Annotated in this window: 52 protein-coding genes and 1 pseudogene (1 of these 53 running past the window's edge); 14 read left to right on the top strand and 39 right to left on the bottom strand. The window is 48.9% G+C overall.

The window, feature by feature from the left end; all coding sequences use genetic code 11:
• Both thrC and ACTHTU_RS08325 read right to left on the bottom strand, forming a co-directional pair.
• Window positions 1-623, bottom strand: the 5' end (the start) of a protein-coding gene (thrC, locus tag ACTHTU_RS08320) for a threonine synthase (protein ID WP_070646009.1). Its footprint begins 787 nt before the window's first position; only the first 623 of its 1,410 coding nucleotides appear in the window; it begins with the start codon at window positions 621-623; its stop codon lies beyond the left edge, outside the window.
• 143 nt (window positions 624-766) lie between these two features.
• Window positions 767-1,138 carry a hypothetical protein gene (locus ACTHTU_RS08325; protein WP_440362305.1) on the bottom strand — a complete coding sequence of 124 codons (372 nt, stop codon included), beginning with the start codon at window positions 1,136-1,138 and terminating at the stop codon, window positions 767-769.
• Between the two features lie 146 nt (window positions 1,139-1,284).
• Between ACTHTU_RS08325 and ACTHTU_RS08330 the strand changes: the two genes are divergently transcribed.
• The 3 genes from ACTHTU_RS08330 (at window position 1,285) to ACTHTU_RS08340 (ending at window position 5,694) form a co-directional block, all read left to right on the top strand.
• Window positions 1,285-2,760 (top strand): Yip1 family protein, encoded by a 1,476-nt coding sequence (locus tag ACTHTU_RS08330; protein ID WP_314067464.1) that lies wholly within the window; start codon window positions 1,285-1,287, stop codon window positions 2,758-2,760.
• Window positions 2,761-2,985: 225 nt separating this feature from the next.
• The gene (locus ACTHTU_RS08335) at window positions 2,986-4,293 is read left to right on the top strand and encodes a replication-associated recombination protein A (protein ID WP_440362275.1); all 1,308 of its coding nucleotides are present in this window, start codon (window positions 2,986-2,988) and stop codon (window positions 4,291-4,293) included.
• A gap of 99 nt (window positions 4,294-4,392) precedes the next feature.
• On the top strand, window positions 4,393-5,694 hold the full coding sequence (locus tag ACTHTU_RS08340; protein ID WP_296184433.1) for a hemolysin family protein: 1,302 nt from the start codon (window positions 4,393-4,395) through the stop codon (window positions 5,692-5,694).
• A gap of 172 nt (window positions 5,695-5,866) precedes the next feature.
• On the opposite strand, the gene ACTHTU_RS08345 is transcribed toward ACTHTU_RS08340, so the two are convergent.
• From ACTHTU_RS08345 to ACTHTU_RS08405, 13 genes are all read right to left on the bottom strand, one after another.
• Window positions 5,867-8,311: a TonB-dependent receptor gene (locus tag ACTHTU_RS08345; RefSeq protein WP_440362276.1), complete on the bottom strand. Its 2,445-nt coding sequence runs from the start codon at window positions 8,309-8,311 to the stop codon at window positions 5,867-5,869.
• 285 nt (window positions 8,312-8,596) lie between these two features.
• Complete coding sequence (locus tag ACTHTU_RS08350) at window positions 8,597-8,902, bottom strand: hypothetical protein (protein WP_070585645.1); 306 nt, start codon at window positions 8,900-8,902, stop codon at window positions 8,597-8,599.
• Window positions 8,903-8,926: 24 nt separating this feature from the next.
• Window positions 8,927-9,817 (bottom strand): NAD(+) kinase, encoded by an 891-nt coding sequence (locus tag ACTHTU_RS08355; protein WP_036491160.1) that lies wholly within the window; start codon window positions 9,815-9,817, stop codon window positions 8,927-8,929.
• A 26-nt stretch (window positions 9,818-9,843) separates the two neighbouring features.
• Complete coding sequence (locus ACTHTU_RS08360) at window positions 9,844-10,416, bottom strand: ubiquinone biosynthesis accessory factor UbiJ (protein WP_003746353.1); 573 nt, start codon at window positions 10,414-10,416, stop codon at window positions 9,844-9,846.
• A 50-nt stretch (window positions 10,417-10,466) separates the two neighbouring features.
• Window positions 10,467-11,240: an NAD-dependent epimerase/dehydratase family protein gene (locus ACTHTU_RS08365; RefSeq protein ID WP_440362277.1), complete on the bottom strand. Its 774-nt coding sequence runs from the start codon at window positions 11,238-11,240 to the stop codon at window positions 10,467-10,469.
• Between the two features lie 89 nt (window positions 11,241-11,329).
• Complete coding sequence (locus ACTHTU_RS08370; protein WP_004519965.1) at window positions 11,330-11,971, bottom strand: TetR/AcrR family transcriptional regulator; 642 nt, start codon at window positions 11,969-11,971, stop codon at window positions 11,330-11,332.
• Window positions 11,972-11,989: 18 nt separating this feature from the next.
• Window positions 11,990-13,030 carry a UDP-N-acetylmuramate dehydrogenase gene (gene murB / locus ACTHTU_RS08375; RefSeq protein WP_440362278.1) on the bottom strand — a complete coding sequence of 347 codons (1,041 nt, stop codon included), beginning with the start codon at window positions 13,028-13,030 and terminating at the stop codon, window positions 11,990-11,992.
• 70 nt (window positions 13,031-13,100) lie between these two features.
• A complete protein-coding gene (locus tag ACTHTU_RS08380) occupies window positions 13,101-14,480 on the bottom strand; it encodes an MATE family efflux transporter (protein ID WP_440362279.1) in 1,380 nt (459 codons plus the stop codon).
• A gap of 103 nt (window positions 14,481-14,583) precedes the next feature.
• Window positions 14,584-15,021 (bottom strand): acyl-CoA thioesterase, encoded by a 438-nt coding sequence (locus tag ACTHTU_RS08385; protein ID WP_004519960.1) that lies wholly within the window; start codon window positions 15,019-15,021, stop codon window positions 14,584-14,586.
• 26 nt (window positions 15,022-15,047) lie between these two features.
• On the bottom strand, window positions 15,048-15,977 hold the full coding sequence (locus tag ACTHTU_RS08390; RefSeq protein ID WP_440362280.1) for an LpxL/LpxP family acyltransferase: 930 nt from the start codon (window positions 15,975-15,977) through the stop codon (window positions 15,048-15,050).
• A 14-nt stretch (window positions 15,978-15,991) separates the two neighbouring features.
• A complete protein-coding gene (locus ACTHTU_RS08395) occupies window positions 15,992-16,939 on the bottom strand; it encodes a restriction endonuclease (RefSeq protein ID WP_283119024.1) in 948 nt (315 codons plus the stop codon).
• 8 nt (window positions 16,940-16,947) lie between these two features.
• The gene (locus ACTHTU_RS08400) at window positions 16,948-17,667 is read right to left on the bottom strand and encodes a glycosyltransferase family 2 protein (protein WP_440362281.1); all 720 of its coding nucleotides are present in this window, start codon (window positions 17,665-17,667) and stop codon (window positions 16,948-16,950) included.
• Between the two features lie 146 nt (window positions 17,668-17,813).
• A complete protein-coding gene (locus ACTHTU_RS08405; RefSeq protein ID WP_440362282.1) occupies window positions 17,814-19,580 on the bottom strand; it encodes an ABC transporter ATP-binding protein/permease in 1,767 nt (588 codons plus the stop codon).
• Window positions 19,581-19,818: 238 nt separating this feature from the next.
• Here ACTHTU_RS08405 and ACTHTU_RS08410 point away from each other — a divergent pair, with 238 nt between their 5' ends.
• The 4 genes from ACTHTU_RS08410 (at window position 19,819) to ACTHTU_RS08425 (ending at window position 24,090) form a co-directional block, all read left to right on the top strand.
• Entirely contained in the window at window positions 19,819-22,140 is a 2,322-nt protein-coding gene (locus ACTHTU_RS08410; protein ID WP_049332501.1) for a TonB-dependent receptor domain-containing protein, read from the top strand.
• A gap of 200 nt (window positions 22,141-22,340) precedes the next feature.
• The gene (locus tag ACTHTU_RS08415; RefSeq protein ID WP_049332503.1) at window positions 22,341-22,904 is read left to right on the top strand and encodes a peptidylprolyl isomerase; all 564 of its coding nucleotides are present in this window, start codon (window positions 22,341-22,343) and stop codon (window positions 22,902-22,904) included.
• Between the two features lie 122 nt (window positions 22,905-23,026).
• Complete coding sequence (gene ygfZ, locus ACTHTU_RS08420; RefSeq protein ID WP_440362283.1) at window positions 23,027-23,884, top strand: CAF17-like 4Fe-4S cluster assembly/insertion protein YgfZ; 858 nt, start codon at window positions 23,027-23,029, stop codon at window positions 23,882-23,884.
• 41 nt (window positions 23,885-23,925) lie between these two features.
• On the top strand, window positions 23,926-24,090 hold the full coding sequence (locus ACTHTU_RS08425; protein ID WP_440362284.1) for a hypothetical protein: 165 nt from the start codon (window positions 23,926-23,928) through the stop codon (window positions 24,088-24,090).
• Window positions 24,091-24,190: 100 nt separating this feature from the next.
• Here the strand turns inward: ACTHTU_RS08425 and ACTHTU_RS08430 are convergent, their stop codons facing one another.
• Together ACTHTU_RS08430 and alaS are read right to left on the bottom strand one after the other, a co-directional pair.
• Complete coding sequence (locus ACTHTU_RS08430) at window positions 24,191-25,573, bottom strand: SIR2 family protein (protein WP_440362285.1); 1,383 nt, start codon at window positions 25,571-25,573, stop codon at window positions 24,191-24,193.
• Window positions 25,574-25,672: 99 nt separating this feature from the next.
• Complete coding sequence (gene alaS / locus ACTHTU_RS08435) at window positions 25,673-28,297, bottom strand: alanine--tRNA ligase (protein ID WP_440362286.1); 2,625 nt, start codon at window positions 28,295-28,297, stop codon at window positions 25,673-25,675.
• A 250-nt stretch (window positions 28,298-28,547) separates the two neighbouring features.
• Here alaS and ACTHTU_RS08440 point away from each other — a divergent pair, with 250 nt between their 5' ends.
• Window positions 28,548-29,678, top strand: coding sequence for a polyamine ABC transporter substrate-binding protein (locus ACTHTU_RS08440; RefSeq protein ID WP_440362287.1), 1,131 nt, complete (start codon window positions 28,548-28,550; stop codon window positions 29,676-29,678).
• Window positions 29,679-29,845: 167 nt separating this feature from the next.
• Here ACTHTU_RS08440 and ubiE read toward each other — a convergent pair whose 3' ends face one another.
• The 7 genes from ubiE to ilvD all read right to left on the bottom strand — a co-directional run bounded on the left by ubiE (window position 29,846) and on the right by ilvD (window position 35,160).
• Window positions 29,846-30,583: a bifunctional demethylmenaquinone methyltransferase/2-methoxy-6-polyprenyl-1,4-benzoquinol methylase UbiE gene (ubiE, locus tag ACTHTU_RS08445; RefSeq protein ID WP_004519946.1), complete on the bottom strand. Its 738-nt coding sequence runs from the start codon at window positions 30,581-30,583 to the stop codon at window positions 29,846-29,848.
• A 29-nt stretch (window positions 30,584-30,612) separates the two neighbouring features.
• Window positions 30,613-30,978 carry an MBL fold metallo-hydrolase gene (locus ACTHTU_RS08450; RefSeq protein ID WP_440362288.1) on the bottom strand — a complete coding sequence of 122 codons (366 nt, stop codon included), beginning with the start codon at window positions 30,976-30,978 and terminating at the stop codon, window positions 30,613-30,615.
• A 20-nt stretch (window positions 30,979-30,998) separates the two neighbouring features.
• Window positions 30,999-31,430 carry a gamma-butyrobetaine hydroxylase-like domain-containing protein gene (locus ACTHTU_RS08455; RefSeq protein WP_049344227.1) on the bottom strand — a complete coding sequence of 144 codons (432 nt, stop codon included), beginning with the start codon at window positions 31,428-31,430 and terminating at the stop codon, window positions 30,999-31,001.
• A 1-nt stretch (window position 31,431) separates the two neighbouring features.
• Window positions 31,432-31,665: a cytochrome b6 gene (locus ACTHTU_RS08460; protein WP_440362289.1), complete on the bottom strand. Its 234-nt coding sequence runs from the start codon at window positions 31,663-31,665 to the stop codon at window positions 31,432-31,434.
• A 76-nt stretch (window positions 31,666-31,741) separates the two neighbouring features.
• The gene (locus ACTHTU_RS08465) at window positions 31,742-33,031 is read right to left on the bottom strand and encodes a CAP domain-containing protein (RefSeq protein ID WP_440362290.1); all 1,290 of its coding nucleotides are present in this window, start codon (window positions 33,029-33,031) and stop codon (window positions 31,742-31,744) included.
• 68 nt (window positions 33,032-33,099) lie between these two features.
• Window positions 33,100-33,231, bottom strand: a complete 132-nt coding sequence (locus ACTHTU_RS08470) for a hypothetical protein (protein ID WP_256388404.1) — start codon at window positions 33,229-33,231, stop codon at window positions 33,100-33,102.
• Window positions 33,232-33,300: 69 nt separating this feature from the next.
• Window positions 33,301-35,160: a dihydroxy-acid dehydratase gene (gene ilvD / locus ACTHTU_RS08475; protein ID WP_440362291.1), complete on the bottom strand. Its 1,860-nt coding sequence runs from the start codon at window positions 35,158-35,160 to the stop codon at window positions 33,301-33,303.
• A 278-nt stretch (window positions 35,161-35,438) separates the two neighbouring features.
• On the opposite strand from ilvD, the gene ACTHTU_RS08480 reads away from it, so the two are divergent.
• Entirely contained in the window at window positions 35,439-36,002 is a 564-nt protein-coding gene (locus tag ACTHTU_RS08480) for a YceI family protein (RefSeq protein ID WP_296117108.1), read from the top strand.
• A 97-nt stretch (window positions 36,003-36,099) separates the two neighbouring features.
• Here ACTHTU_RS08480 and ACTHTU_RS08485 read toward each other — a convergent pair whose 3' ends face one another.
• Both ACTHTU_RS08485 and ACTHTU_RS08490 read right to left on the bottom strand, forming a co-directional pair.
• Window positions 36,100-37,047 carry a bile acid:sodium symporter family protein gene (locus ACTHTU_RS08485; protein ID WP_440362292.1) on the bottom strand — a complete coding sequence of 316 codons (948 nt, stop codon included), beginning with the start codon at window positions 37,045-37,047 and terminating at the stop codon, window positions 36,100-36,102.
• 153 nt (window positions 37,048-37,200) lie between these two features.
• Window positions 37,201-38,079: an NAD(P)H-hydrate dehydratase gene (locus ACTHTU_RS08490; RefSeq protein WP_315040221.1), complete on the bottom strand. Its 879-nt coding sequence runs from the start codon at window positions 38,077-38,079 to the stop codon at window positions 37,201-37,203.
• A gap of 53 nt (window positions 38,080-38,132) precedes the next feature.
• Between ACTHTU_RS08490 and ACTHTU_RS08495 the strand changes: the two genes are divergently transcribed.
• Window positions 38,133-38,789: a cytochrome b/b6 domain-containing protein gene (locus ACTHTU_RS08495; protein ID WP_440362293.1), complete on the top strand. Its 657-nt coding sequence runs from the start codon at window positions 38,133-38,135 to the stop codon at window positions 38,787-38,789.
• A gap of 91 nt (window positions 38,790-38,880) precedes the next feature.
• On the opposite strand, the gene ACTHTU_RS08500 is transcribed toward ACTHTU_RS08495, so the two are convergent.
• From ACTHTU_RS08500 to ACTHTU_RS08535, 8 genes are all read right to left on the bottom strand, one after another.
• Window positions 38,881-39,969 (bottom strand): methyltransferase, encoded by a 1,089-nt coding sequence (locus tag ACTHTU_RS08500; protein ID WP_070645948.1) that lies wholly within the window; start codon window positions 39,967-39,969, stop codon window positions 38,881-38,883.
• 36 nt (window positions 39,970-40,005) lie between these two features.
• Complete coding sequence (locus tag ACTHTU_RS08505; protein WP_440362294.1) at window positions 40,006-41,709, bottom strand: AMP-binding protein; 1,704 nt, start codon at window positions 41,707-41,709, stop codon at window positions 40,006-40,008.
• A 233-nt stretch (window positions 41,710-41,942) separates the two neighbouring features.
• Complete coding sequence (locus ACTHTU_RS08510; protein ID WP_440362295.1) at window positions 41,943-42,482, bottom strand: hypothetical protein; 540 nt, start codon at window positions 42,480-42,482, stop codon at window positions 41,943-41,945.
• A gap of 78 nt (window positions 42,483-42,560) precedes the next feature.
• On the bottom strand, window positions 42,561-43,346 hold the full coding sequence (locus ACTHTU_RS08515) for a lysine exporter LysO family protein (protein WP_440362296.1): 786 nt from the start codon (window positions 43,344-43,346) through the stop codon (window positions 42,561-42,563).
• A gap of 695 nt (window positions 43,347-44,041) precedes the next feature.
• Window positions 44,042-44,290 carry an acyl carrier protein gene (locus ACTHTU_RS08520; protein ID WP_003680823.1) on the bottom strand — a complete coding sequence of 83 codons (249 nt, stop codon included), beginning with the start codon at window positions 44,288-44,290 and terminating at the stop codon, window positions 44,042-44,044.
• A gap of 12 nt (window positions 44,291-44,302) precedes the next feature.
• Complete coding sequence (locus ACTHTU_RS08525) at window positions 44,303-44,563, bottom strand: phosphopantetheine-binding protein (protein WP_003680822.1); 261 nt, start codon at window positions 44,561-44,563, stop codon at window positions 44,303-44,305.
• Window positions 44,560-45,318 carry a lysophospholipid acyltransferase family protein gene (locus tag ACTHTU_RS08530; protein ID WP_049322183.1) on the bottom strand — a complete coding sequence of 253 codons (759 nt, stop codon included), beginning with the start codon at window positions 45,316-45,318 and terminating at the stop codon, window positions 44,560-44,562. The genes ACTHTU_RS08525 and ACTHTU_RS08530 overlap by 4 nt, the downstream gene beginning before the upstream one ends.
• Window positions 45,315-46,076 (bottom strand): beta-ketoacyl synthase chain length factor, encoded by a 762-nt coding sequence (locus tag ACTHTU_RS08535; protein WP_440362297.1) that lies wholly within the window; start codon window positions 46,074-46,076, stop codon window positions 45,315-45,317. The genes ACTHTU_RS08530 and ACTHTU_RS08535 overlap by 4 nt, the downstream gene beginning before the upstream one ends.
• 117 nt (window positions 46,077-46,193) lie before the next feature.
• Between ACTHTU_RS08535 and ACTHTU_RS08540 the strand changes: the two genes are divergently transcribed.
• From ACTHTU_RS08540 to ACTHTU_RS08550, 3 genes are all read left to right on the top strand, one after another.
• Window positions 46,194-46,682: an ApeP family dehydratase gene (locus ACTHTU_RS08540; RefSeq protein WP_049348188.1), complete on the top strand. Its 489-nt coding sequence runs from the start codon at window positions 46,194-46,196 to the stop codon at window positions 46,680-46,682.
• 65 nt (window positions 46,683-46,747) lie between these two features.
• A complete protein-coding gene (gene fabG, locus ACTHTU_RS08545) occupies window positions 46,748-47,476 on the top strand; it encodes a 3-oxoacyl-ACP reductase FabG (RefSeq protein WP_440362298.1) in 729 nt (242 codons plus the stop codon).
• Window positions 47,470-48,705, top strand: coding sequence for a beta-ketoacyl-ACP synthase (locus tag ACTHTU_RS08550; RefSeq protein WP_283121304.1), 1,236 nt, complete (start codon window positions 47,470-47,472; stop codon window positions 48,703-48,705). Before fabG ends, ACTHTU_RS08550 begins: the two co-directional genes overlap by 7 nt.
• A gap of 94 nt (window positions 48,706-48,799) precedes the next feature.
• On the opposite strand, the gene ACTHTU_RS08555 is transcribed toward ACTHTU_RS08550, so the two are convergent.
• The 5 genes from ACTHTU_RS08555 to pgeF all read right to left on the bottom strand — a co-directional run bounded on the left by ACTHTU_RS08555 (window position 48,800) and on the right by pgeF (window position 52,354).
• Window positions 48,800-49,324, bottom strand: coding sequence for an RDD family protein (locus ACTHTU_RS08555; protein WP_440362299.1), 525 nt, complete (start codon window positions 49,322-49,324; stop codon window positions 48,800-48,802).
• Window positions 49,325-49,415: 91 nt separating this feature from the next.
• Window positions 49,416-49,835, bottom strand: coding sequence for a hypothetical protein (locus ACTHTU_RS08560; protein ID WP_003746427.1), 420 nt, complete (start codon window positions 49,833-49,835; stop codon window positions 49,416-49,418).
• A 147-nt stretch (window positions 49,836-49,982) separates the two neighbouring features.
• Window positions 49,983-50,984 carry a DNA polymerase III subunit delta gene (gene holA, locus ACTHTU_RS08565; protein ID WP_440362300.1) on the bottom strand — a complete coding sequence of 334 codons (1,002 nt, stop codon included), beginning with the start codon at window positions 50,982-50,984 and terminating at the stop codon, window positions 49,983-49,985.
• A complete protein-coding gene (locus ACTHTU_RS08570; protein ID WP_440362301.1) occupies window positions 50,984-51,463 on the bottom strand; it encodes an LPS-assembly lipoprotein LptE in 480 nt (159 codons plus the stop codon). The genes holA and ACTHTU_RS08570 overlap by 1 nt, the downstream gene beginning before the upstream one ends.
• A 120-nt stretch (window positions 51,464-51,583) precedes the next feature.
• Entirely contained in the window at window positions 51,584-52,354 is a 771-nt protein-coding gene (gene pgeF / locus ACTHTU_RS08575) for a peptidoglycan editing factor PgeF (protein ID WP_440362302.1), read from the bottom strand.
• A 99-nt stretch (window positions 52,355-52,453) separates the two neighbouring features.
• Between pgeF and ACTHTU_RS08580 the strand changes: the two are divergent.
• A pseudogene (locus ACTHTU_RS08580) lies at window positions 52,454-52,540 on the top strand (IS1595 family transposase); the annotation flags it as partial.

Raw genomic sequence — 52,540 nt, forward strand, 5'->3', positions numbered from 1 at the left:
TCGTTTTGTACGGCTTTGACGATGTCTTGGCAGTCGTCAAACATACCTTCAACAGCGATGTTGTGGATATTAGCATCTTGCAGGCTAAACATTTGCGCGCGTTGGAATGCACTCATTTTGCCTTCCGGCGACAGCATGAAGACATTAACACCTTTTTTACCGCGCAGGGCATATTCGGCTGCAGAGCCGGTGTCGCCGCTGGTAGCGCCTAAAATATTGAGTTCTTTGCCTTCTTTGTTCAATACATATTCAAAAGCATTGCCCAAGAATTGCATGGCCATGTCTTTGAATGCCAAAGTCGGGCCGTTGGATAGGGCTTGGATTTTGATGCCGTCTGAAAGTGTGCGCACCGGAGTAATGGCTTTGGTACCGAATACTTCTTCGGTGTAGGTACGGTTGATGATGTCGCGTAAATCATCAGCAGGGATGTCGGTGGCAAACAGGCTCATGACCTCAAACGCCAGCTCAGGATAGCTGAGTGTACGCCATTGGTCTAAGGTGGCACGGTCGATTTGAGGGTATTGCTCAGGCAGCATCAAACCGCCGTCAGGAGCCAAACCCATCAATAAAACTTCGCTGAATTGCTTGCGTGCGGTTGCACCGCGCGTACTGATATATTTCATGATTTCTTCTCTATAAAAACAAAAGTATTGCCGATCAAAACAGGAAACCCGCCTGAGAACCATCCCGCAAGTCGCCCTATCCCGACCTTAATCCACTATAAACTTTCAGACAACCCCGATACACAGAGGTCGTCTGAAAAACATTATCTATACAGACGCTTGAAACAAGCATTGACGGTTTTCACCGTTATCGACGCAATCGCCCGATCACGCGAAGAAGGATTCAAAACATCCATCAACTCTTGTGCAGACACCTGATTCGGCGCTTCCTCGCTCGCGCAGCCGCAGATTTTGTCTTCCCACTCGCGCTGTTTTTCCGCGCTCATCGTCAGCGCGATCAAACGCCACTCATTGCGCTTGTTCAATTCCGAACGGCACTGATGATCGACCGCCATTTTCACCACGCTGCCGCCGATACCCGTACCGCCGCCCAAACCGCCGAACGACGAATCCGAATCATAAGCGCAACCGCCCAACAACGCCGCCACAGAAGCAACGGCAACAATCTTTTTCATATTCATAGCCATCCCTTGCCGCAAGGTCGTCTGAAACGCCCCGCAAAGTCTTTAAACAAACGCGTATTATACCGTAAGCAGTGAGGGATAGGGATTGTGAAAGTCGGGTATAATCCGTCTTTTTTGGGAAAATAGAGGATTGATCAATGGCTAACTCAAACGAAAACACGCAAAACCCTAAAGAGAATCAAGAGAAAACGGCTGACAAAGGTATTCAAGAGCACTCAGAGCATACCGCTGAAAATAAACAGCCTGAATCAAAAGACAATGAGAATAAAGATGAATCGACATGCTTATGTAAATTATTTACAAAGATTACAGAATGGATATGCGCAAGAAAAAATAAAAACTCAAACAAGGCAGATGAAAATGCCGCAAAAAACGATGATGCTGCAAAACAGGAAGAAATGAAACAAGCTGATACGGTGGAGCAACCAAAAGAGCAAAGAAAACTGTCTGATTATTTGGAAATTATCAGTAAAATATTGAGTATTTCTGCAATATTTGGAACATTTATTGGTGGATTTTTTATATATAACTATCTTAGCTACTTAGGGCAATTAAGCCTTTTTCCTGAAGCAATAACTAATCTATCTGCTTTGATAGCTAGTGCTATTGTTTTTGGGCTTATATTATTATGTTTTATAATGCAATTTTTCCTTATATTTTTATGTGGATATATTAAAGCAGATAAAACAATATCTTTTAAATTTAAATGCCTTTGCATTACCGTTTTTATCTTAGTATTTTTAGTATTATCCTGTTTCGTATTGGTCATTATATTCCGTTACATAGAAGATATATCTTCAAAAATATTCTTGATACTTTTCATCGGAGTATTTGACTTTATTTTTTACATTTTAGGTGCACTAATATTGAAACAAAGAATGGAAAAAAATATTTCAACTATGATTTTCTTTACTCCAATATTTGTTATTTCAATTATGCTTATTTTTAGCAGCAATCCCGCTTTATTTTTTAGATCTAATCGTTTTGTTCGTTTCGCTGAAAACTATGAGAATTCTTCATGGTACTTATTACACAACAACTTTCAACAAAACAACGGCTCTCAAGAAACCAACGGCATTGATAAAAATGACTTGCTTAAATTAAAACAAAAATTCAAATGTTCCGCCTTTTCAGAAACATATAGAAGAAAAAAAGGAATAACCTGTTCTCCGGAAACACGCAATAACGCACTATTTGGCTACATGGCTTGGAATTTGGGCGATACTAAAGTTTTCTGTCCACTAACTGTTTACAACATCATAACAAACGAAGAAGAAAAGGAAAAATTAGCTGAAGAATGTATCGCTATCAGCGGAAAAGCCCTGCAAATCATGCCTGAAAGTTATATCAGTACCAATACTGATGGCATTGACGACGGTAATCCTGAGAATACCGGTCATGACAATCCTGAAATTGATATTAATACTGACGTTAGATTCAAAAATGACCTTAACGCCCAATCCAATGCCGGCTTGACTAATTACAATATCCAGCCTGTCCTGCCGATACAATCCAACGCAAAAAATATGTCAATCCAGATTAATTACGGCAACTGTAATCATGATTCGCGTCATCCTGATATAGGAAACACGGACAAAAAAATCTGCCAGTAAGTTATGGCAGACCGATGCCGTCATTCCCGCGCAGGCGGGAATCCATCTTTAACGAAAAGCAAAGCCATAAAAATCAATCAACTGAAATTCACAAGCGGATTCCCGCCTGCGCGGGAATGACGGCTGTGATGTATCCTGTCTTTATTATTTCCTTTACCATCCGTCTGTTTTCAGACGACCTGCTATAATCCACGTCGTCTGAAAACCCTTTTCATGGAAACCGCCATGTCCGACCTTTTCGCCCGCCAACCAGAAGCCCCTTTAGCCGAACGTCTGCGCCCGCATTCTTTAGACGATGTCATCGGGCAACAGCACTTAATCGGCGAAGGCAAACCTTTGCGTGTGGCGGTGGAGGGAGGAAAGCCGCATTCTATGTTGCTGTGGGGGCCACCAGGTGTAGGCAAAACCACGCTGGCACGGATTTTGGCGCAGAGTTTCAATGCCCAGTTTCTGCCTGTTTCCGCTGTATTTTCTGGTGTGAAAGACATACGCGAGGCAATCGATAAAGCCGAAATCGCTTTGCAACAGGGACGCGCGACGATTTTGTTTGTCGATGAAGTCCACCGTTTCAACAAAGCGCAGCAGGACGCGTTTTTGCCGCATGTCGAAAGCGGTTTGCTGACCTTTATCGGCGCAACTACGGAAAACCCGTCGTTTGAAGTCAATCCCGCGCTGTTGAGCCGCGCGCAGGTGTATGTTTTGCAATCTTTGTCTTCAGACGACCTCAAAAAGCTGATTGCCAAAGTATTGGCTTTGCCCGAATACCGAGATTTCACGATTGAAGCCGATGCGCAGGAGCTGCTCGTCAATACCGCCGACGGCGATGCGCGCAGATTGTTGAATCTGCTGGAACAACTGTTACGCGCCGCCGACACACGTCGTCTGAAGACCCTGACCGCCGAATTTCTCGCCGACAGCTTGGGCGCGCAAATCCGCCGTTTCGACAAAGGCGGCGAGAGTTTCTACAACCAAATCTCCGCCCTGCACAAATCCGTGCGCGGTTCACATCCTAACGCGGCATTGTATTGGTTCTGCCGTATGCTCGACGGTGGTACCGACCCGCGCTATCTCGCCCGCCGCATTGTCCGCATGGCATGGGAAGACATCGGCTTGGCCGATCCGCGTGCCTTAACGATTGCCAATGATGCCGCCGCTACTTACGAGCGATTGGGTTCTCCAGAAGGGGAACTCGCTTTAGCGCAAGCCGTGCTGTATCTTGCCGCAGCCGCCAAATCCAACGCAGGTTATAAGGCATACAACCAAATGCGCCGTTTCGTCAAAGAAAATGCCAGCGACGAAGTGCCTGTCCACCTGCGCAATGCGCCGACCAAACTGATGAAAGAATTGGGTTATGGACGCGAATACCGCTATGCCCATGACGAACCAAATGCCTACGCCGCCGGTGAAAGCTATATGCCCGATGGCTTGGATGAACCCGATTTCTATCAACCCGTCCCGCGCGGGCTGGAAATCAAAATTGGCGAAAAGCTGAAATGGTTGAAATCCTTGGATGAAGATGTTTTAGATGGTTGAAGCGATAAATACACATAACATTAATCACAGAATAAATTAAATTTTTCAGACGGTCTTTGATGTCTGAATGTTTCTAACCTATACCACACATAATTTTTCATGAATATTTTTGAAGCCTTACTATTATTGTGCCTGCTGATTGTCATTAGCGCGTTTGTGTCCTGTTCCGAACTCGCGCTTGCCTCGGCACGCAAAATCAAATTGCAGGTCATGGCGAAAGACGGCGGCGATACGCGCGCGCTTGACGTAATCAATATGCAGCAGCAGCCGGGCAGCTTTATTACCGTTGTCCAAATCGGTTTGAATGCCGTCGCCATTCTTGCCGGTATTGTTGGCGAGGCGGCAATACGTCCGTATTTTGGCAGGCTGTTGGAGAACGCAGGCAGTTGGGGCAGCACAGTTGCCTCTTTGCTGACTTTCTCGCTGGTTACAGGCAGCTTTATTTTAATTGCCGACCTGATGCCCAAGCGTATGGCAATGACCCATCCCGAAGCGGTGGCGGTACGCATTGTCCGTCCGATGATGTTTCTGATTTTTATCTTAAAGCCCCTTGTCTGGGTTTTTGACGGATTGGCAAACGCAATATTCAAACTCTTCAAAATTTCAACCGTCCGCCAGGAGCAGCTGACCTCGGAAGATATTTATGCCGTCGTTGATGCCGGCGCTCAGGCTGGTGTGTTGAAAGAGCAGGAACACTATCTGATTGAAAACATTTTTGATATGCAGGAGCGCACGGTCACTTCCACCATGAGCACGCGCGAATACATCGCCTATTTCGATAAACACGATGACAGCGATACCGTATTGGAAATAATGTCGGACAAACCGCACAATAAATTCCTCGTGTGCGACGGCGATTTGGAACGCGTTATCGGCTATATCGAATCGCACACGCTGCTGACTTTGTTTTTAAAAGAAAAAGACGTCCGCCTGACCGACAAGCGCGTGTTGCGTAAAGCTTTGTTTATCCCCGACACGCTGTCGCTTTACGATGTCTTGGAAACCTTCAAGACTTCCGGCGAAGACTTTGCCGTAGTGGTCAACGAATATGCGCTCGTGGTTGGGGTGGTAACGCTGAAAGATGTGATGAGTATTGTGATGGGCGAGCTGGTCAATACCGAAGAAGAGCCGCAAATTATCCGCCGTACCGAAGACACATGGTTGGTGGACGGTGCCACGCCGCTTACCGATGTCATGCGCGCGCTGGATATCGAAGAGTTTCCCAATTCGGAAAACTACGAAACCATCGCCGGCTTTATGATGTATTCCCTGCGCAAAATCCCGAAGCGTACAGATTTTTTGGTTTATGCCGGTTATAAGTTTGAAATCATCGATACTGAAAATTTGAAAATCGACCAACTTTTGGTTTCTAAACAAGGAAATATGGTGGGGAAAATGTAATAGGCTTTAAAGGAATATTTGTAGTATCAGATGAAAACGGGCAATCTTGAAATAAGTTGCTTATGATTTATGTCTTTTCTTAAGTTGTATAAAAGGCCGTCTGAAAATCAAATAATCAAAAAAGAAAACCGGATTTCCATAAACAGGGAATCCGGTTTGTTTTGTTTTCAACTTAGAACGTCAGTCTTACACCGGCGCGGACGGAGCGGCCCGGCAATGGCGCAATATATTTGAGCATGGAGTTTTGCTGTCTTGCGGTACGGTTGGCAAGGTTGCGTGCATCGAGGAACCATTCGGCTGTCGATTTTCCATGTTTGGTGGTATGGCTCATGTACATATCCCACATGGTATAGCCGCCCAAAACAGGCTCTTTGTAGTTGGCAGCCATGTGGCCTGTATGTTTGGCAGGGCGGTAGCGTGTCAGGCTGGTGCCCAGTTGCCAGTTGCCTTTATTCCATGTCAGGCCTGCGCCGTAGCGGGATACGGGCATATTGGGCATGTAATAGCCGTTGTTGCGGACGCGGTTGCCATTGCCTAATGTGCTGTTGCGTTCGTCGTCCAAATCGGCGCGGTTGTGTACGAAGTCGCCAAACAGGCGGGCTTCCAATGTGCCGTATTTATTCAAGTCAAACCATTGGTTTACCTCCAATTCCACGCCGTGAAGTTGGGTATCGCCGGAGCGCCAGTATTTGGTTGGCAGGCGTTGGCCGCCGTCATGTGCGGCATCTACGAGGAAGGTGTAGTCTTTAAATTGGGTTTTATACCAGCTTGCACGGAAGCGGCCGTCTTTCCAACCGATTTCACCGTTTACTTCCCAAGTGCCTGCTGTTTCAGGACGCAGTACGTCTACTCCCCAGTGTGATTCTGAAGCCATCAGTGCATAGTGATCGCCACCTGCATACAACTCGTTGACTTCAGGGGCGCGTTGTGAACGGCTGTATCGTGCGCCCAGTTTTAAGAAGTCAAACAGATCTACGCCTAAGCCTGCATGATAGTGGTTTAAGCTGTATTTCAGACGGCCTCTCTCTTCCAATCCTTTTACGGTCGAGCTGTTGCGTCCAGGTTTGTAATCGCCGATGTCGACCGAGTGGCGGACTTCGCCATGTCGCCAACCCAAAGATGCATTCCAGTTTTTCCACTTGAAGTTTTCCAAAGCGAAAATGCCGTATTCTTTGCTGTTGGTATCGGGCAGGTAGGCATAGTTTCCGGTGCGTTTGCCGTTGATGCCTGAAGATTCGGTGCTGCGCTGTTTCCAATCTGCGCCCAATGTACCTTTCAACCAAGAACCTGCTTTGTGGTTGAACTCCAAACGGCTTTGGAAAGTTTTGCTGTCCAAAGTTTGCATTTTGGTGTCGCCCAAGTATTCGGATGTCGGGTTTTGCGTATAGGCGGCTTGGAATTTGATGTTTTCAATCCATGGCGTCAATGGACGGTACATGGCTTCTGCCTGCCAACGGGTTTGTTGGGCGCGTACGGAAGCGTATTCGCGTGCCGGTGCTTTGCGGGTACCGCCGTGGTGGTGGCCTGATTCGGCAAAATTATAATAGCCAAAGCCTGCGATACCGGATTTGCTCAAGAAGCGGCTGACGGATACGCCTGCATAGCTGCGTTCACCGATATGGCTCAAGCCGAAAGCAAAGTTTTGATTGCTCAGATGGCTGTTTTTCAGACGGCCTTTTTCAACAGGCATATCGTCTTTCATGGCATTGATAACTTTATTTCTAAAGTTTGGACTGCCGTCATAAAGCGGATTTTCTACCCAATCGCCCCAGGATGGTTTGTTTAATTTGTACAATTCAGATTCATCAGGTTCCGAGCCGTCGTTATAACGTTTCCATAGTTCAATGAAAGCCGGAATGTCTTTCGCGACATAACGGTAATAGCCTTTATTTAAGGTTTCGGTAATGTCGGGCGTAACCTGACATGCCCACATCAGGCGAGAGCTATAAATATTGGCATGATCGTAACAGGCGGCCGGTTTGGAATCGCCGGGGATACGGTAATCATTGGCATGAGTGTCTGCTCCCGACAAATGCCAAGCCACATTGCCGACCTTACCGTTTAATTTGAACGCTTCGACACGCGGCGTATTGTAGCCGCCGCTGACTTCGACTTTGCCGTTTAAATCTTTTTCAGGCAGTTCTGTGGCAATCACGCCGGTATCGACGTCAACTGCGCCGCCAATCGCGTTGCCGCCATACAAGACTGCTGCCGATGATTTTAAAACGGTAATCTTTTCCGCCATGAACGGATTGACCATCAGTGGCAAATCGGGGCTGACAGAAGCGGCATCCGAAATACCCAAACCATTTTCACTGACATATACGCGCGAGCCGCTCAAGCTGCGGATTTGCGGTACGCCGGTATTAGGGCCGTAAGCATTGTTCTGAACGCCGGAGACTTGTTCCACAGTCTGTCCGAGCGATACGGCACGTTTTGTTTTTAAATCGTTTGTAGTTAAAACTTCTCCATCTCTTAGATAGTCTTTTGCGCCAGGCTGCAAACGCCAGTTACTTGAAGGCGCATTACCGACAACTTTGACTTCAGGTATATCTACTTGAGGAAGTTCTTCCGCAAATGACTGGCCTGAGAAAACAGCCAAAATGGCGCATAACATTTTATTTTTGTTACATAAAAATTGCTGTTTCACCGCTTATCCTTTATTGATATCACATTACGAAAGGCGTCATGATATATCTTTTCTACGGTAATTATCATAAATAAACATGTCTATTTTAATCAGTTTTGATTATTATCAATAATTATAAATATTTGTAAAATTTAGTATAGACTAGCTATTAATAATTAGTTATAAAATATTAAAAATGCCGTCTGAAACAATCCAATGTTTCAGACGGCATTTGTATGGAATAAGAAATTGCTAGAGCTAAGACAAAGGTCTTTATTCGCAGCTCAAGTTTTTTGTTTTTTCGGCGAATGTATCCATGGCAATTTGGCACATGCGTTCACGTTGTCCTACGTCGGCGGCAGGCAGGATTTGACGCAGGTATTTTGTGTTGTCGCGTTGGAACGATGCTTTATCGCCTGCTTTTTGGTAACACGCATCTGCGCGGGTAAAGTATTGCTGGCAGATTTTCGGCAATTCTTCAAAGGACAAGGGTTTGCTTTTGTGCATGCCGTGCGCGGAGACGGATAGGGAGGAAAGGGCGCACAGTGCGATGATTAAGGTTTTTGAAATGGTTTTCATGGTAAGCCTGTTTATTGAAGTTGTTTAAATCAATTGTTCGCCCCAGTGCAGCTTTTGGCGCAGGGTTTTGAAGTATTGGTAATCGGTGGGATGGAGGACGCGCAAGGGATTGTGATAGCGGCGGATGATGATGCGGTCGAAGTTTTGCACGTCGATATGGGATTGTCCGTCAAAATGTGCGCGTGCGTCGCCGCTTTTGGTAATGAGGATTTCGATTACACTGGTGTCGGAGATGGCAATCGGGCGGTTGGTCATGGATTGCGGGCAGATAGGTACAAGTGTGAATGCGTGCAGGCCGGCCTGCATGATGGGGCCGCCGGCGGCAAGCGCGTAGGCGGTCGAACCTGTCGGTGTAGAAATAATCAGGCCGTCCGAACGTTGGGTATAGACAAATTCTTGATTGATAAAGACTTCAAATTCGATCATTTGGCCTGCGCCGCCACGAGACAGTACGGTATCGTTGAGGGCGAGGGCGCGTTCGATGGTTTCGCCGTCACGAATGATGCTGGCTTCGATGAGGATGCGCTCTTCGGGCAGATATTTGCCTTCCAGTACGGGGCGGATGCCCTCAACCATGGTGTCGCGTGAGATTTGGGTGAGGAAGCCCAAGTGGCCTTGATTGATGCCGATGATGGGGACGGCGCGCGGGGCGACTTCGCGGGCGGCGGAGAGGAAGGTGCCGTCGCCACCGAGTACAATGACGAGGTCGCAGTATTTGCCCAGCTGGGCTTTGTTTACGGTTTCGCAGTAGGCGGAATCTTGGATATAGACGCAGTGTTCTTCTACGCTCAATTCATCCAGATAGATGGTGAAGCCGTTTTCGCGCAGAAAAGAAACCAATGTGTGGACGGTATCTTGAATTTCGGGCGTATTGGGACGCGTAACGATACCGATATTTTTAAATGGGCTTTTCATGTAATAGGCCGTCTGAAATTAAGTATTTAATCTATCCAGATATCGCGCTCGAGGCGGTCGAGGCGTTCGTTTAGGCGGGCAACGTCGTCACGCAGTTTGTCCACTTCTTCCAACCATGCGGCAAGCGTGGCTTGGTCGATAACAGGGGATTCGGGTTCGCGTGAAAAGTCGCTGATTTGCTCGGCAATGCTTTTGCCGATTTTTTTCATGGTGCGGCCGATGTCGCCGGCGCGCGAACTGATGCTTTCTGCGGCCACATGACCAAATACACGCGCCAAATCTTCGCTCGGATAATAGCGCAGTCCGCCTAAAATAGGAAGGACGGACATGCCCAATACCAAGTCGCCTTCGAGGCTGATATCGCCCACGCCGGGCTGGCCGCCTTGGAGGATTTTTTGGATGGCGCTGTTGTGGAATGTGATGTTGGTATCGGCGGTGTCGTTTGCGGTTTCAAGAAAACCTTGTTCGCTGATGCGTCCGGTCAGTCTGAAACCGGTCAGGCTGATGCAGATGATGCTGCCTGCAAATTCAGACAGCTCGCGCTGTTGCTCCGGATTTTGCTGTATCAGGTGGTTGATAATGGGAAATAGGGCGGACATGGTTTACTCTAAATGCCGTCTGAAACGGATGAATGGGTTGAGTCGCAATTTTACAGGCTTAGCCCGTCTGCGCAAACGGTATTTACAATTTTGCCGTTGCTTTCATCATCAACGATGAAATCAGGAGCAGGCAGGCCGAGTTTGGCCGCTTCGGCAGCATAAAATTCGGCCCGGCTTGGGTGGCGGGGTTCAACAATATTGCGGATACGCTTGCCATCAGCTTGGCAGGCTGTCTGAAAAAGGACTTGGACGGCCAAGTCTTTATGAAGAATATTGACGGGTTGATTGCCGCCTTGAATGTGTATTTTTTGAACCAGCTTGGTAACGGGATGACGGTCAGCAGAATAAAGTCCACCCAGTCGCAGTATGTCGATATGGGGTACGGCACTTTCAAGCAAGGCTTGCTCGATTGTGAGAATTTGACGGGCGGATTCGGTTTGCGGATCGGGAGGTGTAGTTTCATCGCATATGCGTGCTTGGTCGCCATACACGCTGGTGCTGCTGGTAAAGATGATGTGTTGTACCTTAGATTGCTCGGCAAGTTGAATCCATTTTTTCAGGGTATCGGCGTAATGGTTTAATGACGAAGGCGGAAGCAGGCAAAACCATGTCGGTTTGTTGATATGGTTTTGCCATAAGGTCGAACTGTGAAAAATATCGTTTTGGTTTAAATCGATAATGTCGAGTTCAATCGGCAGATTGATGTCGTCAGAGGTCAGGTTGCGTTTGACGGCGGCTACCTGACTGCCTTGCTCATAAAATTTTTGTGCCAGCGGAAGGCCGAGATAGCCTAAGCCGAGAATGGAAATATCGGGAAGGTGCATAAATAAAGCATCCGAAAATTAACAGGCCGTCTGAAAATAGCTTTAACTTGGTTAAAGCCACGTTTTCAGACGGCCTTTGTATGGAAAAATCAATGGTTGCTGCCGATTTTTTGGTCGAATTCAGCGCGGTGTTCCGGCAGGAGGTAAGGGCGCAACAGGCTGAGTGTGCGGCTGATGCCCCGTACTTTGGAGTCTTCGGTCAACTTGGCGCGGCCGCGCAGGGAGCTGTCAAAGTCGAACCAGTATTTCGTTACCATCCACATATTGACGGCAAGGTCGTTCATGGCGGTTTGGTCTGCGCTGATGATGTTCAGACCGTTGAGCTGGGTCAGCAGGTTGACCAACAGCGGTGAAACTTTGGCTTGGGTAAAGGTATTGTGTTCGCCCAATAATTCGGCACTGCGGGCAAGCAGGGTATTCACATCGCTGAAAAGGAAACGATATTCCCACATCACATCATAAATACCGGCCATGTAGTTGATGGAGTCTTCCACATTAGACGGCAATACGGCTTCGTTAAGGTAGACAAGCAGGGCTTCGCTGTAACGCTTGAACAATTGGACAATGATTTCGTCTTTATTGCGGAAATGGTAGTAGAGGTTGCCCGGGCTGATGCCCAAGTGGGCGGCAATGTGGTTGGTGCTGATATTGCGCTCGCCTTCTTCGTTGAACAAGGCGAGGCTGGCATTGATGATTCGTGTGTAAGTGTTGACTTTAGCAATGCGCGGCATGGGATACACTCCTTTGTTTTATAGGCTGTATGAAGTAGGCAGCCAGTTGGGTTCTGCGTGTAATTCTACCTGAAATTGAGTAAATACTGTATTACAAACATATTGTGCCAGCTGGTGGACATCTTGCGCGGATGCATTGTTTTTATTCACCAAAACCAAAGCCTGTCTGTCATGCACTGCCGCACCGCCGATCTGATGACCTTTCAGACGGCATTGGTCAATCAGCCAGCCGGCCGCGAGTTTGACCGAACCTTCAGGCTGCGGATAGCGTGGCATATTGGGGTATTGCTGCAACAAATCGGCAGCTTTTTCAGCGCTGACAACAGGGTTTTTAAAGAAACTTCCGACATTACCAAGCACGTTAGGATTAGGCAGTTTACTGTTGCGGATTGCACACACTGCGTCGGAAACATCTTTGGCCGTTGCTTCTCGGCCTTGGCTCAGTTCGGCAACTGCGGCCGCCAAATCGCCATAGCCCAAGTTCGGCACAAAATGCTCTTTCAACGCAAATACAACCGAAACAATCACATAGCGGCCTTTGCCTTCCTGTTTGAACAGGCTTTCACGATAGGCAAAGTCACAGTCGGCATTGGAAAGCTCGACAAAGGTGTCCGTATCCAAATCAAAGCAGCGTACGCTATGGATAACATCTTTCGCTTCAACACCATATGCACCGATATTTTGTACCGGAGACGCGCCGACCGTGCCCGGAATCAGACTGAGGTTTTCCAGCCCGCTTAAACCCAGCCCAACCGTGTGCAAAACAAAATCATGCCAAATTTCCCCAGCCTGAGCCTCAATATAAACCAGGCCGTCTGAACGCTCAATTTCGCGTATTCCCTTGTTTTCCATATGCACAACCAGACCGGCATAGTCTTCCATCAAAAGGATATTGCTGCCGCCGCCGAGCCATAAAACAGTATCTCGGTTGAACTCGGGCAGTCTGACAATGTCGCGCAACTCGTCGGCATGTTTTAATGCAACAAATGCTTGGGCTTGGGCTTTCAGGCCGAAAGTGTTGTAAGGGGTAAGGTCGGTTTGATATTGGATGGGTTGCATGGGTTTAACTTTAAAATAGGAATTCGTTGATTAAATGGCGTAATCATTGGAGAAAGACTGCTTGTATTTTTCAGACGGCCTTATGCGATTTGACCATTTCTTTACTACAAAGCTCCAAGCACCATACCAATGCTATGGCGGCAATCGTCAGCGAAACGGTCAGCGCGGTCCAGAAGCCGTAAATGCCCATATCGACATGATAGGCAAGTAAGTAGCCGGGCAACAGGCCGCAACCCCAGAAAGCCACGGCATGAATGAACATCGGCATTTTGGTCACTTTATAGCCGCGCAGCGCATATGAAGCGATACATTGGGTGGCGTCTGCCAGTTGGAATAGGGAGGCGAAAAATAAAACGGTCGCGGCAATGCCTAATACTGCCGCATCGTTGGTGTACATACTGGCCAACTGAAAGCCAAAGATGACCAAGAGCAGCGCGGTGCAGGTGGCAAGCACCCAGCCCAACACCAGCGAAACGCCTGAAATATAACGCGCCCGCAAAAAATCGCGCCGTCCGAGCGAAAAGCCAACGCGTACCGTGCTTGCCGAGCCGACGCTTTGCGGAACCATATACAAGATGCCCGACAGGCTGATGACGACTTGTTGCGCGGCGACATAATCCTCGCCGAATGGCGCCACCAAAAAGACGATAAACGAAAACGCGCTGGCTTCTAGAAAATAAGACAAGCCGATAGGTGCGCCGATTTTCCAAATCTGTTTGAAAGCCGCCAAATCGGGTTTGCCGATTTTTGCCGTCAAGCCAAACGGGCGGAAGAATTTTTCTTTGGCAATATAAAGCCACAAAGCCAATGCGCTGAACCAAAATACTGCCGCCGTTGCCACGCCGCAACCTGCGCCACCCAAAGCAGGCATGCCAAATTTTCCGTAAACAAACACATAGTTTAGCGGCACATTCAATACAAATGCCGCAAAGCTGACCAACATAATCACGCGCGGACGGTTCAAGCTGGAGGCATAGGCGTGCAGGGCGCGGTGTATCATGGCGGCCGGCATTGCCAAGCTGGTAAAGAACATATATTGCGCCATCGTGTCCTCGACATAATCGTTTAATGTCAGCCAATGACGGAAAGGCGTAATCATCGTCCACATCAACAGCATGCCGAATAGACCCAAACACAAGCCAAACCAAATGCCCTGCATTCCTGTTTTGCCGACTTCTTCGGTTTTACCTGCGCCGTACAGCTGGGCAATCATCGGATTCAACGCCGCCATTACGCCCATAAAGGTAATGTAAATCGTAGAAAACGCGCTGCTGCCCAGCGCCACCGCAGCCAAATCTTCCTTGCCTGCGCCACCGGCCATCACCGTATCGACAAAACCAATGCCCACTTGCGCCACTTGCGCCAACAGCATAGGCAGGGCGAGGGCGGTAAGCAGGCGGGTTTCTTTTAAGAAAACAGGAAAGGCAAAGCGGTTGAGGTTCAGTAGCATAATGTGTGCGATTTGAGGATAAAGGCCGTCTGAAAACGGAAATTTAAAATTATAAAGGGTAATACTGATAAGCAGGCAATATGTTGTTTAATCGCTAAATTTTTCAGACGGCCTTAAAAGTCGGATGTCTTTTTACTGCTTCCAACCAGCTGTCCGGCGTTTGAAACTGCATCAGGCCGTCTGAAAGCGATACTGCGGCTTGGGTAGTCGAAGCGCGGGTCAGTTTTTCGTTGGTTTCGGCATCGTAAATGGTGTAATCGATACGCAGGCAGCTTTCGATTTCAACGATGTCCATATCAACGCGGATTTTTTGGCCGAAACGGGCAGGGCGGATGTATTTGAGGTTCATCTGCACAATCGGCCAGCTGTACCCTTGCCGTCCCATTTCGTTGTAGTCGTAACCGATGGAAGACAGAAAAGCACAACGCGCGGTTTCAAGGTATTTGACATAGTTGCCGTGCCACACGATGTGCATGGCATCTACGTCAAAAAAAGGAACTTCGGTTTCAAAGCTGTGTTGGCAGTAGATGTGTTTTTTCATGGTTTAAAAGAGTGAGTGTGATGGTTTCAGACGGCGTCTTCGCCCCAAAAATCATAAAAATTGAACCATTGTAGCGGATTTTGCGCACATTCTTGCGCCAAAATGTCGGCAAAACCCTGCATCGCGTCTTTAACGGCAGCCTCGCGGTTGCCGCGTTTCCAGCTGGAAGTGTCGGTAAAGCGGCACAGTTTCAAATGATAGCGGCCGTTTTGTTTGACGCAAAACAGCGTGTTTACCTGTGTTTTTAAAAGCGAAGCCAACAGCCATGCACCTTGCGGCATAGGGGCGGTGTGGCCTAAGAAATTAATGTCGGCGGTTTTCTCGCCGCGTACAGGCACACGGTCGGCCGCGATGGCAATCCATTCGCCGTTTTCGATACGGTGGTTTAATTCCATCATCAGGGTGGTATCCAAATCTGTTACCTGAATCAGACGGATATGATCTGCGCCGGCTTTTTGCAATGCCTCGTTAAATGCCTGCGCGTGTTTGCTGTGCACCAATACGTTGAGTCTGAAATCTTTATGGTGCGACACCAGCGCACGGCAAACTTCAGTATTGCCCAAGTGCGAACAGGCAAAAATCTGGCCGCGTTCGTTGCGCTTGACTTGTGAATAGATGTCGTCCGGATCTTCAATCACCAAATCTTCATAACGGATTTTGCGTTGCCACACGGCAAAACGGTCGCAAACCGCTTCGCCAAATGCGACGAATTGTTTGAATACGCCGTGTTTCGGCAGGACGATATGGGGAAAGGCCGTCTGAAGGCGGGTTTGATAGCGTAAGACATGACGGCGCGGTTTGGGCGCGGTTGCATAAAAATACAGCACCACAAACCAAATGCACGGCCTCATGAAAAAAGCCGGCAGATAGCGCACCATCAATGTGGTCAGAGCGAGAAACAGGCGGCTGCCGCGTTCGGGTTGCGCCGCCCAATGGGTTTGTTTATTATTGGTCATGGTTTGGGTGTGAATTAAGTTATAGAGGATTGCACATCATCGTTTAGTAGAGAATCCCAAAAATCTGTATCTAGCTTTTTAATGCTAAAAGTTTGTTCTGTTTGCATACCTAAATCATATTGGTATACATATTCTGCTAATTTCATTCCATCTATTAAAACAACTTTGGCATTGGGTAAAGTATTTGCATATTCAATTGCATCATTTGAATATTGGGCAGTGGTAATAAAAACTCCCTTGTCTGCATTTCTCCCCATTAATGAACCTACGAAACGTTGAATTTCTGGTCTACCAATAGTGGAGTCTTTTTTATATCGTTTAGCTTGTATATAAATTCTCCCAAATCCCAATATATCTTCCTTAATTTCCCCATCAATACCACCATCTTTGCTATATTGAGTTACTGTCCCTGAATTTTCTACTGCACCACCGTATCCCATTTTTTGTAATAAATCGACTACTAATTTTTCGAAAACCTTGGGTGTTTTACTGATAATAGTGTCTATAATTTCAGTATATATTTCATGACGTATGGTTTTGTATGATGCATATAATAGTTCTTGAGGGGTTTCCTCAATAGAGTTTTTTGATGACAAAGTGATCTGTAAAACAGGCTCAGATTTTATTTTTTTATTTCGTAAAGCCATTGTTTTATCGATATATTCATTAATCTCTTGATTGCTTTTGGAGAGAAATTGTCTTCCTAGTGAATTAATGACATAGTACCCTCGTTTGGGACGATCTAGTAATTCACATAGAGTTAAATAACTTAATGTCCAGGAAATACGATCATTAAAAATAATGCCATTTCCAGATTCATATTCTTTCGTTATTTCTTCATCGCTTAGTGAGAAATATTTAGCTAATGGTGCGGTGAGTTCAGATTTTTTCCAAACTTTTCCATCAGATAGTTTTTCTAATATAGGTTTACGTAATTCTGAAAAATGTGGGATAGTCATCATAATTCTTTCTATAGATTAAATATTTTACCCAATCGGTGTTTCAACATACCGAAAAACAGCCGTGTGTGCATTTTGCTGATGCGGACATTGTCGGCAAAGGCATCGAAGTGGGACACGCCGTCTGCGGCGTATTGGACGGGCGTTTTAATCCAAACTGGCTTGACGTCGCGCCAGTACAGGCGGATAAGGATTTCCGTGTCGAAGTCCATGCGGTCGCCTACGGTTTCTTCGCGGACGACGGACAGCGCGGGTGTAAGGGGATAGAGGCGGAAGCCGCACATGCCGTCTTTGATGTCGCATGACCAAGTGTGCAGCATATTCCAGAAGTCGGTAATTTTGCGTCCGTAAAGCCGTGCTTTGGGCGCGTCATCGCCGTATTGCGGCCAGCCGCAAATAACGGCTTCGGGGTTTTGTTCTGCTGCGGCGAGGAGTTTGGGCGTGTCGTTCAAGCAGTGTTGGCCGTCTGCATCGACCTGCAAGACGTGGGTATAGCCATGTTCTTGGGCGTATTCCAAGCCGGTTTTAACCGCTGCGCCTTTACCACCGTTGATGGGACGGTAAAGGACATCAATGCCGTCTGAAACCAAAGCCTGCAATACAGGTTTGCATTCTTCGCGTGAACCGTCGTCCACAATTAAAATGTTTAAACCGAAGCCGCGCATGGTTTGGGCAACGTGGCTGATGGTGGTCGGGTGGTTGTAATGTGGAATGAGGGCCAGGGTTTTCATAAATATTTTTTAGACGACGTTAACATAATGCAGAGTATAGCAAATAAACATGCCATGGCGTTTGAAAAGGCCGTCTGAAACGGCGAGGACAAAATCGTTTGATTTCGTTTTTCACTGTTTCAGACGGCCTTTTATATGCCATTAATTCAGCATTGTACATGACCGACATCGAGGCATAAATCATGGAACTCGTTGAGCGTGCTACGGTGTCCGATGCTGATGATGATGCTGTCGGGCAGTTTTTGCTTTAAGGCACGGTAGAGCATGGCTTCGGTCGGTTCGTCCAAGGCGGCGGTGGCTTCGTCGAGCAGGATGACTTTGGGCTGCGAGAGCAGGGCGCGGACGAAGGCGACGCGTTGCAGTTCGCCTGGGGAGAGTTTGTGTTGCCAGTCATCGGTTTTATCTAATTTATCGACCAGATAACCTAAGCGGCAGGTGTTCATGGCGTCGGCTAACTCGGGATGTTGTTTGTCGATGTCGGGGTAACAAATCGCATCGCGCAGGCTGCCTTGTGCCGTGTACGGACGTTGCGGCAGGAAGAGGATGTCTTGATGCGGCGGATGGCTGACTTTACCACTGCTGCCGAAAGGCCAAAGCCCTGCCAGCGCGCGCAGCAACGAAGTTTTGCCGCAACCGCTCGGGCCGCGTATCAGCAGGGAATTGCCGCTTTTGAGGTTAATATTGATACCGTCTAATAAAACTTCGCCGTTGTGGCGGTATAGGGCAACGTTTTCTAAGATCAGGCCGTCTGAAACTTCGGTAAGGTCGGGTTGTCGTGCGGTGTGTTTTTCTTCCGTACTCAGCAAAAAGCCGTACAGACGCTCCAGTCGGGCGCGGTAGGCGGTGAATTTGTTGTAGAACATCCGAAAGAAAGACAGCGCGTTTTGCAGTCGTGCAAAGGCTTGGACGGTCTGCTGGATGTCGCCGATTTTGATTTGTCCGGCAAACAGGCGCGGAGCTTGCAAAATAATCGGGAAGAGTTTGATGCCGTTGGTGAACATATCGTTAAAGCCGCTCAGGCAGACGCTTTGCCGAGCAATGCGCCAACGGTTGCGGATAATGGCTTTAAAACGGTCGGAAAGCTGGTCGTGTTCGTATTGTTCGCCGCTGTAAAACGCCACGCTTTCGGCGTGGTCGCGCACACGGATGAGGGAGTAACGGTAGTCGCCGTTGAGTTTTTCGTTTTCATAGTTGTAACGAATCAACGGGTTACCTATCCACATGGCGATAAAGGTCGCCAAAATCACAAACATATAGACAAACCAAACGATGCCGTGCGGAATGTCGAAGCCGAACACAGTCAGGATGCCTGCCAAGCCCCACAAAACAACGGCAAATTCCAGCGAGGTAACGACCGAATTGACCATGCCGCGCACAAATTCGATGGTCGAGGCGATGAAATCCTGTGCGTCCTGTTGGATACGCTGGTCGATGTTGTCCGGCGCGTGGCGGCGCATTTGCAGGCGGTAGTAGTTTTTGTCGCCAAGCCAGCGTGAAGTCAAAACTTCATTGAGCCGCTCCGACCATTTAATCGCCAAACCTTGATCGAGAAAGTCGTTGACGACGTTGTTAAACGCCCGTATCAACACCACGCCCGCATTCATCGCTGCAAACATCCAAAACGCGGAGGCATTCAAATCTTGCATCGAGTCGTAAAGCCCTTTGGACATAAAGGTACTCAACACATTCAGCCGCACTTCGGTTAACAGCAGCGTAATCATCGCCGTAATCAGCAGCAATACTTTAACTGCACTTTTCGGCGTCAGGCAAAGGCGCAGGATATAGCTAAACTCGCGCCCGAAGCGTGTGTTGCGTGCAAAAAACAGAATGACCGCCGAGGCTGCAGCGACCATCAATAAGGTCTGCAATAGCCAAGACGGCGTGGAATAAAGCTCGATTTGCCATTTTTGCATGGGGTGTTCTCTGAAAGGAAGTACAGGCCGTCTGAAAGGACGGCAAATTTATTTGACTATGGTAACTGTAATAATAGTTTTCTGAACTGTTGTATTTTTGTATTTACAAACGGTTCTTATTTGTTTTTGTGGAAAGCAGAAATCTTATCAAATATAATCGCAAAACCAAATTACTTTGTAATTTTTTACTCGATATAAGAAATAAGAATTATTAATATTTCAAACCAGAAGGTATTTTATGAACAGCAAATTAGCCCTGATGCCGCTTGTGGTTGCAAGCGCATTCGCCTACGCCGCCGATGAAGCCACTTCTGCTCCCGAAGCATATGCAGAAGTGCAGGAAGTCAAAGTCCACGCCGACGCCAAACGCGTCAAAGCCGCACGCTCGTATTCTATTGCCAGTGACGGCGATATGCGCGACCGTGTGAATTTGGGTGTGTTGGGTAAAGCCAATGCCTTTACCGCTCCGATTACTGTGGTCAATTACGACGAAAAAGCCCTCAACAATACCGAAGCGCGTACTTTGGTGGATGCCGTAGCGAAAAAAGATGCTTCGACTTGGCAGTTCGGCGGTGAAAGCAACACCTTGACCGGCCTGTATTTCCGCGGTTACCAACTTGATGCGCGCCAATTCAGCGTCAACGGCTTGGCCGGTATGTATGGCACACAAGGTACGGCCAGCGTGCAAGTCGGCTCCGCGCAACTGATTAAAGGCGCATCCACTGCCGTAAACGGCATGGACCCTGAAGGCGCGGTATCCGGTTCCGTCAATATCGAAACTAAAAAAGCCGCTGACGAAGGTAACCGCAAAATCGGTTTGGGCTGGTTCAGCAACAACCGCGCCCAAGGTACGTTCGACTTGGGCCAACGCTTCGGCGAAAACAAAGAATTCGGCGTGCGTGCCAACGGCAAACTGCGCCACGGCGACACCCCGCGCCACGGTTACAGCGAAGACAACAAAGAATTTGCATTGAATGCTGATTATCGCGGCGAAAAACTGCGCGTGGCGTTCGATTCCATCTACGCGAAACGCAAAACCAACGGCGGCCGTGCGCGTATGCAGGACATTCAAAACCTGCAAGGCCGTCTGTTTGATGCACCTGACGGTAAAACCAATCTGCTGCCTTCTTGGAACTGGCAAAACACCGTCGGCCAAACCAATATGCTGACCTTTGAATGGGATGCGTTTGACAATGCACAGATTACAGGCGGTATCGGCTACAACAAAGCGCGTTATTACGGTACGCTGATTTCTCCTACTGTATGTTTGAATGCCACCAGTACTTGTACCGATGCGCAAAACACAAACGCCAGCGGCAAAGTAACGGCCCGCAACTATGACTACAATACAGGTACTGCCCGTCTGACCGACCAATACTTCCGCACTTTAAGCATGAACCTGTCTGCGCGAGGCGAATTTGAAACCGGTCCGGTTACACACAACTGGAGTACGGCTTTTGACCGCGTTATCCGTCAACGCGCCACTACGCGTGGTTTGTCAGCAGGCAGCAGCAGCGCGAAAATTTCTGCAAGCGGCGATATTGCTGCGCAACTTGATTCTTTCCAACCGGACTATGCAACCGATTGGGAAAGCTCTGCCAATCTTGATGCCAATATCAAAGTCAACAGTTTGGCCTTGTCCGACACACTAGGCTTTGCCGACAACAAATACCGTCTGACTTTGGGCGGTCGTTTCCAAGCGGTTGAATATACCGATAAAAAAGCAGGCCAAAGCGGCGATGCCAAACGCTTCAGCCCTATGTTTATGGCCGCGTGGGTGCCGCAACCTGATTTGGTTGTTTACGGCAACTATATGGAAGACTTAGAGCCAGCCGATATCAAAACCGATGATGACGGCCATACCACCATGTCCAAACCGCGTGTCAGCCGTCAGTTTGAAGTGGGCGTGCGTAAAAACTGGGGCAATTTCGTAACCACGTTAAACGCGTTCCAAATCAAACGTCCGGGCTACTGGAGAGGTCAGACAACCACTGATCCAAAAACTAAGAAGACAACGCTGACTTACGGCAATAATTCTGATTTTGCCCGTTATAAAGCATTAGGCGGTGCAGCCGGCGACGAGCAAGGTATGGAACGCAGTCGCGGTATTGAGTTCAACACCTACGCGAACTTGCTCAACAATACTTTGCGTCCGACTTTGGGCCTGATGTATCTGCAATCGACCGTGAAAGACTACCCAAATTCACGCGATATGCTGGTTAACGGTGTACAAGTCGCCAATCCGCGCGTAATTGCCAAAGCAGGCGTTGAATGGGACACCCCGTTTGCCAAAGGCTTGACCCTGAACGGCAACGTTTCGTATTTCGGCAAGTCTTACCAAGACACGCAAAAACAATACGCCTTCCCGTCCTATACCTTGGTTGACGTAGGCGCGCGCTACAAAACCAAGCTGGGTAAAAACACTCTGACCGTCAGCAGCTCGCTAGAAAACCTGTTCAACAAAAACTACTGGCAGGTACAGCGCGGCCAATATGACCGCAGCTTCGCCGTCGTCGGCATGCCGCGTACTTATTGGCTGAAAGCGGAATTGGATTTCTAATCTGATTTCGGTTTGACCGTAATAATCAGGCCGTCTGAAAGGGAATGATAAAAAGCAAGAATTTGGTTTTTATCCCTTTTCAGACGGCCTGATTTGATTGCCTTATGTTTTTTGCTTGAAAAATCTTACATGTTTTTTATGGATTTCACGCGAAACAAGGTTAATATTCCATTTTCACAATACATTATTCGAGAAGACATATGAAAAAATCCATCAAACTGACCCTGTGCGCCCTCGCACTGTCACTTTCCGTGCAAGCGCAAGCGGTTACCCATGCAGTAATTGAAACCAATATGGGCAACATCCAACTGGAGCTGGATGAAGTCAAAGCGCCGAAAACCGTGGCAAACTTTGTCAATTACGCCAAAAAAGGTTTTTACGACAACACGATTTTCCACCGCGTTATCGACAATTTTATGATTCAAGGCGGCGGATTTACCGAGAAAATGGTACAAAAATCCACCGATAAAGCCATCACCAACGAAGCATACAACGGCTTGAAAAATAACGTCGGCACCATCGCCATGGCGCGCACCGGCGATCCGAATTCAGCAACCAGCCAGTTCTTTATCAATACAGCCGACAACGACTTTTTGAATTTCAAAAGCAAAACCCCTCAAGGCTACGGCTATGCCGTTTTCGGTAAAGTTACTTCCGGTATGGACGTTGTCCGTAAAATCAGCAAAGTGAAAACTGCGACACGCGGCTATCATCAAGACGTTCCAACCGAAGCCGTGATTATCCGTAAAGTCAGCATCAAATAATTTTGATTGCTTGAGTCCAAACAACAGGCCGTCTGAAACATTCAGACGGCCTGAATTTATTTATTTGATAATAAGCGGCAATTTGGGCGATAATTCAGCATCTACCATTTAAGGAGTCGATTATGCAAACCCGCCTGCCTTTTTTCAGCGTTGTCCGTGTCAGCGGTGAAGACAGAGCTTCATTTCTTCATGGTCAATTATCGAACGATATTAATAATTTAGCTTTAGGTCAGGCATGTTATGCCACATACAATACGCCTAAAGGCCGTGTGTTGGCGAATATGTTGGTCGTCAATCGCGGAGAAGATTTACTGTTGGTCATGGCGCAAGATTTGACCGAGGCCATCGTCAAACGCCTGAGAATGTTTGTCTTGCGTGCAAAAGTCGTCTTCGAGCTGATGCCTGATTTAGTAGTCAGCGGCGAGTTGGCAGACGATGCAGAACCTCATCCTGCTACCGAACCGCAACTGTCTTTCCCGGCCCAAATTCAAGAAAACACCGTAGAAATTACCTTGCCGCACACAGGCCGTCTGAAAATTTCAGCAGCCAAAAATGCAGCCGAATATCAAGCAGGAGCCGAAAACGCATGGAACCTGCACGAAATCCGCAGCGGCTATCCGTGGATTTGCGCCTCAACCAAAGAAGCGGCTGTTGCTCAAATGCTCAACCAACACATCATCGGCGCAGTTCATTTCCGTAAAGGCTGCTACCCCGGCCAAGAAATCATCGCCCGCGCCCAATACCGAGGCCAAGTCAAACGTGGTCTGGCCGTATTAAGCGGCGATTCTTTAGAAGCCGCGGGTATTGCCATCAAAGTCGGCGAGGAAGAAGCAGGCGTTATTCTTAATACTGCACTCACAGAGCAAGGCAGCCTCAGCCTCGCCGTTATCAAGTTTTCCGCAGCAGAAGCAGCATTGACCGATGCAGACGGTAATGCTTTGAAACAGGAAGAACTGTTTTTTACGGTCGAAAAAGATTGATTGTCAGATGATTGAATAAAAAGCTTAAATATTAGCTTGAAATGAAAACAGAAAGGCCGTCTGAAATTCAGACGGCCTTTGATATTGAGTTTTGTTGGTACATGACCCAAGCTGCGTTTGCTGCTGACGGATTACGGCATGGTTTGGAATCATTCGGTAGCAACAAAAACCGCGTGCGTGCGTACCGCACACACCCTACACCTTAATCTTAAAGTTTGCGTTGCCCGCAGGTAGGGTGTGTGGTGTAGCCACGCACGCGGTTGGTGGGAATGCAGGCTACGGCTTGCTAAGCTTGATATGACTTGTTTAATCTAATTCTAATTCATACGAGAGCCCATCTCTTACCTTACTAAGTAATTGATAAGCTGCTTCTGAATAGAAATGAAATTTTGTTGAATCTCCCGAAGATACACAAATATGATAGATGTTATCTGAGGATTTAATAGAAATACCTTTATCACTCACAATTTTCTCAATAAGCTCATTTGCTTTATGCCATGTTCTGTAACCTAAGCGTTCTGCTAATTTAGTAAGGCTTAATGGAAAATTCGCACTCATTGCTGCAACTGTAGCTGCATCAGCAATACCATATAGCTTAACAAGGGTCTCCCCATCTGCATCAGCATATTGGCTTAAATGTTCGTAATTGACTTGAATCGTACTTTTAGGAATATCTTCTCTTACTAATTTGTACTGTCTTGATATTAATGAGCGTAAGATTTTTGGATTAAAATTTTCTATAACATGTGAATTTTTAAAAGAATTAAATACCCATTTGTAATCTTTAACCGAAATGTTATTCATCCTAAAATTTTTTCCATTTGATAAAAGAATAGAATATTCCCTAGGATATGATTTGCTATCACAAAAATCTCTTTCCCATTTTACAAAAAACATATTTGGCATCAGTTCATTATTGCCACCTAAAACTAAATCTATATCTGCTAATATATTTTTAATATTTTCATCATTAACGCCATACCCAATAAAAATAATAGGATGTTCTAGGAAAAATGTTAAAAGTTTTGCAATCAAATATTTTGATTTACTATTAAAATTTTCATAATCTTCTTTAGTCAGAACAATACTTGAGAAATCTCGTGCACATCCGTGAATTTTATAAATTTCTCCTATATCTGAAATAATATTTGTAATAATCTTTTGTCCAACTATAGGTGTGTGATCAATAAATACTTTATCTTCTAAAAAAGTATCGTAGTTGGTAGTAATAATTGCTTGAGGACATATAGCTTTTAAATCTTCTAACTCTTCGGAATAGTTAGGTGGTAGGGAATCGAAGACATCTTGGTTCTTAACTAAGTCTTGAAATAATTTACAGACTTGGTGTTTTAGGTATGAATCTTCACTCGTATCAGAAGAAAATAAATTATCAGGAAACTCTTCTCGTCCTTTTTTGGTCCAAGCCCAAGTTCTGTAGTATCCTGCAAATTGAGAAGCGACTGCAGCTAAATCATTATTTTTCCCTTGTATATAATACGCTAAATCTTTTTTTATGTTTGGGCATTTTTCTGCTAGCTGCTGTAGGAGCTCTGTCCAATTAGGTCCTCCTAAATATCTTTTGGAAAAGCCAGAACCAATAAAGAGAATGGGCTGATACGCGAAATTGGTTTTACACTGTTCAATCTTTTCTAACATCTCACTCTGATATTGTTCATATGGTGTTCTCATTTTCCAATCTCCAAATTTATAATTATAGCCAAAGGCCGTCTGAAATTTTCTGGTGACCTTTTTTCAGACGGCCTTTTGATTACAGTATTAAATCAACAATTAATCGAGTTTCTCACTTACCCAGTTTTCGATGCTTGCCAATGTTTCTGGCAATTTGTCGGCATCTGTACCGCCGGCTTGTGCCAAGTCAGGACGGCCGCCGCCTTTGCCGCCGACTTGTTCGGCTGCAAATTTAACCAGATCGCCTGCTTTGACTTTGCCAGTCAACGGTTTGGATACGCCGGCGCATAGGGAGACTTTGCCGTCGTTGACTGCGGCGAGCAATACGATGGCTTGTTCTGATTTGCCGGTCAAGTCGGTAACGATTTCGCGCAGGGCTGCGGCATCGGCTTCGATTTGGGCAGCAACGAGTTTGGCTGAACCCAAGTCTTTTGCATCGTCCAAGAGTTTGGCGCCTGCGTGGACGGCAAGTTCGGCTTTGGCGCGTGCCAATTCTTTTTCCAATGCTTTGGCGTGTGCTGCGCTTGCTTGGATTTTCGCCAGTACGTCTTTTTCAGTTTGGGCTTTGGTTTCGGCAATAATGTCTTTAACCAAGCGTTCTTGTTCTTGCGCCCATTTGAGTGCGTTCAGGCCGGTGATGGCTTCGATACGGCGCACGCCTGCGGCAATACCGCCTTCGCTGATGATTTTGAAGAGGCCGATGTCGCCGGTGTGTGAAACGTGTGTACCGCCGCACAATTCAGTAGAGAAACCGCCCATTTGCAGCACGCGCACTTCGTCGCCGTATTTTTCGCCGAAGAGCATCATGGCGCCGGTTTTTTGGGCATCTTCCATGCTCATAATGGCTGCATTGACGGCAACGTTGGCCAAAATGGCTTTGTTGACGCGGCGTTCTACTTCGGCGATTTCTTCGGCAGTTACTGCTTGAGGATGGGAAATGTCGAAACGGGTGGATTCGGCGGTAACCAAAGAGCCTTTTTGTTCAACGTGTTCGCCCAATACATCGCGCAGAGCTTTGTGCATCAAGTGGGTTGCGCTGTGGTTGCGCATATTGGCATTGCGGATTTCGTCATCCACTTTGGCGGTAACGCTGTCGCCGACTTTCAGACGGCCTGACGTTTGTACGCCGAATTGGCCGAATACGGCCGCTTTGATTTTTTGGGTATCGTGTACTTCAAAGCGGTTTTCGCCTGCGAAGATATAGCCGACATCGCCGACTTGACCGCCGGATTCTGCATAGAACGGGGTAAAGTCGATAACGATGGCACCTTCGTCGCCTTCGTTCAATTCATTAACTTGCTCGCCGTCTTTGTAGAGGGCGAGGACTTTAGATTCGGTTTGGCGTTCGCTATAACCTTTAAACTCGGTATCTTGGCCTTCGTAAGGCAGTTGGGCGTTGGCTTTGAAGCTTTGTGCGGCGCGTGCGCGTGCGCGTTGGGCTTCCATTTCACGCTCGAAGCCTGCTTCGTCCAGTTCGATATTACGTTCGCGGCAGATGTCGGCAGTCAAGTCGTATGGGAAGCCGTAAGTATCGTAGAGTTTGAAGATGATTTCGCCGTCGAGTTTTTTGCTGCCTTTAGCCAACGCGTTTTCCAACAAAGCCATACCGGTTTCCAGAGTTTGGGCAAAACGGCTTTCTTCGTTTTTCAATGCTTCTTCGATTTGAGCTTGTTTTTCTTTCAACTCAGGATAAGCATCACCCATCTCTTTGACCAAATCAGCCACCAGTTTGTGGAAGAATGGTTTGCTTTGACCCAGTTTGTAACCGTGGCGCACGGCGCGGCGGATAATGCGGCGCAATACGTAGCCGCGGCCTTCATTGGAAGGCAATACGCCGTCTGCGATCAGGAATGAGCAGGAGCGGATGTGGTCGGCGATGACTTTCAGGCTTGGTTCTTCCATGCTGAAAGCTGCGCCGGTTTCGCGGGCAACGGCTTTGAGCAGATCTTGGAACAAGTCAATTTCGTAGTTGCTGTGAACATGCTGCATGACGGCGGCCATGCGCTCCAAGCCCATACCGGTATCAACGGATGGTTTAGGCAGCGGATTCATATTGCCTTGTTCGTCACGGTTGAACTGCATGAATACGCAGTTCCAAATTTCAATCCAGCGGTCGCCGTCTTCTTCAGGGCTGCCCGGAATGCCGCCCCAGATTTCTTCGCCGTGGTCGTAGAAAATTTCGGAGCAGGGGCCGCAAGGGCCGGTATCGCCCATTTGCCAGAAGTTGTCGGATGCGTATTTCGCGCCTTTGTTGTCGCCGATGCGGACGATGCGCTCGGCAGGCATGCCGATTTCGTTCAGCCAAATGTTGTAGGCTTCGTCGTCTTCTGCGTAAACGGTTGCCAACAGTTTGTCTTTAGGGATGTTCAACCATTCAGGGGAAGTCAAGAATTCCCAAGCGAAGTGGATCGCGTCGCGCTTGAAGTAGTCGCCGAAAGAGAAGTTGCCCATCATTTCAAAGAAGGTGTGGTGACGGGCAGTGTAGCCGACGTTTTCCAAGTCGTTGTGTTTGCCGCCTGCGCGTACGCATTTTTGCGCGGTAGTAGCGCGGTTGTACGGGCGTTTGTCAAAGCCGAGGAATACGTCTTTAAATTGGTTCATGCCTGCGTTGGTAAACAGCAGGGTCGGGTCGTCGTGTGGCACGAGCGAGGAGGAGCGGACGATGGTGTGGCCTTTAGATTCAAAAAATTTCAGGAATTTTTGGCGTAGTTCGGTGGTTTTCATAATGTCTCGATAAATTTTTTACAAGGATTTCAGACGGCCCGGACGGCGCGTTACGATTAAAAACGAATGGGCGTTATCTTACCGCAAAACCATATTTCAAGCTATCGGCAGAAAGGTTTTAAGTTGGCTGAAACCCGTCTTTCAGACGGCCTTAAGCGGGGCGATATCTTTTAACAATGAAGCCTATCCGCTCGGGCTTGCCTGCTTTATAATGCCTCTCTATTTTCAACCGGATACGCAAGGAATGATAATGACCAAACATCTGCCCCTCATCGTACTGACTGCGCTGGCGCTGGCCGGCTGCGGCGACTCGGACAAAACTTCTGCCGACAAGGCGGCTCAAACCGATAATCAAAAGGTATTGAGCATTTACAACTGGTCGGAATATGTCGATCCCGAGACGGTTGCCGCGTTTGAGAAAAAACACGGTATCGCAGTAACTTACGATGTATATGACAGCGATGAAACACTGGAAAGCAAGGTATTGACCGGCAAGTCGGGTTACGACATTGTGGGTCCTTCCAATGCGTTTGTCGGTAGGCAGATTAAGGCAGGTGCGTATCAGAAAATCGACAAATCCCTGATTCCCAACTATAAAAACTTGAATCCTCAGTTAATGAAACTGATGGAAGGCGTTGATCCGAACCACGAATATGCCGTTCCGTTTTATTGGGGTACTAACACCTTCGCTATCAATACCGAGCGTGTGAAAAAGGCTTTGGGCACGGATCAGCTGCCGGACAATCAATGGGATTTGGTGTTTAACACCGAATACACGTCCAAACTCAAGCAATGCGGCATCAGCTATTTGGACAGCGCAGCGGAGATTTATCCTATGGTATTGAACTATATGGGTAAAAATCCAAACAGTAGCGAAACGACGGATATTAAGGCGGCTACGGAAGTTTTGAAGAAAAACCGTCCGTACATCAAGCGCTTTACCTCGTCCGGTTTTATCGATGATTTGGCGCGCGGCGATACTTGCGTAACGATTGGCTTTGGCGGAGATTTGAACATTGCCAAACGTCGTGCCGAAGAAGCAGGCGGCAAGGAAAAAATCCGTGTGATGATGCCGAAAGAAGGCGTGGGGATTTGGGTGGATTCGTTTGTGATTCCGAAAGATGCGAAACATGTGGCCAATGCCCATGCGTATATCAATGATTTCTTAGATCCTGAAGTTGCGGCGAAAAACGGCAATTTTGTTACTTATGCGCCATCCAGCAAACCGGCTCAAGAGCTGATGGATGAAGAGTTTAGAAACGACAATACGATTTTCCCGACCGATGAGGATTTGAAAAACAGCTTTATTATGGTGCCTATCCAACCGGCGGCATTGAAATTTATGGTCCGTCAATGGCAAAGCGTGAAAGCAGGAAAATAAGCTGCTTTAAACGTATTAAGGCCGTCTGAATGGTGTAACCGAAATCCTTGATTTCGTTTTACGGCTGTTCAGACGGCCTTTAGTTTGTGCCAGATTGGCTTGGATAAGGTGTAAAAGACAAAGGGCGTGTCTATCAATCACGCCCTTTGTGTTTGTTTCAGACGGCCTTAGAATTTCACGCCTTTATGCAGGGCAACGATGCCTGCGCTCATGTTGTGGTAATCCACGCTGTCGAAGCCTGCATCCAGCATCATTTGTTTCAAGGTTTCTTGGTCGGGGTGCATACGGATGGACTCGGCGAGGTATTGGTAGCTGTCGGCATCTTTGGCAATCAGTTTGCCCATAATCGGCAACAGTTTGAAAGAGTAGAGGTCGTACACGCCTTCCAAAGGTTTGTACACTTTGGAGAATTCCAACACCAGCAGGGTGCCGCCCGGTTTCAATACGCGGTACATTTCTTTCAGCGCGGCATCTTTGTGTGTCATATTGCGCAGGCCGAATGCGACGGAAACCAGATTGAAATAGTTGTCGGGGAACGGCAATTTTTCAGCGTCTGCCAACGATACGGGCAGAATCATGCCTTCGTTGAGCAAGCGGTCGCGGCCGACCGTCAGCATGGAGGAGTTGATGTCTGTCAGCCAAACTTCGCCTTCTTTGCCCACGCGTTTCGCCCAGCCTCGGGACAAATCGCCTGTACCGCCGGCGATGTCCAATACTTTGTCGCCTTTTTTCAGGCGGGCGGTATTGATGGTGAAATGTTTCCAAACACGGTGCAGACCGCCGGACATTACGTCATTCATAATGTCGTAGTTTTTTGCCACGGAGTGGAAGACTTCGGCAACTTTGCCTGCTTTTTCGTCTTCGTCAACGGTAGAGAAGCCGAAATGGGTTTTGTGGTCGCTCATAGTGTCTGCCTTCTTAAAATAATACGGATTCAGATATCGAATACGTCGAAATCGCCAACCACTTTCGACGCGGGAAATATAGTTTGTGCCTGCTGCTCCAGTATCAGGCGTTGCTCTTCTTCGGTATAACGTGCGCTGATGTGGGTCAGGTAAAGTTGTTTCACATTGGCTTGCAAAGCCAGCTTGGCGGCATCGGATATGGTCGAATGGAACACTCGTTCCGCTGTCTCTTCATCGCCTGCCGCAAAGGTTGCTTCATGCACCAAAACGTTTGCGTTTTGTGCGGCGCGTACTGCCTGCGGACAGGCTTTGGTATCGCCGAAGATAGCCGCTACCCGTCCTTTTTTGGGCGGAGAGAGGAACGCTTTGCCGTCAATGATCCTGCCGTCGTCCAATGTTACGGATTCTCCTTTTTTCAGACGGCCTTTCCGCCGCAACCGCCGCTACCGCAGGAATGCGTGCGTTTGGGTTTTAAGTCTTCGGCACTTGGTGTTCTGGACGCGCCGGCTTTCTCGAGGCGGTCGAGATAGTCTTGCCAAAGTGCGTCTTGATTGTGCGCCAGTCGGTAGAGATAGTCCCAATCGTAAAGGCCGCTGTCGTGGCCGTCTGAAAAAGTAATTTTCAATGCGTATTGGCCGACAGGGTCTAAATCGGTAATGCTGACTTCGGCTTTGCCTGTTTGCAAAACATCTTGACCGGCACCGTGTCCGCGCACTTCCGCGCTGGGCGAGTACACGCGCAGGTATTCGGCAGGAAGGCTCTTGGCACCGTCAACATAGACCAAAGTCAGTACGCGCCGCTCTTGCTGGAGGCGGATTTCTTGTGGAATTTTATCGGCTTGGGTCATGTCATGCTCCGTTCTTTTTACGCAAATAGGCAACGCGTACAGAAAAAATACCGCCAAGTACGGCAAACAACACGATTGCGTAGAGTGAAAGCCGTATCAGGCTCACTTGGGTGTCTGCCGTTAGCCCCAAAGGCAGCAACATCACGGCAACGAACAGTAAAAATGCGGCCAACATGGCGGCAATGCTGGCAAAGGCATAGCGGGTATTAGCTGCTGTTTGCGGATGTTTGGTCATGTTGGATAGCTTGCCGTAGGGGGGTGAGGCGGTATTTTATCAGCTTTTTGGTGCTTCATGCCGTCTGAAAACGGCTTTATTTCCATAAATAAAGTGTAATGGCGCGCCTGTCTTCGCCTTCGGGCATTAAGCGGATGCTGCTGCCTTTGCTTCCGTTGACACGGATAATAATACCGCTGGCCTGCCGCTCGATAATGTCGAGTTGGCTGTCGCGGTTCATGCGGTAGTTGTAGCGTTCGCATTGCTTCAAGCACCAAAAATCCTGCCAATGGATAAAATATTTTTGTCCGGATTCGATGGCAAGCGTTTCACCGCCTTTGACGATGAAGTAAGGATAATCGGGTTTTTGCGTGCTGAATGTCCATTCGGCCGTTTTGTCTTTTCCGTTTTGACGGTATTCGAACATGGCACGGTAGTCAGTGTCGTATTCCAATGGCTGTAAAGGAAACAGCGCAAATTGGCGGTCGGTCAGGAGGTGGTTTGGGTCATTATCTTTATCTAAGATTTTGACGTCTCTGATTTCTTTTGTGTCCTGATACAGTTTGAACGAACGCATTTTGACCGGAGGCGATTGTTCTGAGAACGCGATGCTGACCGGATTGCCGGTCATTTCATAATGCGGCATAGGGTCGGGACGCTCGCCGTGGAAAACCGGCGAAGCGAAGTTGCCTTGCGGATAGGTGATGTAAGGCCGGAATTTGCGGTTGGAGATTTCATCAGCATAAACAATGGCATGGCTATGACAGGCATCTTGATAAAACGAACGGCTGAGGTCGGATAGGGGGCGGTTTTTTTGGCAGAGGCTGTTAAATCTGCTGTCGCCCTGATTGATGCTCAGCGCGATTTGTTTGCCTTGCGATTCAAATGCGGCTCCGGCCTCGTCGATATTTTGATCGAGCAAGGAGAGACGGTGGTAAATCGCCGTCATCAGATTGTCCAGCTGATGTTGGGCAGGCAGGTGGTCGTTGATTTTTTCGTTTGGCGGATGCTGGCTGGTACTGACGTTTTCATGCACGCCTTTATAGGCATAACCGGCTTTGTGCGTGCGGTCTGATGGGCGTGGGCCTGTATAAAAGGGATTGCGTATATTTTTTTCGTCATGTCCGTCGTCAGGGTTTTGCAGCAGATAGCGGGCATGATTGCGCGCGGCGCGTTCGAGTGTGTCTGAGTGCGCCAGTGCGGGCAAATTGGCTGAGGCGCGGAGGAAGTTTAAATACGCCAAGGCATCAAAATTGGCAACGGCAGTACGATTTTGCGGCGGTCGGGCGTAGATGAGCTGGTCTTCGGAATAGCGATGGGTTTCGTAGTATTGGAATATGCCGAGGGCGACGGCAAAACCACCCAGCCAGTAAAGAATGTGTTTCATTATATGTACTGCGTTCAGACGGCCTTGAGCTACGGCTCTTTCCCCTTGAAACTCATGCCGTTAAATGATTATTTTGATAGTGGCTTGACTTGGAATGCTTCAGGATGGGATTTGAAATATTCGACAGCGATAAATCCGCCGCCAATAATAATCAACAGGGCTATGGCCATGCCGATCATCGCTAAAATGAATTTGTCCATATTTGTCCGTTTGAATGAAGGCCGTCTGAAACACTTGAAAGCGTTCAGACGGCCTTAAAGTCAGGTTAATTAATGTTCGATTTGCGATACGTCGCGTACTGCGCCTTTGTCGGCGGAAGTCGCCATTGCACCATAGGCACGCAGGGCTGCGGAGACGTAGCGGTCGCGGTTTTCCGGTTTCCACGCTTTGCTGCCGCGTGCTTCCATTTCGGCGCGGCGTGCGGCAAGCTCTTCATCGGAAATGACAAGGTGGATGCTGCGGTTTGGAATGTCGATTTCGATGGTGTCGCCTTCGTGTACCAAACCGATTGCGCCGCCTTCTGCCGCTTCAGGCGAAGCGTGGCCGATGGACAGGCCGGAAGTACCGCCGGAGAAGCGTCCGTCGGTCAGCAGGGCGCAAGCTTTGCCCAAACCTTTGGATTTCAGGTAAGAAGTCGGGTACAGCATTTCTTGCATGCCCGGGCCGCCTTTAGGGCCTTCGTAGCGGATGATGACGATATCGCCAGCCACGATTTGGTTGCCCAAAATGCCTTCTACTGCATCTTCTTGGCTTTCAAATACGCGGGCGCGGCCGGTAAATTTGAGGATGCTCTCATCCACGCCTGCGGTTTTCACTACGCAACCGCGTTCTGCGATATTGCCGAACAATACTGCCAAGCCACCGTCTTGTGAGTAGGCATGTTCGACATCGCGGATACAGCCTTTTTCGCGGTCGAGGTCGAGGGTTTTCCACATACGGTTTTGCGAGAACGCCTGAGTAGTGCGCACGCCGCCGGGCGCGGCTTTGAAGCGTTCGATGGCGTGGGTGTTTTCGGGATTGGTCACGTCCCATTTTTCAATCGCGTCTTTCAGCGTCGGCGCGTGGATGGTGTACACGTCGGTGTGCAGTTTGCCCGCTTTGTCCAGTTCTTTCAGGATGGCGAAGATACCGCCGGCGCGGTGTACGTCTTCCATGTAGTAGTCGTGGTTGTTGGGTGCGGTTTTGCAGATGCAGGGGACGACGCGGCTTAAGCGGTCGATGTCGGCCATTTTGAAATCGACGCCGGCTTCGTTGGCAACGGCCAACAGGTGCAAAATGGTATTGGTAGAGCCGCCCATGGCGATGTCCATGGTCATGGCGTTTTCAAACGCTTTTTTGGTGGCGATGCTACGGGGCAGCACGGTTTCGTCGTCTTGCTCGTAATAGCGTTTGGTGATTTCGACAATCATGCGGCCGGCTTCGAGGAACAATTCTTTGCGGCCGGCGTGGGTGGCGAGGTAGGAGCCGTTGCCGGGCAGGGACAGGCCGAGTGCTTCGGTAAGGCAGTTCATGGAGTTGGCGGTGAACATGCCGGAGCAGGAGCCGCAGGTCGGGCAGGCGTTTTGCTCGACTTCTTCAACCTGTTGGTTGCTGACATTGTCGTCCGCCGATTCAATCATGGCGTCAATCAAGTCCAAGCGGCGTTCGGGTTGGATGTTGGCCACACCGATGACCTTGCCCGCTTCCATCGGGCCGCCGGAAACGAAGATGGTCGGGATGTTCAGGCGCATGGCGGCAATCAGCATCCCTGGGGTGATTTTGTCACAGTTGGAAATGCACACCAGCGCGTCGGCGCAGTGGGCATTGACCATGTATTCGATGGAGTCGGCAATCAAATCGCGGCTAGGCAGAGAGTACAGCATGCCGCTGTGTCCCATGGCGATGCCGTCGTCGATGGCGATGGTGTTGAATTCTTTAGCGATTGCACCGGCTTTTTCAATTTCGCGGGCAACCAGTTGGCCCATGTTGTGCAGGTGGACATGTCCGGGGACGAATTGGGTGAACGAGTTGGCAACGGCGATGATGGGCTTGCCGAAGTCGGTTTCCATCACGCCGGTGGCGCGCCACAATGCGCGGGCGCCCGCCATATTGCGGCCGTGGGTAGAGGTTTTGGAGCGGTATTCAGGCATTTTTGTTCCTTTGTTTTATGCTGAGGCCGTCTGAAATAGGCTGGTTAATTGGCGGCCCGTTGTAGAAATAACTGGGTATTTTATACCAATTACGAGCGATGAAGCACGCTATTTTGTAATAAAACTAAACTGAATTTGCTTCACCTGAATTTGCTGTCCTCTCGTTCAGACGGCCTGAAGTTTTCTTAGGATGAAACGTTGTCTTTCTCATTTGCAAAAGATGTTGGCATCAAAAAGTGATATGATAGGGAACTTCTCACATTTCTAAGGATAAGACGATGAAAAAAATCATGTTTGCATTGTGTTCGGCCATGTTGGCTTCTGCTGCGTCTGCCGCTGTTTATAAAGTGGACGAATTTCATGCCAATGCCCGCTTTGCCATCGACCATTTCAACACCAGCACCAACGTCGGCGGTATTTATGGTTTGACCGGTAATTTGGAATTTGATCGTGCCAAACGCCAAGGCTCTATCGATATCGTATTGCCTTTGTCCAAACTGCAAACCGGTTCTGATCACTTTACCCAACATTTGAAATCTGCCGATATTTTCAATGCAGACAAATACCCTGAAATCCGTTTTGTATCCACCAAATTCAATTTCAACGGCAAAAAACTGCTTTCCGTTGACGGCAATCTGACCATGAACGGCAAAACTGCGCCGGTAAAACTCAAAGCCGACAAATTCAACTGCTACCAAAGCCCGATGTTAAAAGCAGAAGTATGCGGCGGCGACTTCAGCACCACCATCGACCGTACCAAATGGGGCTTGGATTATTTAGTGAGTGCCGGTATGAGCAAAAAAGTTAACATCAATATTCAAATCGAAGCAGTGAAACAATAATACTGCTTGATTTCAAAATAAAGGCCGTCTGAACAGCTTAGGCAGAAATCGTTGATTTCGTTTATCCCTGTTCAGACGGCCTTATGATTAAAGACGTTTAGGATTCTTTATTTTTATCGGCTTTGGCTGCCCAATAAGTTGCCAGAAGCGAGCCGGAGATATTGTGCCACACGCTGAACAATGCGCTGGGAACGGCAACAACCGGCGCGGCGGCAAAGTGTGCGGCGGCAAGGGCGGCGCCTAAGCCTGAGTTTTGCATACCGACTTCGATGGCCAGCGTTTTTTGTGCATCATAAGGCAGGCCGGTCCATTTGGCGGCAAAGAAGCCGAGCAGATAGCCGATGCCGTTGTGAAGTACGACAACCGCGAAAATCAGCAGGCCGCTTTCAATAATCTTGCCTTTGCTGGCGCCGACTACCGCGCCGATAATCAGCACGATGGCGGCAACGGAAACCAGTGGCAGTGTATCGGTCAGTTTTTCAGTTTTGTTGCCCAATACCTTATGGACAATCAAACCCAAAATGATGGGGAGCAAAACCATTTTGACGATGGACATCAACATACCGCCCGCTTGGATTTCCAGCATTTCACCGGCAAGCATCAGGAAGATGGCAGGGGTCAGCAATGGAGAAATCAGGGTGGAAACAGACGTAACGGCAACCGACAAAGCCACATTGCCGCGCGCCAAATAGGTTATTACATTGGAAGCCGTACCGCCCGGGCAGCAGCCGACCAAAATCACACCGACCGCGATTTCGGCAGGCAGGTTCAACAGTTTCGCCAGCAGATAGGCGGTTGCCGGCATGATGGCGAATTGTGCAATCACGCCGATGATGATGGCTTTGGGGCGTTTGAACAAAATATCGAAGTCGGAAGGTTTGAGCGTTAAGCCCATACCGAACATGATGATGCCCAGAAGCCAAGGAATGTAAGGGCCGACCCATTTGAAGGTTTCAGGTGCGGAAAAAGCGATGCCGGCAAAGAGCGCCGCCCAAAGGGAAAATGTTTTTCCAATAAAGTTGCTGATTTTATTGAGGATACTCATGATAATATGTTGTGAAGTTGTTTTTAAGGGAAATCAAGGATACACGCCTTAACCTTAATTTGCAAAATGACTTAAAAATAAACCAGGCCGTCTGAAAATAAGGATTGATTTTCAGACGGCCTGCAATTTGTATTTATGATATAGACAGTATTACTATTTTGATAAAATATTGCGCAGCCATCGGGCGGCAGGTGCGATTTCTCCGGCAAGCATTCCGGTTTCGATTTTGCCGCTGTGTTTGATGACATCGGCCGCCGCTCCGTGCAGCCATACGCCGGCGCAGGCGGCTTGGAATGCCGGAATGCCTTGTGCCAGCAGGCTGCCGATAATGCCGCTCAAGACATCGCCGCTGCCTGCAGTGGCCAATCCGGCATTGCCGCTGGTGTTGGTATAGACTATGCCGTCTGCCGTGGCCACTAATGTATGATGGCCTTTCAACACGACGGTCGCGCCATATTTACGGCTGATTTCGGTTACGGCTTTTCGTCTGTCTGCCTGAACTGATTGGGTATTGGTGCCGAGTAAGCGGGCGGCTTCTGCCGGATGAGGTGTCAGGACGATATGTTTGTACGATTTGAGGCGTTCGGCTAATTCGGGAGAACGGGCAAGCAGTGTCAAAGCATCTGCATCGAGCAATAAAGGCCGGTCATGGTGTGTAGACAGGATTTTGGGCAGCAGTTGCTCTGATAATCCGTCCAAACCGAATCCGCAGCCGATTACCCGTGCGCCGACATCGTTGCGTTCCATCAGTTGGGCTGCAGTGGCGAGCATGATTTCAGGGCGTTCGGGAATGATGGCAAAAGGCAGCGTGGCTTGGTTGAAACCCGCCCAAACCTTGCCGCATCCTTGATACATCGCGGCTGTGGCTGCCAAAACCACTGCGCCGCTCATTCCCGTTGCGCCGCCGATAATGGCAAGTGTGCCGTATGTGCCTTTGTGCGATTCTTGGGCGCGGGGGCGGAATACGTCGGGAAATGCTAAGGCCGTCTGAAAAGCTTGAAGCGATTCAGGAAGCGTGTAGATGGGCTGCATGGCGTAACCTTCCAAGATAAGAAATTTAATTTTAAATCAGAAAGTAAAAGGTAATGAAGCAAAAAATAAAAGTTTGGGACGCACCTACGCGCCTGTTCCATTGGCTCTTGGTGTTGTTGATGGGATTCATGTGGTACAGCGCAACCCAAGGCGGCGATATGCTGGTATGGCATTTGCGCGGCGGTTTGTTGATGCTGGCGTTGGTGGTTTTCCGCTTGTGCTGGGGGATATGGGGCAGCGATACGGCAAAATTCAGCCGATTTGTGCGTCCGTTTTCCGAAATCCGCCGCTACACGCAAGGCCAAATGTCTGAAAACGAATTGGTCGGCCACAATCCTTTGGGCGCGCTGATGGTCATCGCCTTATTGTTCGCCTTGGTTTTTCAGACGGCCACAGGCTTATTTGCCGCCGATGAAAATACGTTTACCAATTCCGGCTTTTTGAATCATTTTGTTAGCGAACACGCCGGTACGCTGGCGCGAAAAATCCATGTCAATTTCTTTAATATTTTGGCCGTGTTGGCGGGCGTACATATCGCAGCTGTTTTGCTGTATCGTTTTGTGAAAAAACAGGATTTGATTACGCCTATGATTAATGGCTTTAAAACCATCGATGCCAAGCAGCCTAAATTGGCCGGGATGGGACAACTGTTTGCCGCTTTGTTGGTAGCGATTGCGTTAGTGTGCGCAGTATGGATGTTGCGCGGTTGATGCATTAAGGCTGATATTCAAAAAAAAACCGACCCCGATAGCTGCAATGGCTGTTGGGGTCGGTTGCTTTTTAGGGTTTAAAAGATGATGTTCAGACGGCCTTAACGCAGCGCAAGATGCTGTGGCCGCGGCCGATGCCGTCTGAAACTTCCGCTACTTTCAATCCGGCTTTTTCAACGCAACGGATCAAGTCTTCAGAGTGGAAGATTTTGCTGTTGCCGTTGGCCATGGCAGTGAAATATAGGCTGGTCATGGTCAGGCAGTAGGCGGCGGTTTCGTAGCGTTGTCTGTCCCAAAAAGGCTCCATAATGTAGAGGCTGGTGTTTTCGCTCATAGATGCAGCGGCGCGTTGAAGAATGCTGGTGGCTTGTTCTTCGGTGAAACAGTCTAGGAATTGGCTCATCCAAATTGCGTCAAAACCGGTTGGGAACGGAATTTCAGGATCAAGCAGGTTGGCCGGATGGGCGTGGATACGGTCCGCGCCGTTTTTGCCTTTGGTCGCCTCACGCATCAAGCCGATTTGTTGCGGCAGATCCATGATGGTTACTTCGACTTCGGCATTGTGGTTGACACATTGCTCCGCCCAGCGGCCGGTGTTGCCGCCGACATCGAGCAGTTTTTTAACCGGTTTGGCGAACACGGTGTTGAGTGCTTCGGCGAAGGAATTGTCGGAATAATAATGGTCGAATGCAAACCATTTTTCCTGCGCGATGCTTGGCAATGAAGACAAGCCTTCGTAAATAGTCGGCCAGTCGCCGAATACTTTCAGGCCTTCAGGCTTGCCGGTTTGCAGGGTTTTTTCCAAATCAAACATACCTTGGTAGCAGATTTCCTGCGTGAAATCCATGTTGACGCGGGCCATTTTGTCTTTGAGGACAAACCAACCGACCTTGCTGATGAAATAGCGGTTGTCGCGAGTTAAGACAGTGCCGATAGACAGCGAGGCTTCCAGCAGGACTTGTGCCGCGTAGTTGCTGATTTTCGCTTTTTCAGCAATTTCGGCTTGAGTGAGGCCGTCTGGATGGTCGTTCAACAGGTCCAGAATGCCAAATTTCACCATCAGGCGGGAAACTTGGAACACAATCGGTGCAAAAGCGATTTCTTGAGCCAGACGTTGAGCCTCGCCAGCGGACTGGTGTTCGTGGGAATAGCGTTGTTCTAGGGCAGGGAAGAGTTGCATATTGTTGGTTTTCCACTAAAAAGTTAATAGGTATATTCAGACGGCCTCAAACACAATCCGTCCTGATGCACACGGATGCTCTCCGTTGTTGATTTTAAAGCTCAGTTTGTTTTTGCCTTCATCAAATTTCAGCTCTACCGACACTTCATCGTGAGGACGGATAAACTGCTGATATTTTAGATTTTCGATGCGGATGACGCGTTGTTTGCCCCATGGCTTGGGCGCGATCAGGTTGCGCACCCATTGCAGCTCGACCACGCCGGGAACCAGCGGGAAGGTGGCAAAATGGCCGCCGAAATAAACCAAATCCAAAGGCACGCGGCCGATGAAGGTTTCGGTATTGGTTTCATTGTCAGATGATGTTTTCGACCAAACGGGAGAAGTTTGGGCAACGGTAAAGGCCGTCTGAAAATCTGCCGCGGCGATTTTGGCTTGGGCATTGCGTGGCAGGCTGTTAGTAAAACGCCAGTAGCGTGGCAGGGCGATGGTGTCCTGTGTGGCGGCCAGATGGCGTTTGAGCGTATCGGCAACCGCAGCACGGCCTTTCTCGCGCAAGGCGGCGATACCGTCTGCATTTAATGCCGCCCATATGGCAATGCGTTGGTGTTGCGGATGGCGGCCGCAGTGGGCGTCGGCAATCCAAGGGTGTTGTAAAAGTTCGTGTTCGATTTGGGTCAGCGACACGCGTTTGTCCTCAAATTTAATAATGCGGTCTTGGCGACCGAGTAACAGAAAACCGTCATCTTGCGGCTCGATCAAATCGGCTGTTTGACGGCGTTCGGGAGACCAAGGCGAAGAAGCCCAAAGTGCGCCTTCTTCATTTTGCCCGATTTCCACACCCTTGAAAGTCTGCCATTCTTGGCGTTCGCAACGTGAGGCAATCACGCCGGTTTCGGTACTGCCATAGACTTCAAACGGGCGGACGGCAGCCTGTTGCAGCAAATCCGCCGTGGCTGCGGGCAATGCGCCGCCGGCCGAGACAATGCCTGCAATTTTATGGCCGATACTCTGCCAGTTGCGGTTTTCACCCAAGCGGTTGAGTACGGCCGGACTGGCAATCCAAACCACTTTATCATGTGCGGCCGTGCTGGAAAGCAGGTTTTCCGGATAAACTGCCTGCTGTCGTTCCATAGTCCAACCCATTGTCAGCGCGAGTGCGAAGCGGAAAGTGAAGCCGTAAAGGTGTTGCGGAATTACGCTGCCGATCACGGTTTCACCGTGTTGTCCAAATGGCAGCGTATTTGCCAAAGTCAGGGCCTCTGCCTGCATTTGCGCGGCGGTTTTCACAATAATTTGCGCTTCACCGCTGGAGCCCGACGTTTTCAGCCATGCTTCGGCATGGTCGGGAATCAGATGGTTTTCAGGATAAGTGTGCAGCCCTTCCGATTTTGTTTTAGCTAATATATCAGGCAAGTGCCAGATGTTCAGGCCGTCTGAAGACAGCTTTTTATCTGTTGAATCCGTTAAAAACGCTTCTGCCGTTTTCCCCCATTCCAAATTGTCTTGCGCCAAATTGGGCAACAATAAAACCTTTCCGCCCGAATGCCACACTGCCAACACGGCACAGGCAAACAGCGCGGCATCGTCAAACCATAACGCCACAGTTCGCACGCCTGCCTGTTTCAGACGGCCTGACAGATGAAAAACCGCACGGTTGAAATCAGCACGCGTCCAATTCGGATGGGCGGCGATAAGGTCGTGTTGGGGTAAGTCGGGGGATAGGATTCGGGTTAGGTGCATGATGGTTCTAAGGTTTTATAATTTTGATGTATTTGCCTTGGTATCTTCTTTGAATTGGTTCAAGCATTCATCGTATTGTTTGTTTGTCGTTTGGCGTACCAATTCGTAATCATTTGCCTGCCACTCTTCCAATGAATGGCTTTCACTTCTTTTGAAGCAATGGAGTAACCGATCGGTTTTGCCGTTTTGTCTGTCTACAAAAGGCTGATAATTAATGAAATATTTTTAATGGATTAAACCTTCAAAACCAATTTCCGATAAATCCACTCTCCGGCAAATAAGATTCCCATTAACACATAAGACACGATGCCTGTATAAGCCGCCCACCAGTCGTAATATTGTAAGCCTGCCAAAATGGCGGCGGTTGCGCCGTTGAAGATAAAGAACGCGCACCAGATTTTCGTAACACGACGGGTGTGCAGCACACCTTCGGGCGGCAGGTCGGGGTGTTGCAGTCGGGCGAGGCGTTCGATAATGGTTTGTTTGGCAAACAGGCTGCCGCCGAAAACGGCAAGCATCAGCGCATTGACGGCGACTGGATACCAATACATCGAGTCAGGCCGTCTGAAAGCCAGTACCGCCGCAAAAAAAGCAGCAAGGATAATCGCCGTAATGCGTTGGGCTGTGGTTTGCGGCATGGCGGCGCGTATCAGCCATAACACACACATGGCCGCAGCAAGCCAGAAAAACGCACCGTTTTCCCTTCCGTAATACCATAGAAGCGGATAGGCGAGGCTGGCAAGGGTCAGTAGGAATTTTCCCAGTGTTTTCATAATGGTGTTCGGTTTCAGACGACTTTTGGGTTTTAGGGGGGAAAGGTCGTCTGAAAGTTGTTTGGAAAAATAGTAGGGTCAGTGCAGCATGGCAATGGCGGCGGACAGAAAAAACGGTGCGACAAGGGTCAGGATAAAGCCGCTGACGACGGCGTATTTGATGTATTCGGCGCGGCAGTTTTCTTTTACAAAGGGCAGGGCGGAGTCCATTGCCGCTGCGCCGGAAATGCCGATTGCCGCCATAGGCTGATTTCGTCCGTAGAAATACAGGAAGACGATGCTGATCATTTCGCGGAAAAAATCGGTCATAAACGCTGCCGCACCCATTTCGGGCGATACCGCTTTTCCAACCATAGGACCCGAAAGGGAGAACCAGCCGAAACCGCCCGACAATACCAGGCTTTGGGCAAACGAATAGGGCGAACATAGCGAAAAAACGAAACACGCGGCGGCGGTTGCAGCAACGGTCAGAAGCGGCAGCAGGAAAATCCTACGTCCGAATCCGCCAAGCTGGAAATGAACCAAGTCCATGCCAACCATGAAAATCAGCAGATAGAGGATATGGGTGCTGTCGATGGGCAGATTGCCGACCTGTCGCCCGAAAAAGGCAAATGCCGCGACACCCAAACCAAAAAAAGCAAAGGCTTTGAAACAGCCGTAAAAGGGTTTGATAAAGCTGCCCGACGGCGTGGAAGCAGTCGAGGCTTCGGGTTTGCGATAAAGTGCAATCAAGGTAAACGCGCTGATAATCAGTGCGAACAGCAGGGCATATTTGACGATGTCCGCGCCCAGATTCGGGTCGGTAAAGACGCCGCCAAACTCATAGCCCATGAAAAAGAGCAGCAGCAGGACAATAAAGGACAAGGGTTTGAGTAGGATTTGTCGAAGGGGGAGTGCAAGAAATTTACCAGATAGGAAACCAGTAGATAACAATGCAAGAACAATAAAGATCGATGATAAAGATGATTCCATATAAATAACTCTCCAGTTAAAAAATTATTAAATTCGTATTAAATATTTTGTTTTGTGAGAGAAAAGTCAATTAATATCATCGTTCTTTGAGCAGGTCCGCTAGTAGGATCGCTTTTGGTTAAATGGTCAGCATAATGACTTACTGCGTTGTCGTAAACGGCAAAACTTTTTAAAAATTTTTTAAAACGAATGTATCTATAAAATCTTTTTCTGAAATTTCTGTTAGCTTTTTATTACTGCATTTTATTTTCCCAATGTAGTTGTTTCTTCCGCTTGCATTACTGTTACGTTGAACTAAATGTGCAAAAGTAAAAGGTTCTCCATCCTGATGGAAACAATTAAGAAATTAATCTCGTTAATTAATGTTTAATAATCTTCATTAGAGTATTCAATATCAGATTGATAATGAATGAATCCGTTTTTTTGGAGCAATGCTTTCACATTTTTTCCTTTTGATGTTAAGTTGGAAATTAATTGTAAAAATATAATATTTGTACAGTTTGATGGATAAGAGCATTTGCAGACGACCTTTCTACCCTATATTTGACACAAAAGGCCGTCTGAAAATATGCTGATTCAAAGCGGAATCAGGAATCTTGTTGTACTTTCAAAACTGCTTGAACCACGTCTTCTACGGTACGCACATTGCGGAAGTCTTCGGCTTGCAGTTTGCGACCGGTTTCGCGTTTGATGTGGTCGATAAGGTCGATGGCGTCGATGCTGTCGATTTCCAAATCTTCGTAGAGGTTGGTTTCGGGTTTGATGCGTTCCGGTTCGATTTCAAACAGGTTAACCAGTGCATCGGTCAGCAGGGTGCGTACTTCTTGTTCGGTCATCTTTTCTCTCCCTTATGCTTGGCGGCTCTTGACGAACTCGGCCAGTGTTTTGACGTTGGCGAAGTTTTCGCGCAGGTTGTCGTTTTCGCCGTCGAGCTGGAAGCCGAAGGTTTTTTGTACGGCCAAACCAAGTTCCAATGCGTCAACCGAATCCAGACCTAGGCCGTCGTCGCCGAAAAGCGGATCTTCGCTGCCGATGTCAGCAACGGTAATGTCTTCCAAGCCCAAGCTGTCGATGATTAATTGTTTGATTTGGTTTTCTAAATTGCTCATGTGGTTTTCCTTGTAAAATAGTCTTGCAGGTATTCGTTTAAACGGCGTGCGGCGATGGGCAGGGGTTTTTCTGCCAGCCATTCTTCCGGCAGGATGTCGTCGCCGACGGTAATTTCATAATGAATTTTTTGTGGCGGGATTTTGTACCACGGTTGCCCCTTTTTAAAATTGGGCGGCGTCATCTTGATGCACACGGGCGTGATGACTGATGCGCTGCGCAAACCAAGCGATACGGCGCCGCGGTGCATTTTAACCTGTCCGTCCCAACCTGTGCGCGTGCCTTCGGGGAAAATCAGCAAACTTTGCCCGCTTTTGAACACGGCATCGATTTCTTCCAGCATTTCCATGCTTTCATCGTTAGGGATGTAGCCTGAAGCGATAATCTGGCTTTTCATGCTGGGGTTGTGCAACAGGTCTTTTTTTACCAGTACGTTCGGCTCTGAATAATGGCTGATCAGCAAGACGACATCCAAAAGCGAGGGATGGTTGGCAAGAATGAGTTGGCCGGGCCTGCCGAGTTTTTCCAAGCCGTTGAAGCGGACGCTCAATACGCCCGACCATTGCAGGTAGCCGACAAAGAAACGCCAAACTCTGCCTATCATGCGCCTTGCTTCAAGTTGGCGTTTGATGTCGCCTTTGGTCGATTTGAGCGTATAGGGTAAAAGTGCGATTTTGAACAATACGCCTGCAACGCCGAAGAGTATGAAGCCGAAGAGTGTGGCAAAAAAGCGACGGAAATAGTCTAAAGTCTTCATGCGTTTTTCTGCCAGTGCCAGTTTCTACCGGCATAATGTTGCATATGTTGTCGGCTGTCTGAAAGCAGGAAGCGTACCCACTCCAAGCTGCTCCAATAGGGCTCGACTGTTGTATCGTTAGGGTTTTCAGACGGCCTCGCGGATGTGGTTTCCAAGCTTAAGGTATAGTCTTCGCCTTTGGTGATGACCAGTGCCAATGCATAGGCAAATGGCGCACGTGTAGCCAGGACGGGATAGTCTTCAGACAACGGATCATCGGCGACAATCACTAAAACGGATGGCGCGCCGTCTTGTAAAAGCGCGAATGCTTCAGACAGCGCGGTTTCAAAGGAATCGGCGGCAACGGCCAATGCGGTATGCTCACTCATGTCTTTGCGCAACATCGACCATTGCCCAATCGTCGCGTTGTGGACGGACAGGCCGAATGAGGTCGGAGAGACGGTATGCGTGTTCAAAAGCTCTTGCCACAATTCAAAGCTGCGGTTGCTTTCACCGTCGTGCGAAACGTACACCGGTACACTTTCGGGATATTGGTCGGCCAGATTCCATGCGGCATCACAAACCAAGCGCGCCGCTTTTCCCAAGCGGCGGCGTTGCATAGGCGGCAAAAAGGAGAGCGCGGGTTTGCACTCCGGCAGGGATGCGGTATCGAGTTTTCCCTGCGCCCAGTCCTGCCATTGCTCCGGCGTACTGATTTTGCTGGAGGAGGCCTGCCATGCGGCGATATTGAAGCTGAAACGGCAAACGTTTTGAGGCATGATGTCTTTCAATGTTTTACATTTTCATACATTGTAATGAAATGGGTTAGTAAAAGCTAGGCTCTGTTATAATGCATATTGTAACTTGTAACGTAATTTATTCCCGGATGACATTTTATGCCTTCAATACCGAGTGCCCCGATTTATGATGTGGCTTCGCTGCTTCCACACAGCGGACATATGGTGCTTATCGACTGTGTGAAAGAATTTGGCGATGACTACACGGTTTGCCGTGCGCCGGTTGGCGATAAGCATATTTTGCTGCAGGACGGCGTGTTGCCGTCTATGGCTTATATGGAATTGATGGCGCAGGGCATAGGCGCGTTTGCAGGCATTGAGGCTTTAAAGGCCGGAGAGCCTGTACGCTTGGGTTTTTTATTGGGAACGCGCAAGCTGGATTTGTTTGCCGATTCCGTGCCTGTCGGTACTGAGCTGGAAGTCAGGGCGCATGTGTCCATTCAGGATTTGGGCGGCATGGGCGTATTTGATTGCGAGTTGCGCTGGACGGATGCGCCGGAAGATGTGAAGCATCTGTTGCCGCCGGACGGTTTGCTGGCAAAAGCCTCTTTAAATGTGTACAGTCCGAAAGACGGTCAAATCATTTAAACCGTTTACAAGGCCGTCTGAAAAGACAAAGATTCAGACGGCCTGTCGATATAGTGAGAAAACGTATGAGTGAAACTATTTTAATTACAGGGTCTAATCGCGGTATCGGCAAAGCTGTTGCGCTTGGTTTGGCGCAGGACGGCTTTGATATCGTCGTCCATTGCCGCAACCGCCGCGATGAAGCGGAAGCTGTAGCGGAAGAAATCCGTACATTGGGTAGAAATGCGCGCGTGTTGCAGTTTGACGTGTCCGACCGCGAAGCCTGCCGTGAGATTTTGACTGCCGACATTGAGGCAAACGGCACATATTACGGCGTGGTGCTGAATGCCGGTCTGACGCGCGACAATGCGTTTCCTGCGTTTACAGATGATGATTGGGACTTGGTGCTGCGTACCAATTTGGACGGTTTTTATAATGTGTTGCACCCTTTGACCATGCCGATGATCCGCCGCCGAAAAGCCGGACGGATTGTGTGCATGGCGTCGGTGTCCGGTTTGACGGGCAACCGCGGTCAGGTCAATTACAGTGCATCCAAAGCGGGACTGATCGGCGCGGCAAAAGCCTTGGCGGTTGAGTTGGCAAAACGTAAAATTACCGTCAACTGCGTGGCACCGGGCCTTATCGATACCGATATTATCGATGAGAACGTGCCTGTCGAAGAAATCTTAAAGGCCGTCCCTGCCGCGCGTATGGGATTGCCCGAGGAAGTGGCGCATGCGGTGCGCTTTTTGATGGATGAAAAAGCGGCGTACATTACGCGCCAAGTGATTGCTGTGAACGGAGGTTTGTGTTGAATACCAGAAGAGTCGTTGTAACAGGTATCGGCGGTATTACCGCCTTCGGCCGTGATTGGCAAAGTATTCAGACGGCCTTTAAAGCTGAAAAAAACGCAGTCAAACATATGGACTGGAGTGAACGCTTTCCTGAATTGGAAGCGCAACTGGGTGCGCCGATCGAAGGCTATTCTCCTCCCGAACATTGGACGCGCAAGCAGCTCAGAAGCATGGGGCGCGTGTCGCATTTGTGTGTCGATGCAGCGGAACAAGCTTTGACGGATGCAGGCTTACTGGGTGATGAAAGCATTACAGACGGCCGTATGGGCGTAGCGTGCGGTTCGTCTGTCGGTAGTACCAAAGACATTGGCGATATGGGCGAACTTTTGCTGACAGGCACATCGCGCAATTTCAACGCCAATACTTATGTGCGCATGATGCCGCATACGACTGCCGCCAATATCGGCATTTTCTTCGGATTGAAAGGCCGAATTATCCCGACTTCGAGCGCGTGTTCTTCCGGTAGCCAAGGCATTGGTTATGCCTACGAAGCGATTAAATACGGCCTGATTGATATGATGCTGGCTGGCGGCGGCGAAGAATTTTGTCCGTCCGAAGTATATGTATTCGACTCGCTTTATGCAGCCAGCCGCCGCAACGGCGAACCTGAGCTGACGCCGCGCCCTTATGACAACGCTCGAGACGGCTTAGTCATCGGCGAAGGCGCAGGCATATTTGTATTGGAAGAGTTGGAACACGCCCGTGCGCGTGGTGCAAAAATCTATGCTGAGCTTGTCGGCTATGGCGCCAACAGCGACGGCAGCCACGTTACCCAACCGCAAAAAGAGACCATGCAAAAATGTATGGAGCTTGCGCTGAAAGATGCAGGTATTACGCCTGATAAAGTCGGCTATGTCAGTGGCCACGGTACGGCGACTGAAAAAGGCGATATTGCCGAAACATTGGCGACTGAGGCAGTATTTGGTTTTGTGCCGATGAGTTCGCAAAAAAGCTATCTCGGCCATACGCTCGGCGCGTGCGGCGCATTGGAAGCCTGGTTTACCATCGAAATGATGAACAACGGCTGGTTTGCGCCGACCGTTAATTTGGAAAACATCGATCCTCGTTGCGGCAAGGTAGATTACATCCAAACAGGCGGACGTGAGATTCAAACCGATTATGTGGTCAGCAATAACTTTGCTTTTGGCGGCGTCAATACTTCGCTGGTGTTCAAACGTTGGCAAGAATAATCATTGCTTGATGTTATGATTAAAGGCCGTCTGAAACTTATCTGGAGTTTCAGACGGCCTTTATTTTATTTAGAGCTTGAGATGCTTGCGAATTTTATTCGTTTGTTTTCTTCTGATTTAAATCCACCAGCCTTGTTCCGGCCAAGAAGTCATAGAGGAACTGGCGGTCGGGATGGAATAGGGCGAAACCCCATGGCAGGATGAGCCAAATGAGCGCGGCGCCGAATGCGCCTTTGGGCGGTATATTGAGCAGATGGCGCAATCCGGCGTAGGCAAACAGGGGAATGAAGACAATAAAAATGCTTGCCCAAATAAAGCGCAGGCGTAGCTGCGGCAGGGGCGGCTGGGTATCGTTTTTATCGGCCAAACCGATCTTCCATGTCTGCATGGCGAGGGTTTGGCCTTTTTTGTTCCAGTTGGCGCGGAAGTAGAGCCACCATGCGTAGAACAGAATCAGACAGGTTGTCAGCATGGACAGACGCGTGGAAACGGGATTGAGAAAGATGGCGACAATACCGGCTGCAAGGGCGGCAATACTGGTAACGGCGCCGGTCAGCAGAAGTTCGTAAACCAGTGCGGCGAGGCGGCGTTTGAGAGGGGCGGTAGGAAGACGGGTCATAATGCGATGGAAACAGAAATGGGTTTGATGGAAATAAAAACAGGCCGTCTGAAACGGGATAGGATGTTCAGACGGCCTGTTACTGTCGGGATTAGCGATGTGGACGTTTTTGACCGCGAGCCTGTTGAGCAGCCATTTGGTTCATTTCTTGACGGGTCGGACGTTTTTTGAAGATGGCGTGCGCTTCGTCAACGGAACATTTTTGTGACAGGCAAACCAGGGTAATCGCGTCTTTTTGATGTTGGCCGCCGCTGTGGTACATGCGGCGCAGGTTGGCTTCGTTGATACGGCCTTTTTCCGGATCGATGTCGAATTTTTTCAGGCGCTCGAGGAATTGGCGTTGCTGACGGCGTGAAGTCCAAACGAAACCACCTGCGGCAGCGGCCACGATGATGACGGCCAACAGGATGGCCAGCGGCCATGAATCGACGATCAGAACGATGATGAGGCTTAATACGGCAGTGGTCAGCAGGGCCAGACCGCCGATGCGAAGTTTGGTTTTATTATCCATATGGTTGGTGTTTCCTTGTTTTTTGCTGGAAGAGGCCGTCTGAAATGCGAAGTTCAGACGGCCTGAATTTAAGTTTACGCTATTTTACAGTATTTTCTGTTTTTGGGGCGTATTGCGTGCAAGTTTCTTGACGCGTGGCAACGGTTTTCAGGCTGCCAGCGAAGTGACGAGCTGTTTGAACTCAGTCCATGCATCGCCTTCTTCCGCGCCTTTGATGATGCGGTCGATTTTAGCGCAGGTTTTGAGCGCGTCGAGCAGGCGGTTGATGGAAATGCGTTTGGCCGCCATCGGTGCAAGAGTCTGCTTGTCGCCCCATAAACGCAGGCTGTTGCGCAGGCTTTGGATGTTTTGGCCTTGCTTGAGTGCGGCAGTGAGTCGGATTAGGGTACGGATGTCTTCTGCAACTGCCCACAACAGCAAAACCGGCTCTTCGCCTTCTTCTTCCAAGCCGTCCAGCAAACGGGAAACGCGCAGGGCATCGCCTTTCATCCATGCGCCTGCTAGTTGGAATACATCGAAGCGGGCGACGGTGGCAACCGCGGCCTCCGCGTCGGCAATATTGATCAAATGGCCTTGGGGATGGAGCAGGGTGAGTTTTTCGATTTCCTGACGGGCGGCCAAGAGATTGCCTTCGACACGCTGGGCAAAAAGGGCGAGTGCTTCAGGTTCGATGTCCAAACCCTGCTGTTTCAGACGGCCCTGTATCCATTGCGGCAAAGCATGTGGCGCAACGGCTTTGGCTTCTAAGACGATGCCTTTGCCTGCCAATGCGGAAAACCATTTAGACTGGATTTGCGCTTTTTCAAGCTTGGGTAGGAGGATGAGCGTAACCGTATCTTCGGGTAGGAGTTCGGCGAAGGTTTGCAGGGCATCGCCTCCGTTTTTGCCGGGTTTGCCGTTGGGAATGTGGATTTCCAGCAGTTTCAAATCTGCAAACAAACCTGCGCTGCCGGCACTTTGCAACAGCTCGTTCCAGTCAAAATTGTTTTCAGCGGTATAGACTTCGCGGTTGAGATAACCTTGTTTTTTTGCGGCTGCGCGCAGCGTATCCAAAGCCTCGATGCGCAACAAATCCTCTTCGCCGTGAATAATGTACAACGGTTTGAGCGGCGTATCGGAGCGTAGGCTCTCAATGGGCGCGGCAGCCATTATTGCGCTTTCAGGAAAGTCAGGCGGCGGACGATTTGATCTGCGGCGTCGATGCGCATTTCAGACCAAATGGTTTCTTCCTCTTCCTGTTTGCCCAAAACTTCGCTGTCGGCGTAGTCCATGGTGCGGTGAACCTTGACTTCCATCGGTTCGCCAACCGGCTCACCGTTGCGGAAGGCTTGGGCTTTGATGGTCATGGTCAGCAGATATTCGTTGATTGCGGCGGCGCGGGTGATGGTGTAGATGTCGCGGCGTTTTTGAAAGTCGACAACGCGCAGGGTAATTTGTGATTCGGCTTCGCTAACCGGATGGCCGTCAGCACGGCGTAAGGCATTTTCCAGCGCTTTTTGCATGACGGCTCCGCCTTCTACATGCCAGTTCTGATAAGGCAGCGGCTGAGAAGTCACACCAGTGCCTTTCAGGTGGAAACCGCAAGAGGCAAGCAAGAGGGCGAGTGCAGGCAATAGGATTTTTTTCATTGGATATTCCTTCGTTGAAACCGGTTACGGTATCGTCGGATTATAACGAATAATGTTTAGGCCGTCTGAAACTGTAAACGGAAAGTATTTCAGACGGCCTTGTCTTTGATGGCGAAAATCTTATTTTTCCAACCAAATCAGGCTGACCATGCGGCCGGTTTGCCCGTCGCGGCGGTAGGAGAAGAAAGTATCGCGTTCCAAGACGGTGCAATGGGTACCGCCATAAATCATGTTCACGCCTTCGCGGTGCAGAATTATGCGCGCCAAAGCGTAAATGTCGGCAAGGTATTTGCCGCCGCCGATGTCTTCAAACGCATCGGCAGCTTCCGGCATGGGTGTGCAAAACGCATCAAATACATCTTGCCCTACCTCAAACGCATCAGGGCCGATGGCAGGGGCGAGATAGGCCATGATTTCCAGCGGCTCGACATTCATTGCTGCAATGGTGTTTTGCAAAACGCCGCCGGCCAAACCGCGCCAGCCTGCATGAGCCGCCGCAACGACTGTACCTGCTTTGTCGCAAAACAAGACAGGCAGGCAATCGGCAGTCATCGAAGCGCAGGCGACCGTACCCGTCGTATCAACCGAGGCATCGGCATCAGGCGTATTGCCTAACGCTTCGGCGGCATTTACAACGATGGTGCTGTGGATTTGATTGAGGTAGGCAATGGGCAGGCCGACTTGTTCCTGCACGATTTCGCGGTTGCGGAGTACGGCTTCCAGATTGTCGCCGACGTGCGAACCGACATTCAGGCTGCGGTACACGCCTTCGCTGACACCGCCGTTGCGCGTGGTAATAAGCGTTTTGACATTGGCAGGGGCTGGCCAGTCAGCTGTTAAAAAGTTCTTGCCTTGCGGGGCGAGGTTTAGGGTATCTGTGATGGTTTTCATAATCTTTGAATCTCTGAAATATTGGAACGGATTGATCTCAGACGGCCTGAAATAATATTTGGGGCTGACGTAGATTAGCAGTTATGCTAGGCTACGAAAATGCAGATAACCAATTGTAAATTAAGCAAGAGAGTTCAAAAGAAACTACTTGAATTTTTTGTACTCCAAGTTACCGCCCGTTCCGCT

Source organism: Neisseria sp. P0020.S005 (genome assembly GCF_051957055.1).
GTDB lineage: Bacteria > Pseudomonadota > Gammaproteobacteria > Burkholderiales > Neisseriaceae > Neisseria > Neisseria subflava_A.

Excerpts from the sequence above, each read along its gene's own strand:
- ACTHTU_RS08415 (WP_049332503.1), top strand. The coding sequence starts at position 22,341 with ATGAAAAAATCCATCAAACTGACCCTGTGCGCCCTCGCACTGTCACTT.
- ACTHTU_RS08520 (WP_003680823.1), bottom strand. The coding sequence starts at position 44,290 with ATGACCGAACAAGAAGTACGCACCCTGCTGACCGATGCACTGGTTAAC.
- ACTHTU_RS08440 (WP_440362287.1), top strand. The coding sequence starts at position 28,548 with ATGACCAAACATCTGCCCCTCATCGTACTGACTGCGCTGGCGCTGGCC.
- ACTHTU_RS08465 (WP_440362290.1), bottom strand. The coding sequence starts at position 33,031 with ATGAAACACATTCTTTACTGGCTGGGTGGTTTTGCCGTCGCCCTCGGC.
- ubiE (WP_004519946.1), bottom strand. The coding sequence starts at position 30,583 with ATGAGCGACCACAAAACCCATTTCGGCTTCTCTACCGTTGACGAAGAC.
- murB (WP_440362278.1), bottom strand. The coding sequence starts at position 13,030 with ATGCAACCCATCCAATATCAAACCGACCTTACCCCTTACAACACTTTC.
- ACTHTU_RS08460 (WP_440362289.1), bottom strand. The coding sequence starts at position 31,665 with ATGACCAAACATCCGCAAACAGCAGCTAATACCCGCTATGCCTTTGCC.
- ACTHTU_RS08405 (WP_440362282.1), bottom strand. The coding sequence starts at position 19,580 with ATGCAAAAATGGCAAATCGAGCTTTATTCCACGCCGTCTTGGCTATTG.
- ACTHTU_RS08400 (WP_440362281.1), bottom strand. The coding sequence starts at position 17,667 with ATGAAAACCCTGGCCCTCATTCCACATTACAACCACCCGACCACCATC.
- ACTHTU_RS08480 (WP_296117108.1), top strand. The coding sequence starts at position 35,439 with ATGAAAAAAATCATGTTTGCATTGTGTTCGGCCATGTTGGCTTCTGCT.
- ACTHTU_RS08335 (WP_440362275.1), top strand. The coding sequence starts at position 2,986 with ATGTCCGACCTTTTCGCCCGCCAACCAGAAGCCCCTTTAGCCGAACGT.
- ACTHTU_RS08395 (WP_283119024.1), bottom strand. The coding sequence starts at position 16,939 with ATGATGACTATCCCACATTTTTCAGAATTACGTAAACCTATATTAGAA.
- ACTHTU_RS08510 (WP_440362295.1), bottom strand. The coding sequence starts at position 42,482 with ATGAAAACACTGGGAAAATTCCTACTGACCCTTGCCAGCCTCGCCTAT.
- ygfZ (WP_440362283.1), top strand. The coding sequence starts at position 23,027 with ATGCAAACCCGCCTGCCTTTTTTCAGCGTTGTCCGTGTCAGCGGTGAA.
- ACTHTU_RS08355 (WP_036491160.1), bottom strand. The coding sequence starts at position 9,817 with ATGAAAAGCCCATTTAAAAATATCGGTATCGTTACGCGTCCCAATACG.
- ACTHTU_RS08485 (WP_440362292.1), bottom strand. The coding sequence starts at position 37,047 with ATGAGTATCCTCAATAAAATCAGCAACTTTATTGGAAAAACATTTTCC.
- ACTHTU_RS08535 (WP_440362297.1), bottom strand. The coding sequence starts at position 46,076 with ATGCCTCAAAACGTTTGCCGTTTCAGCTTCAATATCGCCGCATGGCAG.
- ACTHTU_RS08370 (WP_004519965.1), bottom strand. The coding sequence starts at position 11,971 with ATGCCGCGCATTGCTAAAGTCAACACTTACACACGAATCATCAATGCC.
- ACTHTU_RS08410 (WP_049332501.1), top strand. The coding sequence starts at position 19,819 with ATGAACAGCAAATTAGCCCTGATGCCGCTTGTGGTTGCAAGCGCATTC.
- ACTHTU_RS08470 (WP_256388404.1), bottom strand. The coding sequence starts at position 33,231 with ATGGACAAATTCATTTTAGCGATGATCGGCATGGCCATAGCCCTGTTG.
- ACTHTU_RS08560 (WP_003746427.1), bottom strand. The coding sequence starts at position 49,835 with ATGGATAATAAAACCAAACTTCGCATCGGCGGTCTGGCCCTGCTGACC.
- ACTHTU_RS08540 (WP_049348188.1), top strand. The coding sequence starts at position 46,194 with ATGCCTTCAATACCGAGTGCCCCGATTTATGATGTGGCTTCGCTGCTT.
- ACTHTU_RS08340 (WP_296184433.1), top strand. The coding sequence starts at position 4,393 with ATGAATATTTTTGAAGCCTTACTATTATTGTGCCTGCTGATTGTCATT.
- ACTHTU_RS08350 (WP_070585645.1), bottom strand. The coding sequence starts at position 8,902 with ATGAAAACCATTTCAAAAACCTTAATCATCGCACTGTGCGCCCTTTCC.
- ACTHTU_RS08530 (WP_049322183.1), bottom strand. The coding sequence starts at position 45,318 with ATGAAGACTTTAGACTATTTCCGTCGCTTTTTTGCCACACTCTTCGGC.
- ilvD (WP_440362291.1), bottom strand. The coding sequence starts at position 35,160 with ATGCCTGAATACCGCTCCAAAACCTCTACCCACGGCCGCAATATGGCG.
- ACTHTU_RS08500 (WP_070645948.1), bottom strand. The coding sequence starts at position 39,969 with ATGCAACTCTTCCCTGCCCTAGAACAACGCTATTCCCACGAACACCAG.
- ACTHTU_RS08345 (WP_440362276.1), bottom strand. The coding sequence starts at position 8,311 with ATGTTATGCGCCATTTTGGCTGTTTTCTCAGGCCAGTCATTTGCGGAA.
- pgeF (WP_440362302.1), bottom strand. The coding sequence starts at position 52,354 with ATGAAAACCATCACAGATACCCTAAACCTCGCCCCGCAAGGCAAGAAC.
- ACTHTU_RS08570 (WP_440362301.1), bottom strand. The coding sequence starts at position 51,463 with ATGAAAAAAATCCTATTGCCTGCACTCGCCCTCTTGCTTGCCTCTTGC.
- ACTHTU_RS08525 (WP_003680822.1), bottom strand. The coding sequence starts at position 44,563 with ATGAGCAATTTAGAAAACCAAATCAAACAATTAATCATCGACAGCTTG.
- ACTHTU_RS08490 (WP_315040221.1), bottom strand. The coding sequence starts at position 38,079 with ATGCAGCCCATCTACACGCTTCCTGAATCGCTTCAAGCTTTTCAGACG.
- ACTHTU_RS08555 (WP_440362299.1), bottom strand. The coding sequence starts at position 49,324 with ATGACCCGTCTTCCTACCGCCCCTCTCAAACGCCGCCTCGCCGCACTG.
- ACTHTU_RS08360 (WP_003746353.1), bottom strand. The coding sequence starts at position 10,416 with ATGTCCGCCCTATTTCCCATTATCAACCACCTGATACAGCAAAATCCG.
- ACTHTU_RS08455 (WP_049344227.1), bottom strand. The coding sequence starts at position 31,430 with ATGACCCAAGCCGATAAAATTCCACAAGAAATCCGCCTCCAGCAAGAG.
- ACTHTU_RS08495 (WP_440362293.1), top strand. The coding sequence starts at position 38,133 with ATGAAGCAAAAAATAAAAGTTTGGGACGCACCTACGCGCCTGTTCCAT.
- ACTHTU_RS08385 (WP_004519960.1), bottom strand. The coding sequence starts at position 15,021 with ATGAAAAAACACATCTACTGCCAACACAGCTTTGAAACCGAAGTTCCT.
- ACTHTU_RS08505 (WP_440362294.1), bottom strand. The coding sequence starts at position 41,709 with ATGCACCTAACCCGAATCCTATCCCCCGACTTACCCCAACACGACCTT.
- holA (WP_440362300.1), bottom strand. The coding sequence starts at position 50,984 with ATGGCTGCCGCGCCCATTGAGAGCCTACGCTCCGATACGCCGCTCAAA.
- ACTHTU_RS08330 (WP_314067464.1), top strand. The coding sequence starts at position 1,285 with ATGGCTAACTCAAACGAAAACACGCAAAACCCTAAAGAGAATCAAGAG.
- fabG (WP_440362298.1), top strand. The coding sequence starts at position 46,748 with ATGAGTGAAACTATTTTAATTACAGGGTCTAATCGCGGTATCGGCAAA.
- ACTHTU_RS08390 (WP_440362280.1), bottom strand. The coding sequence starts at position 15,977 with ATGACCAATAATAAACAAACCCATTGGGCGGCGCAACCCGAACGCGGC.
- ACTHTU_RS08365 (WP_440362277.1), bottom strand. The coding sequence starts at position 11,240 with ATGCACCTTCCCGATATTTCCATTCTCGGCTTAGGCTATCTCGGCCTT.
- ACTHTU_RS08380 (WP_440362279.1), bottom strand. The coding sequence starts at position 14,480 with ATGCTACTGAACCTCAACCGCTTTGCCTTTCCTGTTTTCTTAAAAGAA.
- alaS (WP_440362286.1), bottom strand. The coding sequence starts at position 28,297 with ATGAAAACCACCGAACTACGCCAAAAATTCCTGAAATTTTTTGAATCT.
- ACTHTU_RS08325 (WP_440362305.1), bottom strand. The coding sequence starts at position 1,138 with ATGAAAAAGATTGTTGCCGTTGCTTCTGTGGCGGCGTTGTTGGGCGGT.
- ACTHTU_RS08425 (WP_440362284.1), top strand. The coding sequence starts at position 23,926 with ATGAAAACAGAAAGGCCGTCTGAAATTCAGACGGCCTTTGATATTGAG.
- ACTHTU_RS08430 (WP_440362285.1), bottom strand. The coding sequence starts at position 25,573 with ATGAGAACACCATATGAACAATATCAGAGTGAGATGTTAGAAAAGATT.